At 29.6% G+C, this 57,671-nt stretch carries 54 protein-coding genes and 2 riboswitches; of the genes, 6 read left to right on the top strand and 48 right to left on the bottom strand.

Annotated features, from left to right (window positions below):
- Positions 1 to 102: 102 nt before the first annotated feature.
- From VN21_RS07005 to VN21_RS06900, 20 genes are all read right to left on the bottom strand, one after another.
- A complete protein-coding gene (locus VN21_RS07005; protein WP_046822625.1) occupies positions 103 to 408 on the bottom strand; it encodes a nucleotidyltransferase family protein in 306 nt (101 codons plus the stop codon).
- Between the two features lies 1 nt (position 409).
- The gene (locus tag VN21_RS07000) at positions 410 to 811 is read right to left on the bottom strand and encodes a nucleotidyltransferase substrate binding protein (RefSeq protein WP_046822624.1); all 402 of its coding nucleotides are present in this window, start codon (positions 809 to 811) and stop codon (positions 410 to 412) included.
- A gap of 291 nt (positions 812 to 1,102) precedes the next feature.
- Positions 1,103 to 3,499, bottom strand: coding sequence for a vWA domain-containing protein (locus VN21_RS06995; RefSeq protein ID WP_046822623.1), 2,397 nt, complete (start codon positions 3,497 to 3,499; stop codon positions 1,103 to 1,105).
- Positions 3,500 to 3,533: 34 nt separating this feature from the next.
- On the bottom strand, positions 3,534 to 4,265 hold the full coding sequence (locus tag VN21_RS06990) for an LPXTG cell wall anchor domain-containing protein (protein WP_046822622.1): 732 nt from the start codon (positions 4,263 to 4,265) through the stop codon (positions 3,534 to 3,536).
- A gap of 36 nt (positions 4,266 to 4,301) precedes the next feature.
- Positions 4,302 to 4,994: a BsaA family SipW-dependent biofilm matrix protein gene (locus VN21_RS06985; RefSeq protein ID WP_052951998.1), complete on the bottom strand. Its 693-nt coding sequence runs from the start codon at positions 4,992 to 4,994 to the stop codon at positions 4,302 to 4,304.
- A gap of 65 nt (positions 4,995 to 5,059) precedes the next feature.
- Positions 5,060 to 5,635 carry a signal peptidase I gene (locus VN21_RS06980; RefSeq protein WP_046822621.1) on the bottom strand — a complete coding sequence of 192 codons (576 nt, stop codon included), beginning with the start codon at positions 5,633 to 5,635 and terminating at the stop codon, positions 5,060 to 5,062.
- 23 nt (positions 5,636 to 5,658) lie between these two features.
- Positions 5,659 to 6,279: a BsaA family SipW-dependent biofilm matrix protein gene (locus VN21_RS06975; RefSeq protein ID WP_046822620.1), complete on the bottom strand. Its 621-nt coding sequence runs from the start codon at positions 6,277 to 6,279 to the stop codon at positions 5,659 to 5,661.
- A 253-nt stretch (positions 6,280 to 6,532) separates the two neighbouring features.
- Positions 6,533 to 6,616: riboswitch (cyclic di-GMP riboswitch) on the bottom strand.
- Between the two features lie 493 nt (positions 6,617 to 7,109).
- Positions 7,110 to 8,258 (bottom strand): glycine/sarcosine/betaine reductase complex component C subunit alpha, encoded by a 1,149-nt coding sequence (gene grdD, locus VN21_RS06970; protein ID WP_046822619.1) that lies wholly within the window; start codon positions 8,256 to 8,258, stop codon positions 7,110 to 7,112.
- 54 nt (positions 8,259 to 8,312) lie between these two features.
- The gene (grdC, locus tag VN21_RS06965) at positions 8,313 to 9,848 is read right to left on the bottom strand and encodes a glycine/sarcosine/betaine reductase complex component C subunit beta (RefSeq protein ID WP_046822618.1); all 1,536 of its coding nucleotides are present in this window, start codon (positions 9,846 to 9,848) and stop codon (positions 8,313 to 8,315) included.
- A 217-nt stretch (positions 9,849 to 10,065) separates the two neighbouring features.
- Positions 10,066 to 11,409, bottom strand: a complete 1,344-nt coding sequence (gene grdB / locus VN21_RS06955) for a glycine reductase complex selenoprotein B (protein ID WP_084821979.1) — start codon at positions 11,407 to 11,409, stop codon at positions 10,066 to 10,068.
- A 26-nt stretch (positions 11,410 to 11,435) separates the two neighbouring features.
- Positions 11,436 to 11,915: a glycine/sarcosine/betaine reductase complex selenoprotein A gene (gene grdA / locus VN21_RS06950; RefSeq protein ID WP_082367534.1), complete on the bottom strand. Its 480-nt coding sequence runs from the start codon at positions 11,913 to 11,915 to the stop codon at positions 11,436 to 11,438.
- 246 nt (positions 11,916 to 12,161) lie between these two features.
- The gene (locus VN21_RS06940) at positions 12,162 to 13,448 is read right to left on the bottom strand and encodes a glycine/sarcosine/betaine reductase component B subunit (RefSeq protein WP_046822615.1); all 1,287 of its coding nucleotides are present in this window, start codon (positions 13,446 to 13,448) and stop codon (positions 12,162 to 12,164) included.
- A gap of 65 nt (positions 13,449 to 13,513) precedes the next feature.
- A complete protein-coding gene (gene trxA, locus VN21_RS06935; protein WP_046822614.1) occupies positions 13,514 to 13,831 on the bottom strand; it encodes a thioredoxin TrxA in 318 nt (105 codons plus the stop codon).
- Positions 13,832 to 13,975: 144 nt separating this feature from the next.
- Positions 13,976 to 14,938, bottom strand: coding sequence for a thioredoxin-disulfide reductase (gene trxB, locus VN21_RS06930; protein WP_035115253.1), 963 nt, complete (start codon positions 14,936 to 14,938; stop codon positions 13,976 to 13,978).
- Positions 14,939 to 14,980: 42 nt separating this feature from the next.
- Positions 14,981 to 15,352: a GrdX family protein gene (locus tag VN21_RS06925; protein ID WP_046822613.1), complete on the bottom strand. Its 372-nt coding sequence runs from the start codon at positions 15,350 to 15,352 to the stop codon at positions 14,981 to 14,983.
- Between the two features lie 95 nt (positions 15,353 to 15,447).
- Positions 15,448 to 15,568, bottom strand: a riboswitch (glycine riboswitch).
- Between the two features lie 267 nt (positions 15,569 to 15,835).
- Positions 15,836 to 16,627, bottom strand: a complete 792-nt coding sequence (locus tag VN21_RS06920) for an ABC transporter ATP-binding protein (protein ID WP_046822612.1) — start codon at positions 16,625 to 16,627, stop codon at positions 15,836 to 15,838.
- Between the two features lie 15 nt (positions 16,628 to 16,642).
- Positions 16,643 to 17,659, bottom strand: coding sequence for a FecCD family ABC transporter permease (locus tag VN21_RS06915; RefSeq protein ID WP_046822611.1), 1,017 nt, complete (start codon positions 17,657 to 17,659; stop codon positions 16,643 to 16,645).
- A gap of 1 nt (position 17,660) precedes the next feature.
- Complete coding sequence (locus tag VN21_RS06910; RefSeq protein ID WP_046822610.1) at positions 17,661 to 18,671, bottom strand: FecCD family ABC transporter permease; 1,011 nt, start codon at positions 18,669 to 18,671, stop codon at positions 17,661 to 17,663.
- Positions 18,672 to 18,752: 81 nt separating this feature from the next.
- A complete protein-coding gene (locus VN21_RS06905) occupies positions 18,753 to 19,691 on the bottom strand; it encodes an iron-hydroxamate ABC transporter substrate-binding protein (RefSeq protein WP_046822609.1) in 939 nt (312 codons plus the stop codon).
- A gap of 401 nt (positions 19,692 to 20,092) precedes the next feature.
- Positions 20,093 to 21,787, bottom strand: a complete 1,695-nt coding sequence (locus VN21_RS06900) for a M3 family oligoendopeptidase (RefSeq protein WP_046822608.1) — start codon at positions 21,785 to 21,787, stop codon at positions 20,093 to 20,095.
- A gap of 235 nt (positions 21,788 to 22,022) precedes the next feature.
- Here VN21_RS06900 and yidA point away from each other — a divergent pair, with 235 nt between their 5' ends.
- The gene (gene yidA, locus VN21_RS06895) at positions 22,023 to 22,832 is read left to right on the top strand and encodes a sugar-phosphatase (protein WP_046822607.1); all 810 of its coding nucleotides are present in this window, start codon (positions 22,023 to 22,025) and stop codon (positions 22,830 to 22,832) included.
- A gap of 68 nt (positions 22,833 to 22,900) precedes the next feature.
- Here the strand turns inward: yidA and treC are convergent, their stop codons facing one another.
- Both treC and treP read right to left on the bottom strand, forming a co-directional pair.
- The gene (treC, locus tag VN21_RS06890; protein WP_046822606.1) at positions 22,901 to 24,571 is read right to left on the bottom strand and encodes an alpha,alpha-phosphotrehalase; all 1,671 of its coding nucleotides are present in this window, start codon (positions 24,569 to 24,571) and stop codon (positions 22,901 to 22,903) included.
- Between the two features lie 47 nt (positions 24,572 to 24,618).
- Complete coding sequence (treP, locus tag VN21_RS06885; RefSeq protein ID WP_046822605.1) at positions 24,619 to 26,052, bottom strand: PTS system trehalose-specific EIIBC component; 1,434 nt, start codon at positions 26,050 to 26,052, stop codon at positions 24,619 to 24,621.
- A gap of 165 nt (positions 26,053 to 26,217) precedes the next feature.
- Here treP and treR point away from each other — a divergent pair, with 165 nt between their 5' ends.
- Positions 26,218 to 26,934 carry a trehalose operon repressor gene (gene treR, locus VN21_RS06880; RefSeq protein ID WP_046822604.1) on the top strand — a complete coding sequence of 239 codons (717 nt, stop codon included), beginning with the start codon at positions 26,218 to 26,220 and terminating at the stop codon, positions 26,932 to 26,934.
- Between the two features lie 123 nt (positions 26,935 to 27,057).
- On the opposite strand, the gene VN21_RS06875 is transcribed toward treR, so the two are convergent.
- Complete coding sequence (locus VN21_RS06875; protein WP_046822603.1) at positions 27,058 to 27,591, bottom strand: CD3072 family TudS-related putative desulfidase; 534 nt, start codon at positions 27,589 to 27,591, stop codon at positions 27,058 to 27,060.
- Positions 27,592 to 27,767: 176 nt separating this feature from the next.
- Between VN21_RS06875 and VN21_RS06870 the strand changes: the two genes are divergently transcribed.
- Positions 27,768 to 28,334, top strand: coding sequence for a CD3073 family putative ECF transporter S component (locus tag VN21_RS06870; protein ID WP_021429691.1), 567 nt, complete (start codon positions 27,768 to 27,770; stop codon positions 28,332 to 28,334).
- 82 nt (positions 28,335 to 28,416) lie between these two features.
- Here the strand turns inward: VN21_RS06870 and VN21_RS06865 are convergent, their stop codons facing one another.
- From VN21_RS06865 to VN21_RS06805, 11 genes are all read right to left on the bottom strand, one after another.
- Entirely contained in the window at positions 28,417 to 29,226 is an 810-nt protein-coding gene (locus VN21_RS06865; protein ID WP_046822602.1) for a chemotaxis protein CheW, read from the bottom strand.
- A 250-nt stretch (positions 29,227 to 29,476) separates the two neighbouring features.
- Positions 29,477 to 30,004 (bottom strand): VanZ family protein, encoded by a 528-nt coding sequence (locus tag VN21_RS06860; protein ID WP_046822601.1) that lies wholly within the window; start codon positions 30,002 to 30,004, stop codon positions 29,477 to 29,479.
- A 172-nt stretch (positions 30,005 to 30,176) separates the two neighbouring features.
- Positions 30,177 to 30,803, bottom strand: coding sequence for a MerB-like organometallic lyase SaoL (gene saoL, locus VN21_RS06855; protein ID WP_264303193.1), 627 nt, complete (start codon positions 30,801 to 30,803; stop codon positions 30,177 to 30,179).
- A 7-nt stretch (positions 30,804 to 30,810) separates the two neighbouring features.
- On the bottom strand, positions 30,811 to 31,563 hold the full coding sequence (gene saoA, locus VN21_RS06850; RefSeq protein ID WP_046822599.1) for an ABC transporter ATP-binding protein SaoA: 753 nt from the start codon (positions 31,561 to 31,563) through the stop codon (positions 30,811 to 30,813).
- Complete coding sequence (saoP, locus tag VN21_RS06840) at positions 31,563 to 32,369, bottom strand: ABC transporter permease subunit SaoP (RefSeq protein ID WP_239591060.1); 807 nt, start codon at positions 32,367 to 32,369, stop codon at positions 31,563 to 31,565. The genes saoA and saoP overlap by 1 nt, the downstream gene beginning before the upstream one ends.
- Positions 32,336 to 33,130: an ABC transporter substrate-binding (seleno)protein SaoB gene (gene saoB, locus VN21_RS06835; protein WP_239591063.1), complete on the bottom strand. Its 795-nt coding sequence runs from the start codon at positions 33,128 to 33,130 to the stop codon at positions 32,336 to 32,338. The genes saoP and saoB overlap by 34 nt, the downstream gene beginning before the upstream one ends.
- Positions 33,117 to 34,229, bottom strand: a complete 1,113-nt coding sequence (gene saoX, locus VN21_RS06825; protein WP_046822597.1) for an ABC transporter substrate-binding subunit SaoX — start codon at positions 34,227 to 34,229, stop codon at positions 33,117 to 33,119. The genes saoB and saoX overlap by 14 nt, the downstream gene beginning before the upstream one ends.
- Positions 34,230 to 34,258: 29 nt before the next feature.
- Positions 34,259 to 34,723, bottom strand: coding sequence for a Cys-Cys-COOH (seleno)protein SaoC (saoC, locus tag VN21_RS06820; protein ID WP_046822596.1), 465 nt, complete (start codon positions 34,721 to 34,723; stop codon positions 34,259 to 34,261).
- Positions 34,713 to 35,792 carry an efflux transporter SaoE gene (gene saoE, locus VN21_RS06815; RefSeq protein WP_046822595.1) on the bottom strand — a complete coding sequence of 360 codons (1,080 nt, stop codon included), beginning with the start codon at positions 35,790 to 35,792 and terminating at the stop codon, positions 34,713 to 34,715. The genes saoC and saoE overlap by 11 nt, the downstream gene beginning before the upstream one ends.
- An 11-nt stretch (positions 35,793 to 35,803) precedes the next feature.
- Positions 35,804 to 36,058, bottom strand: a complete 255-nt coding sequence (gene saoT, locus VN21_RS06810; protein ID WP_240067708.1) for a thioredoxin-like (seleno)protein SaoT — start codon at positions 36,056 to 36,058, stop codon at positions 35,804 to 35,806.
- A gap of 149 nt (positions 36,059 to 36,207) precedes the next feature.
- Complete coding sequence (locus VN21_RS06805; RefSeq protein ID WP_046822593.1) at positions 36,208 to 37,206, bottom strand: ion channel; 999 nt, start codon at positions 37,204 to 37,206, stop codon at positions 36,208 to 36,210.
- Positions 37,207 to 37,361: 155 nt separating this feature from the next.
- On the opposite strand from VN21_RS06805, the gene VN21_RS06800 reads away from it, so the two are divergent.
- Together VN21_RS06800 and VN21_RS06795 are read left to right on the top strand one after the other, a co-directional pair.
- Positions 37,362 to 37,790, top strand: coding sequence for a hypothetical protein (locus VN21_RS06800; RefSeq protein ID WP_046822592.1), 429 nt, complete (start codon positions 37,362 to 37,364; stop codon positions 37,788 to 37,790).
- A 91-nt stretch (positions 37,791 to 37,881) separates the two neighbouring features.
- Positions 37,882 to 38,187, top strand: coding sequence for a DUF1540 domain-containing protein (locus tag VN21_RS06795; RefSeq protein WP_046822591.1), 306 nt, complete (start codon positions 37,882 to 37,884; stop codon positions 38,185 to 38,187).
- Positions 38,188 to 38,352: 165 nt separating this feature from the next.
- Here the strand turns inward: VN21_RS06795 and buk are convergent, their stop codons facing one another.
- The 9 genes from buk to VN21_RS06750 form a co-directional block, all read right to left on the bottom strand.
- The gene (buk, locus tag VN21_RS06790) at positions 38,353 to 39,444 is read right to left on the bottom strand and encodes a butyrate kinase (protein ID WP_046822590.1); all 1,092 of its coding nucleotides are present in this window, start codon (positions 39,442 to 39,444) and stop codon (positions 38,353 to 38,355) included.
- Positions 39,445 to 39,447: 3 nt separating this feature from the next.
- Positions 39,448 to 40,026: an indolepyruvate oxidoreductase subunit beta gene (locus VN21_RS06785; protein ID WP_046822589.1), complete on the bottom strand. Its 579-nt coding sequence runs from the start codon at positions 40,024 to 40,026 to the stop codon at positions 39,448 to 39,450.
- Positions 40,027 to 41,811 (bottom strand): indolepyruvate ferredoxin oxidoreductase subunit alpha, encoded by a 1,785-nt coding sequence (gene iorA / locus VN21_RS06780; protein WP_046822588.1) that lies wholly within the window; start codon positions 41,809 to 41,811, stop codon positions 40,027 to 40,029.
- A gap of 46 nt (positions 41,812 to 41,857) precedes the next feature.
- On the bottom strand, positions 41,858 to 43,105 hold the full coding sequence (locus VN21_RS06775) for an aminotransferase class I/II-fold pyridoxal phosphate-dependent enzyme (protein ID WP_046822587.1): 1,248 nt from the start codon (positions 43,103 to 43,105) through the stop codon (positions 41,858 to 41,860).
- 110 nt (positions 43,106 to 43,215) lie between these two features.
- Complete coding sequence (codY, locus tag VN21_RS06770; protein ID WP_021429555.1) at positions 43,216 to 43,998, bottom strand: GTP-sensing pleiotropic transcriptional regulator CodY; 783 nt, start codon at positions 43,996 to 43,998, stop codon at positions 43,216 to 43,218.
- A 148-nt stretch (positions 43,999 to 44,146) separates the two neighbouring features.
- The gene (gene topA / locus VN21_RS06765) at positions 44,147 to 46,240 is read right to left on the bottom strand and encodes a type I DNA topoisomerase (RefSeq protein WP_046822586.1); all 2,094 of its coding nucleotides are present in this window, start codon (positions 46,238 to 46,240) and stop codon (positions 44,147 to 44,149) included.
- A 21-nt stretch (positions 46,241 to 46,261) separates the two neighbouring features.
- Positions 46,262 to 47,350, bottom strand: a complete 1,089-nt coding sequence (gene dprA / locus VN21_RS06760) for a DNA-processing protein DprA (RefSeq protein ID WP_046822585.1) — start codon at positions 47,348 to 47,350, stop codon at positions 46,262 to 46,264.
- A 25-nt stretch (positions 47,351 to 47,375) separates the two neighbouring features.
- On the bottom strand, positions 47,376 to 48,902 hold the full coding sequence (locus tag VN21_RS06755; RefSeq protein ID WP_046822584.1) for a YifB family Mg chelatase-like AAA ATPase: 1,527 nt from the start codon (positions 48,900 to 48,902) through the stop codon (positions 47,376 to 47,378).
- A gap of 25 nt (positions 48,903 to 48,927) precedes the next feature.
- On the bottom strand, positions 48,928 to 49,272 hold the full coding sequence (locus VN21_RS06750) for a YraN family protein (protein WP_046822583.1): 345 nt from the start codon (positions 49,270 to 49,272) through the stop codon (positions 48,928 to 48,930).
- A 151-nt stretch (positions 49,273 to 49,423) separates the two neighbouring features.
- On the opposite strand from VN21_RS06750, the gene VN21_RS06745 reads away from it, so the two are divergent.
- Positions 49,424 to 50,689 (top strand): CapA family protein, encoded by a 1,266-nt coding sequence (locus VN21_RS06745; RefSeq protein ID WP_046822582.1) that lies wholly within the window; start codon positions 49,424 to 49,426, stop codon positions 50,687 to 50,689.
- 144 nt (positions 50,690 to 50,833) lie between these two features.
- Here the strand turns inward: VN21_RS06745 and VN21_RS06740 are convergent, their stop codons facing one another.
- The 5 genes from VN21_RS06740 to ylqF form a co-directional block, all read right to left on the bottom strand.
- A complete protein-coding gene (locus tag VN21_RS06740) occupies positions 50,834 to 51,856 on the bottom strand; it encodes an alpha-hydroxy-acid oxidizing protein (RefSeq protein ID WP_046822581.1) in 1,023 nt (340 codons plus the stop codon).
- Positions 51,857 to 51,898: 42 nt separating this feature from the next.
- Entirely contained in the window at positions 51,899 to 52,666 is a 768-nt protein-coding gene (locus tag VN21_RS06735; RefSeq protein WP_046822580.1) for a ribonuclease HII, read from the bottom strand.
- 92 nt (positions 52,667 to 52,758) lie between these two features.
- Complete coding sequence (locus VN21_RS06730; protein WP_046822579.1) at positions 52,759 to 54,885, bottom strand: adenosylcobalamin-dependent ribonucleoside-diphosphate reductase; 2,127 nt, start codon at positions 54,883 to 54,885, stop codon at positions 52,759 to 52,761.
- Between the two features lie 177 nt (positions 54,886 to 55,062).
- Positions 55,063 to 56,385: a branched-chain amino acid transport system II carrier protein gene (gene brnQ / locus VN21_RS06725; RefSeq protein WP_046822578.1), complete on the bottom strand. Its 1,323-nt coding sequence runs from the start codon at positions 56,383 to 56,385 to the stop codon at positions 55,063 to 55,065.
- Between the two features lie 323 nt (positions 56,386 to 56,708).
- Positions 56,709 to 57,614: a ribosome biogenesis GTPase YlqF gene (ylqF, locus tag VN21_RS06720; RefSeq protein ID WP_226896679.1), complete on the bottom strand. Its 906-nt coding sequence runs from the start codon at positions 57,612 to 57,614 to the stop codon at positions 56,709 to 56,711.
- Positions 57,615 to 57,671 lie beyond the last annotated feature (57 nt).

Here is a 57,671-nt window from a genome sequence, read left to right as displayed (position 1 = left end):
GCTGTATGTTGCCGCGACATTTACAAGCATCTTCACAGCTTTTATGGAGCAAAACATACACACAAATCCCGAGCCTACAAGTAACCCAGTCTTTGTATCACCCTATTTTATTGTATATATTAATTTTCCTTCATTATTTATATGTTCTATTAACTTTTCATTTTTTATTGAATTATATTGTATAATATCAAAAAAGTATGGTAATGGATAAACTTCATTTAAATAGTCATCTAATTTTAAAATGGTGTTACTACTTACATCCTCGCCTATTATAGCTATATCTACATCAGATCCCTTTTTATAATTACCCATAGCCCTGCTGCCGAATATTATTGCCTTTTCTATCTCTTCAAAATGCTCTAAAGCTTTATGTATATATATCATATCTCTATCTAATAAGCCAAACATACTAAATCTCCTTTGATAATTTTTTATACATACTGTCTAATTCTGGCAAATATGCCATTAATATTTCTTTAGTCATTTTCTCTGCTAACTCTTCATCATAAGTATGAGTAGTTAAATTTCTATTTGATAATGCATCTATCCATATATGTCCATTATCTATTAATCCTATCTGAAAAGCTTGTTTTACAGTTTCTCTTGGACTTTTTACCATATAACCTTCAGATTCTAGATAATCTTTTAGTACCTTCCATGCAAGTTCAAATGTCATTTCAAAAAATTGTATTATACCAGCCCTTTCAAGCTCTGTCCTTATCGGTTGATTAGAATATTTTTTTAATAATTTATATGACTTTTCAAAATTTTCAAATCTTTGCTTCCACCTAATCTCTTTTAAATTTTCCATAATTCACCTCTATATAATTATATTATTTTTATGTGTATCTAATATTTTAGCATATATCAAAACGCAATATTCCTATTCATATAATTTTTAACAAAAAATACTGAGCTATACTTGGGCGAGAGATTGAATTTTATGTTGCAGCGACATTCATTTTTTCATCCAACACAAAAAGACTGGCTTATATTTTGGCGAGGGATTGAATTTTATGTTGCTGCGACATTTACAAGCATCTCCCTAACTTGTATGGAGCAAAACATAAATTCAATCCCGAGCCCACCATTAACCCAGTCTCTAATCATACTTAAGTTTATTTTCTACATATGCTTTATCTTGCCAAAACATATAATTCACTAAAGTATTACTTACTTTTATATTAATATTATTGTTATCTTTACCTATAAATAACTTCCCATCTCTTGCTTTATTTTCATCAATATTTTTTTTATCATTTACGTACTCTTCAAATTTAACCCATTTAGTCCTATTATCTGCAGGATCTGCATCTATCCATACCTGAACTTTTTCATAATTCATAGGTACAATTTCTTCTACATCATATAAACCTTCTGTAAAATAGTTCTTTGAAAAATCCTTATTACTAGATATATCAGTTTTTTCACCTCTTAAATAAAAAGGCATAGAGGTTTTCATGTTTCCGTTTAAATCCACTGTATATTTATGATTTTGGCTACCTGAATTCCCAATTATTGATATAGAGAACCTATCATTACGATTTACATCACTATCTTTAACTACCGTCCAGTTTCCATTTTTATCTTTCTTTACGATTTCTTTTTTTATAGTTACCTTTCCCGTTTGATAAGGTATATCAACTATAGGCTTATTAAATACTTGTTCCTTATCACTTCCATTTATAGGATCTTTATATTTAATTTCTGCATTTGCATTTGTGGGAATTTTCTCACCCCCAAAGTATGGATCTTTAGTTGAAATATCAAAACTTACTTTAACTCCCCCTGTAAGTTTTCCATTTCCAGCTTTTTTATTTGCAATAATATTACCTATTTTAAACGTTATTTCATCTTCGCCTTTTGAGTTTTCAGATACAACAACATTTTCAGGCGGTATCTGTATTTCATTTCCATCTAAATCTGTTATCTTCCAGCTTTTGTCCACTATATTAAACTCTTTTGAAACTACATCATGTATAATAGATTCTTTAGCTACTGAAGCATTAATATTTTCTTTTATTTCATTACTTATATCATTAAATATTCCATTTATACTATTTAAATCTTGAGTATAATATTTACCTTCATATTCACTCGGATCAATTACATTTTGAATAGTTTTTAAAAAGTTTATAGCTTGACTTTTTTCCTCCTCAGGAGCATTAGTAAATAATCCTACACTATAAAATTTAGCATCTTTATATCTAGGTTTATTGTTTACATATATAGTTTCTGCTGTTGGCCTATATGCAATTCCTCCAATAGTAACTTGTGTAGGAGCTCCGTACCCTGTAAAGTATCTATAGTACTCTCTTTGTGCACTCTTAACGTGTATGTCCCATCCTGTATATCCCCAATAATCTCTAGAGTTCACTGGCAATCCATCTGAAAAAAACACTACATATTTATTAGCTTCATCTCTTGAACCTTCTAAAAGATTTTTTGCTCTCCATATACCATCTTGAGTATTTGTTCCTCCACCTGGGTTTATATTATAAATAGCCCTATTTATTTCGTTTAAATTTGTTGTAAAGTTTGTTTGAACTTCAGAACTTGCTCCCGGTTTATAATATTGAAAAAAGTCATAGTTGTATGAAAAATTAGCTACAGATATTCTAACTTGATCATTATTACTTGAGTTTAAAATATTTTTGCTTAAATTTTTAGCTGCAGTTTTTACTTTATTTATTTTATCATCCATACTTCCTGATGAATCTATTACAAGCACTATATCAGCTTTTTTAGAATTTTGAATTGATCCTTCCCCTTTTGCTTCTAAGGTTATATTATATGTTCCATTTTCATTTAATTTAGCGCTTTTATTTATTTCTAAATTTTTATTACCTTGGCATCTTTCAGTATTTTGTACTGTTTGTGGTTCTGATTTATATTCTGTTTGTATAGCTTCTGGATTTAATTTTTCTACTTCTTTGTCCAAAGTAACTTTAGCATTAGGGAATTTTTCTAATACTTCTTGTTCACTGTTTTCTAATTTATATCTAATCTCTGATTTTAAATTTAAAGATTCATTTTCACATTTTTGAGCATTATCTTTTAGTTTTGCTTCAAAAGATAAATCTACTTCTTTTGAAGATATATCTCCTAAATTAACGCTTATACTATCTTTAGAGTTTGTTACTTCACCTTTTATATTTTCCTTTTCTTTAATTCCGTTTACGGAAATATTCTCTGAACTTATTTCAAAGTTGTCAGATATTTTATTCTCAAAAGATGTATTTTTAATATTTACATCTTGTTCATTCCCTTTTATTTTTAAATTTACTTTCAACTGTGTATCTGATATTTTTTCAGTGCTTTGTTCTAACAAAAGTTTATTATCCAGTGTATGTATTGGATTTTCGCTTGCTACTTCCTTAATAGTTAAATTGTTTATTTCTTGAGCATATGAAGTAGATTTACCTTCAATATTCCCTAAGCTTGATATAATTAACATTGTTAGTACCATTACACAAGATACTAATCTATTTTTTTTCATTTAATGTTCCTCCACACTCCTTGCATAAACATATTTACTTTTTAGAGTTCTTGTTTTTTCTACTAATTAATAAAAGTAAAATACTAGTTATCCCTAATATTACATATATAAAAATCCCATCTTCTCCTGTTTTTGGCGATTCGCTCCACATATCATCCTCATCTGATTCTAAATCATTTGGATATTGATCTGTTTTATCTTTGTTATCAACTTTATCTGATTTATCTAAAGTTTCTTTATCATTATTTTTACTTTCATCTTCACTTCTAACTGCTGTAAATATCCAATCTATCTGAGCAGATTTATTTTTATATTCATTTCCAGTAGATGCTCCATCTAATTTGACTTCCGCAATAAGATTTTCTTCTTGCCCTGGATTAAATACTCCTAGACTTATACCTTTTGTTAATTTATCTTCTCCATTAACTGCTTCATCATATATGACTTCATCTTTATATGAAATTTTTAAATCTAGTTTATCTAAAAGATCATATTCTTCTTTTGGACTTACTCTCTCTGCTCTTAAGAAAAGTTCGTATGGGTATTTATGCTTATTTTTAATTTCTAAAGTTCTTCTTATATAATCTCCTGGAATCATGTTAGGGTGTTGTAGAAATAAATCATCATCAGGTATGTATACTAATTCATTCGCATTTCCCAATAATTCAACATTAGGTGGAGCCAATGTATCTGCATCCACCTTTATAGTTGTTATTATTGAAAGAAGTGAAGTGACTACTAAAATTTTTCTTAGACAGCTTTTCACATTCTCACTCCTTTATTAGATTTTTTAATTATAATCTTAGTTTTTTTGATTTGGTTCTTCAGAATCTGTTGGACTTACAGCACTTTGATTTTGTAAGTTACTAAAAGTATCTTTTAATCCATCTGCTGTAACCCAATCTCCATATGCATTATTTGATGCTTGAATAGAGTCAGCTTGAACATCTACGTCAAAACCTAATCCTCTATACTCATTTCCTGCATCACTAGCTAATGTTACAGAGTCAAGTAATGTATTAGTATAATCACCTTTAGCTACTTTTCCCATATAATAATAATATCCATCACTTCCAGCAAACCAAGTTCCACTATTTTTACTTTCATTCACATTTTTTTTAACGACATTTAATTCTATATTACCAGTGTCTAATTTTTGTCCATTTACTTCTGCTATTTCTTCTCTAACTTCATTTCCACTACCATCTTTTGTTACTTTTACAAATTTAGGTATGAATTTAACTCTTATAAATTGATCATATGTTGTAGTATTTTTTACTTGTACATCTTTATTTACATTATCACCCGGAAGCATGTTTTCAGGTTTTTCAAATTCCTCGATTATTTTTATTCCACTACCATTATTATCACTATTTGATGCTGTGTTAAAAGTATTTGTTGCTTTATCTTGAGATGTAAACCATGCAAGTGTTCCCCCTATTACACCTACTGTCAGTACTCCTGATACTGCTAACGCTTGAACTTTCTTATTCATTTTATTCCCTCCAAAATTAAATATTTACTCAATCTATGTAATCAGCACTTACTGTTACAGTTGTTTTATGCATCCGCTTTTTCTCTTTCTTTATTTTGTCTTTCTTCTTCATCTATAGATTTTAGTTTTTTTCTAAGGTTGCTACCTATAGCACTTAATGCTGTTATTGCAAATATTCCTACTATAATTAGTGATAGGTGTGACTTCATCCATGACATAGCCATTCCAACCCTCGGTATACATTTAACAACTTTACCTATAACTGCGTTTGATTCTACTGGATTTTGATCCTGCACATTATTTGCATCACCTTGTGTTATGTATTTTATTCCTGCTCCATCTTTTATGATTTCTTTTACTCTATGTGTTGTTATGTTTCCTGAATTTTGACTTTTAAATGTTATTACATCCCCTACATTTATTTGTTCAGGTTGTAATTCTTTAGCTATTACTAAATCTCCAACCATTATTGAAGGTTGCATACTTCCTGTCATGACTGTAAAAAATTTATGTCCCATTATAGTTGGCTGTTTTCCCTCTTTTACAGACTTTACCATAATAAATGATATGGATAATAAAGATATTAGAACTACATAAAAAAGTATATTTCCTAATTTTTTTAACATTGTTTTATTTTCCATAGTATATTCTCCCTGAAATTATTTTACCTAGTACATAAATTTTCTAGTATTTTATGTATTCCTTGATTTTCAATATTGTTCCAAGTTCTTTTATATGCATCTTTCGTAGCCTGTACAGCCTCTGCTTTTACATCTACTATCAAAGTCTTATTTTTATATCTTTCTTGTAATTCTTCCGGAATGTTTGCGCTTACTGATTTTAAAATTTGAGTTGTTTCTTCGTCATTTAAAACTATAGTGTTATAGTAATAATAATTGTCGTTGCCATAGATCCATTTATCATCTTCTGTTGTGTTTTGATTTGCTGTTATATTATTAGTTTCATAGTTTAATGTTACTAAGTTAGTATCTCCTGGCCATGCATTTCCTTTTTCATCCACCCACCTAGGAATTATACATACTCTTATAAGTGCTGGTGATGTACTATTATTTTTTATTTTTACTGCTTTGCTATATTCATCTCCATTCCAATTTTTAGGCGGTGTAAACGTTTCACTTACTTCTATATTTATATCCCCCAAATTTAATGTATTGGTTACTTTATCTTTGGATGTCAAACTTGCATATGATATCTTTTGAACGGTGACGATACATATTAATAAAAGTATAGATATTGCTCCAACTTTAATTCTTTTTCTACTCATTTAACTCTCCTTAATTTTTCATAATAAAAATTATCTTCGATTTATTTCATAGTTTATCTACATTTTTAGCATAAAAATTCGCTTCACTCATGTCGCCAACGACTTCGTCCGTTGCTCAAAAAGCTTTTTTATGCTCAAAACATATAATATTGATATAACTAAATTTTATAGATTTTCCACAAATTCTTAGTAAATACAACATTTTTAGCATAAAAAAGGCTATTTAAATGATAAAAGTAATTTTATACTTATATCTTTAAATAGCCGGTTGCACTATTAGCTCCATATGTTTCAAGTGCCCATATACAAAACATATTTCATAGCCTCTATATTTAAACCTATTATATCCCTTATTAATTTATTCTTCTTTTTTATTATACTGAAAAATATTCCCTAAAGCACCCTCAATCGTTTTCCATTTTTTTACATTTTATTTGTTTTATCTTATTTTTTAATTACTTTAATCAATATATTAAATATTATTTTTTTCAAAAATTAATTTACTCATTATTACGACATTTTCACTATTTATTTTACATAAATTGATAAGCTAATATTCATTTTAATTTATTATAATTTTGAAAAAATACAAAAAAAAAGACTAGGTTATCAGTTAGGCGAGAGATTTGTGTGTATGTTGCAGAGGCATTTAAATATCATTTTCTCAAAAAAAAGACTGAGTTGTCAGTTAAGTGTAGGATTTGTGTGTATGTTGCAGCGACATTTACAAGCATCTTCCCAGCTTGTATGGAGCAAAACATACCACAAATCCTACACCCACTAATAACTCAGTCTTCAAACTACTTCCATGGCAAGGATTCGTTTTTTAATTATTTAGCAGTATAACCTGCATCTAGAAGCATCTTAACACACGCTTCTCCTTTTCCATCAGCAACAAGAACTATAGGCCCCGTACATCCCATACCACTTTCTGCATAAATTCCATTTTTCCATAAAACTTTAACCGCATCTTCTAAATCCATTATATCTATACCAGATATTTGATGAGTAACAACTTCTTTTGCCGGCATAGCTACTTCCTCATCATTATCTTTCTTAACTTCTTTCTTAGTTAAAGCAGCTATAATATCGTCATATTTAGCATTTTTAACATTTTTAAATTCATCTTTTGATACCTTAGTAACATCACCTTTAACAACGTCATAAGCGTATCTTAATGCATTTGCAACAACTGGAGAACCAGATGCTCTAGATAATATTAATATCTTTCTATCATAGTCTTCACCTACACCAGGACCATATCCAAATCCTTGTGCTTCATAATCTCCACCAGTAGTAAACGAAGAGAATACTTTCATAAATATATTTCCACTTAAAGTATCAGTAACCATAACATCTGGAGCCCCACATAATAAGTCATTTCCTCTCATTACGCAACCACCATCTGCTCTAACTGATTCAGCAAAAGATATATCGTATCCATTTGCTTGTAAATCTTTTAAAGCTTTTTCTACTTGTCTAGCACCGTCGACATTTAATATACCAACAGTAGGTTTTTTGATTCCTATAGACTTAGCTGTAGATATACCATAAACAGCATTTCTAACCATAGCTTCTATTCTGTTTGTAGCACTTGTTCCTGTAGTAGTAGCAAGTATCATTTCTTTTCCTCTACCTGGAGTTATAACTCTACCAACTGTAGAAACTCCTATAGGGAAGTTGTAATGCATAGTTACACAAGCATCTATGTAACCTGAGTCTAATAATTCTTCCATTTTAGAATGCATTTCGCTTTCTTCATTAACTTCAACAACCTCAAGTTCAGTTTCAACTTTAGGCCCTATTAAAACTATATCAAATAAATTTGACTTAGCTAGGTGAGCACCTTTAACTAAATTTTCAGTTCCATGCTCACTACCTAATGTAGTCAAACCAATTCTAACTTTTTTACCAAATTCGCCGCTTTCAATAGCATTTGCTATATCTAAAAAAGTTTCGGCTATAATCTTTTTAGGCATAACCAGATCTCCCCTCAAAATGAATTTTTATAAAATTCTATACGTCTTCTATTCCTACTCTTCTATTAACATATCTTGAGCTAATTTTTTCATAGATTGTGCTATAATTTTCTTGATTTCTTCTTTAGAAACTGCAGCTGCTTCTTCCTCTACACCTTGATTTCTCTCAACTATGAAAGAAACTCCATCGAATAAGTTAGTCATTCTTCCTAAGAATAAACTTCCCTTACCAACTACCATAGCTCTGTTTTTATCTCCAGAAGTTAAATCATCTATACCAAATCCTATATATGGAACTCCTGAAGGTATATGTCCTTGAGTTGGAGCCCAACCTGGTATACCTTTTTCGCTTACAAAGTTCTTTAATTCTTTCTTTTCTAAGTCTCCACGCTTAACAGCAAGAGCACCTATCATTTTATAGTTAGCTTCTGGAACATCCCCAGCTCCAGCAGGCTTAGTTATATCTGGGTTTTGCATTTCAACTGAGTAAACATCAACATCAGTTATTTTTAAGTTAGCTCTATCAAGTCCACTAGTTATTAATGCAGTCATAACAGCTTGTGGAGAAGATCCAGTTCCAACACTGTGTTTTCCTGTTAAATCAGTTCTTATTATTGGGTTAACTCCATCGTTTTCAGAAACTAAAACAGCGAATCCTCCAACAACGTCTTCTAATACTGGAAGGCCTTTTTTAACATGGTCTTTAGCATTCATTCCAAGTTTAGCACTAGCTCCACCTGCAACTACCATAACATTTTTATATACTCCTGATTTAACAAGTGCAGCAGCATTTATTAAAGCATGAGTAGGCCCAGCACAGAAACCTCTTGTGTCTGATCCTGAAGCATTTTGAAGTCCAGCCATTTCAGCTATAGACTTAGCGAAGTTTCCTCCACCTCTTTGGTTCATATCTCCACAAGCTTCTTCTGAACATTCTATTACATAATCTATATCTAATGGATTAACATTTTCTTTTCTTATTAATTGTACTGCAGCAACAACTCCTGAAGCTTTTACAACTAAGTTTTCAAACATTGTATGTGCGTTTAAGTTAACGTCAACATCATGAGCTCTCTTAACATATCCAACTAATTGATCATTATGGTATAATCCTTCAGCATGGTGTGAATCTATTAATTCATTTGCATCATCTATATTATCACCTTTAAGCTTTCCAAAGAATGGAGCTAGCTCTGGGTAGTTCTTTTCAAAGTTAGGTCTTATATCATTAACAAAATCTTCTTTTAATTTAACTAAATCAAAAGCATCGCATATTTGCATCATTGCTAAAAATTCATCTTGTGGCATTATTTCTCCACGCTTACCATCTCTTTTTCCTTCCATTTTGTATTCGCACCATGGAAGAGCTATTTCTCTTAATTCTTCTGGTCTGTTGTTTCCTATGTAAACTTGGTTTGGTATATAATTTACTACTTCTTCATAACTTCTTATATGATTAGTAACTTCTTTTAAAAATTCTGATTCTGGATGTGTTTCTCTCTCAACAGCACAAGTAGTACCATTTTTAACTATCATATCTGGTGTGTGAACTAAAATATAACTAGCACCTTTTAAAACTGGAAATGTCATAATATTTACCCCCAATGTATATATGTTATTATTTTTACTTGAATTCTATTATGATAAAAGACTGGATGACTTTATAAAAAATAGGTGGGTAAAGTTAACCCACCTATTTAATTTTTATTTAAATGTTTTCTCAATATATATAGCAAGCCGCAGGATTCTAACGTGAAGTCTGTGACTTACTCGCTCCCAAGTCAATTATAAAACTCCTAAGCCATAATTAAGCGTTAGCCATTATATCCTTTAAAGTTATATCTTTTTCAAATACTGTTTGACCATCAACTTCAGTAGCTAATGCAACTAAGCATTTTTCAACTAATTTTCTTCTTAAAGCTTTTTCCTCAGCTGGATCTAACTTAGGATTTCCAAGAGGATGAGGTATAGCTATAGCTGGAACTATTCTATTAGCTCCAACAGTTAAAGATATAGGTACTACTGTACAGATATGAACAACTGGAAGACCAGCTCTTTCTATCTCTTTTACCATCGTTGCACCGCAACGAGTACAAGTACCTCAAGTAGATGTTAGTATTACAGCGTCAACGCCTGCAGCTATTAACTTTTGAGCGTATTCAGCAGCAAACTTCTTAGAACTTGCAACAGCAGTTCCGTTACCTGTAGTTGAGTAGAAGAACTCATGTAAAGAACCTATAGCTCCTTCTTTTTCTAAGTCTCTTAAAACATCTACTGGTAAAACTCTATCTGAGTCTAAGTTACAATAAACTGGGTCGAATCCACCATGAGCAGTTTCGTAAGTTTCTTCAGTTAAATCGTTAACTCCTGCTATAGAATATTCACCGTATTTAGATGCAGAAGAAGATTCGATTCTATCTGGGTTTCCTTTAGGAACTATACCCCCAGAAGTAACTAGAGCTATTTTAGCCTTAGATAAATCTTTTATAGCTGGTTGTGGATCAACTCTATCAAAGTTTGGCATTGGATATTCAGTTACGAAATCTTCACCTTTTATTTTCTTTAATAACATGTCTACAGCTCTCTTAGAACCTCTTTCTTTAGCGAAGTAGTTAACTCTTACTCCTCTTTCTATATAACCTTCTTCAGCTGGAGATCCTATTTCTTCTCCATTAGCTAACTTCTTAGCTAATGTAGCTATTTTTGGAAGAGCCTTTCTCATACCAGCAGCAGAGTCAGATGTTGATACTATATATAAATCTTTTTTGAACATATCTGCTCCTGGATTTTCAATGTACATTCCTGTTAAAGCTGGTATATTTAATTCATCTTTTACGAATTTAGTTATTGTTCCTGCAGCAACCCCGTATCTTCCTGCATTGAACGCTGGTCCAGCTATAAATAATTGTGGTTCGAAGCTTTTAACCATTCCTAATACTTCTTGGCTAGCAGCATCCATGTTTTCTCCGAAATAACTGTCTCCGCAAACTACAGTTCCAACTACTTCTATTTCATCCCCTAATAACTTGTTTAATTGTAAACTTATTGGAGGTAATTTTTCAGCTATATGTGGTTTCGTATCAGCTTTTTCTTCTCCTCCAATTCCTGCGAAGAATTGGTTTACATAATGAACTACTTTTATCTTTTCCATCTTTATCTCAACCCCTTTTGATTTAATTAGGCATTATATTTGCAGAATTGACCCCTTATATCGTTCATCTCTTCAACGATTTCATCAACTTCAAGAACCATTTCCATCATACTTATTTGATCTTCGTAAACTGATTCGTCAAATAACTCTTTCATTTCTGGTTCAACAACATGATAAACAGCCAATCCTAACTCAACACCAGCAAGTGGTCCAGCGAAAGTTGGATCTCCAGCAGTTACTGTTTCAGCTGCAAGACCTGCAGCTTCGGCTTCAGCAGCACCTAGTAAAACCACAACATTTTCAGCACCGAATTTTTCAGTAGCATCTTTAACTCTGTTTTGGTTTTCTAAGTCCATAGCCCCAGCAGCAGTTCAGACAAAACATTCTGTTGAAGCAAAAACTATTTCAGTATTTTCTACAGTGTTTACACACTCTTCTATCGCAGGTCCCGGAATTCCGTCACGGTCACCTATGATTATGATCTTTTTATTACTTAATAAGCTCATAATATATCTCCTTTTCCCATTTATTTTAATATTGTCATTTTAACACCTTTTTAAATTCACACTCTTTAAAAATCTATTTTTATTTAAATATATTCTTCTCAGCTATATTATGAAACACTTGTATTTACGATATATTATAGCGAAGTGATATTTATATATTGTTGACGAAACACTTAAAGTCCGCAGGACTTTGTGTAAAGGAAACAATATTAAATGTCACGAAGCAACCTAATCGTATTACAGTTTCTAATACCCCTTAGCTGTTAAGAATCCGAATCCTGTTTCATTAGTAGCTCCAGTTATTACTTGTATCTCAGCTTCTATTGATCCATCTTCTCTTAAAGATCCAGCAGCTCCACCAGCTATAACATCAGCAACTTCAACGTGTCCTATAACTCTATCCATCTTAGGTAATACAACAACTTGGTTAGCATTTCCACCAGTTACAACAGCGTTAGCTTTAGCATCAGCATCAGCTAATGATTGAGATGCTCCATCTCTACCAGCATACTCATCTGTAACTATAACAGTTTTAACACCTTGACCTTCTATTTTCTTGCAGTTCATTATAAGGTCTGTATCTGGGTTACCAAATCCTTCTTGAGATACTATTACAGCATCTAAACCTAATTGTTTACATAATTTAGCAGTCCAGTTAGAAGATCTTTCTTTATCTGCTAGGTATACGTTTTCATTAGTTATGATAACTCCTACAAAGTTTATTTCTTTTCCATGTTGTAGGTATAAATCTTCAACTACTGAGTTATTCATGTGTACATAACTTGGGTTTTTATCACAAGCTGAAACACAGTTACCACTTACTATAGCTCCGTCCATTAATTCAGTTGGGTATAATAATGTTGGTACTATTTGCTTAGCGTCAACTCCGTAAACATATGTGTCATGTAATAATCCTTGAGTTTGAAGCATGTATACATATCCTACTTTTGGAAGTTCTGGATACTCTGCTACTGACTCTAATAATGGCTTAGTTTCGTACTCTACAACTTCATCTGGAGTTAAGTTTCTAGCAACTTCTCCTAAGTATATAGCAGCTTTGAATCCTATCATTCTAACAGCTCTTTCGTGATCGTATTGCTTTAAACCATCTATTGGTTCAGCTATAACAACAACGTTGTTTAACTTAGAGAATGGTGTATATTCAGCTCCAGGACCAGTCATATCTATTATACCTTCTTGGAAACCAACTATTTTACCAGTTGTTACAACTCCAACATTTTTAAGTGCATGAGTTCTACCTTCTCCAACAGTGTCAACTTTTGATATAACTCCTGGGAATATTCCTCCATTACCATCAACTTTTACTCTCGGTTCTATAACGTCTTTAACTGGTATTATTCTAACGCTTTCCCCTGGACGAACTATATCTAAATCTATTGATTTTATATGTTCATCTCCACCAATTTCTTTTAACATCTCTTCTTTGTTGATGTATAATACTGAATCTTTAACTTCTGTTACTGCTCCAAATTGTACATCTTTTATAAAGATTTTCCCTAACTCAAGACGCATATTGGCACCCCCTAATTTTTTGAACTTAATTTATTTTAACGGGGAATTGAATCCCCATTAATTACTTATAAGTGCTTCTTTATCATAGCTTCTATATTAGAAACTGTAGCATCATCTTTTGTTACTTCATCTATTTTAGCTCCATCTTTGTATATAGCTATAGTTGGAAGACCTAAAACCTTCTCTTTTATAGCAACTCTTCTAGCTTTAGTTATATCGAATTTACAGAACTTTATTTTTTCCCCATATGCTTCTGCAAATTTTTCTATATCTGGAAGTAATGCTTTACAAGGTTCACAACCTTGGCTCCAGAAATCAACTAATACTAGCCCTTCTGCTTCTAATACTTCTGGATTGAATGTATTTTTTTCTAATGCTATCATTTCAGTATCCCCCTTATTGGATTTTATATATTTTAATATATTTTTAATATATTAATAGCTATTTTAATTTAAGTACCGTTCATTAAGTAATGTTTAATTTAATAAACATCATCCCCCGATAACCTTGTTAAACGTACTTTTTTATTAGCAATTAGTAACTTCTTCTTCGAAGTTTGCTTCTACATATTTTTCAGCTGTTACTGCAGCTATAGCTCCATCAGCTGTTGCTGTAACGACTTGTCTTAATGATTTAACTCTACAATCTCCTGCAGCAAATACACCAGGTATATTTGTTAACATATTATCATCTGTTTTGATGTATCCATAGTCATCCATATCCACTTTACCTTTGAATAACTCAGTTTGAGAATCAAATCCTACGAATATGAATATTCCCATAGTTCCATCTTCTTCATCAGCGAAGTATTCATTAGTTTCACCTGTTTGAGTATTTCTAAATACTACTGATTCAACTAATCCATCACCTTTTATTTCATCTATAACTGTATCTAATAAGAATTCTATTCTTTCATTAGCTCTTGCTTTATCTTCTATAGATCTAGCACATCTTAAACCTTGTCTTCTATGAACTATAGTAACTTTTCTAGCAAACTTAGTTAAGTATAATGCTTCTTCTATAGCACTATCTCCTCCTCCAACTACGAATACTTCGAAATCTTCGAAGAAGTCAGCGTCACATGTAGCACAGTAAGAAACTCCTTTACCTGTTAATTCTTTTTCTCCTGGGCATCCTAATTTTTTAGGAGTAGCTCCAGTAGCTATTATAACAGTTTTAGCTCTGTACTCACCTTTTTCACCTTTTAATACTTTTATATTTCCTTCTAATTCAGTGTCTACTATAGAGTCTCTAACTATTTCAGCACCAAATTCTTTACATTGCTCTACCATTCTAGCTATTAAGCTTGGTCCAGTAGCATTTTCAACTGATCCTGGATAGTTAGCAACTTCATGAGTTATAACTATTTGTCCACCAGTTTTTCCTTTTTCAAGTATTAAAGTCTTCATTTTAGCTCTTGCGCCGTAAAGACCAGCTGCAAGACCTGCAGGTCCACAACCTATTATGACTATATCATATAAATTTTCCATTATCTCGACCCCCTATTTTTATTAATATATATACACCAAAGTTTATACATATTGTATTCTTTGAATTGTATTTCTCATTATATCAAAATCAATTACTCTGAAATCGTCTAAAACTTTTTCAGTCCACATAGGAGTTAACTTGTTGTTTTTAAATTTTTCTGCTGTTTCTATGGCTTCTTCTATTAAGTTTAATGAATTTGTGTCTAGAGATTTCCCCTTTTTAATTATGACTGTACGATATGGCGTCTCATTGGGTTTTACGCTCCCATATAGCGGATGTGATAATAATTCATACCCCTTATGAACTAAATCTCTGCATTCCTTTAATGTTCCTATATAGTCAGTATCTAACGTTATAACTTCTTTATCAGTAACGTTTTCCTGAATCATAGGATTGTTAGTGATTATTAACATTTGTCTACACTCACTTTCAAAATTTCTTTTGTTAAACTAAAAAACAGGAAACTAAGTCCCCACTTAGTTCCCTGTCAAAATATCTTTCAGAGATCCGTCCAGTTAAAGTCCTTTTACCTGAGAATTTCATTTAAATTCTTTTGGGATGAATTTAAATTTGTCCCTTCGGTCATCTCTAATTTCCCCAAATTAGAGACTGTCTCCCTTAACCTTCAAACGGTTTAATTTTTAATTTTGTCTTTGCCCCTTAGGTGCTTTTCTTACTTACATTATATCTAGCTTGGTAAATATATACAATACTTTTTCAAATATTTTTTTATGTTTTTTTGTTGATATTGTCCAGTTTTTGTCAAACCGTTGATATAGCTATAATCTTTTTATTAACTTCTTTTCATAGATTTTATCTATTAAGTTAATTTTCTAACTTTCAATTTATATTTATTCTAATTTCTTTTAAGTATTCCTTTTTTATATCTTTATTTTTTAATTTTTTTTAACCATGTCATATGTCAAACAAACAGGTTTTTTTGTTCGCGGATCTTCAACAATTTCTGCATCAATATTAAAAATTTCTTTTAGATTTTCTTTTGTCATAACATCATGAGCTTCACCTTCACATACAATTTTCCCTTTTTTGATTCCTATCATATGATCTGCAAATCTAGATGCATTGTTTAACTCATGAATAACCATTACAATTGTTCGTTTTTCATTTTTATTTAATTCATCTAATAACTGTAAAATTTCTAATTGATGAGCTAAATCTAAATATGTTGTAGGTTCATCTAATAATAATATGTCTGTTTCTTGTGCAAGAGCCATTGCTATCCAGGCCCTTTGTCTTTGTCCTCCAGATAAATCATCAATATTTCTATCTCTAAATTCAGATATTTTTGTAACTTCCATAGCCCAACTTACAATATCCTTATCTTCTTTATTCATCTTTCCAAATCCCTTTTGATGAGGAAATCTACCATAAGATATTAATTCCTCTACAGTAAGTCCGCTTGGAGCTTGTGGATTTTGTGGAAGTACTGCCATTTCTTTTGCGATATCTGTTGGATTTTCCTCATGAAGATTTTTGCCATTTATATAAATACTTCCGCTCTTTGGATTTATTATTCTTCCTATAGTTTTTAAAATAGTAGATTTACCACATCCGTTAGCTCCTATTATTGTAGTTATTTTTCCTTTTGGTATATTTAAATTTAAGTTTTTTACAATATCTATATTTCCATAAGATATGTTTAAGTTCTTAGTTATTATTGAATTCATAATTTTTACCTCTTTCTAATCTGCTAACATTAAATATATAAAGTAAGGTACACCTATTATAGATATAACTATTCCTACTGGTATTTCTATTGGTGCTAGTAAATTTCTTGATACAGTATCAGCTGCTAATATAAGTAATATTCCTATTAATGCTGATATAGGTACTAATCTTTTATGTTTAGGCCCAACAAGCTTTCTAGCAATGTGAGGTGAAACTAATCCTAAAAATGAAATGCTACCTGCTACTGATGTTGCAACTCCGGCTAATATAACTGCATAAGTTATTAGCTTTTTTCTTTCCTTTTCTACATTAACACCAAGCCCTGTAGATATTTCATCTCCTAAATTTAATGCATCTAGGTATCTTGATTTATATATTGCAAGAAACATAAATACTATTATAAAAGGTAGTATTGCTAGTACATACTTCCAGTTACTACCCCATATACTTCCTGATGTCCATGCCATTACTCTATTAAATTCTTGAGTAGTAAATTTCAATTGGAATATAGTCATTATTGATGTAAATGCTATATTTATACCTATTCCTATTAAAAGTAATCTTTGAGAGCTAATTCCATTTTTAAATGCTAATACATATATTAAAAAAGCTCCAAATAATGCCCCCAGTAACGCAACTATAGGCATTGTAAATATGGTTAAGTTACTTACTCCATCATATACATTTCCATTCATTAAATATATATATACTACAACAAATAATGCAGCTCCCGAGTTTATACCTAATATTCCTGAATCTGCTAAATCATTTTTAGTAACTCCCTGAAGTATAGATCCTGCTGTTGCTAATGCACTTCCTACTAATATTGCAATAACTATTCTAGGTAGTCTTAATTTAAAAATTGCTATTTCATAATTTTTCTGTCCTTGTCCTATAAATGTTTTTAATACATCTATAGGTGGAATTTTAAACGATCCCATATTTAAACTTATCAACACAGTAATAAATATAAGCGCTAATAAAATCGATGCTATTAATATAATTTTAGACTTTTTATTATTAGTTTTCATTTTATCTAGTTTCCTTTCTTACAAGATATATAAAGACCGGTACTCCAACAAGCGCAGTTATTGAACCTACTGGTGTTTCATACGGTGGATTTATCATTCTTGATAAGATATCGCTGTAAACTAATAACAAAGACCCTAAAACTAGAGAACTAGGTATTATATATTTATAATCTGCTCCAACTATTCCTTTTGCAATTTGAGGTACTACCAGACCTACAAATACAATATTTCCAGCAACAGACACACTTGCTCCTGTCATTAAAACTACTACTACTAACGATATAAATCTTACTAAGTTAGTTTTTTGTCCAAGTCCTATAGCAACTTCTTCACCTAAACTTAATATTGTAATTCTCGGAGCCATTATCATAGCTACTATAAAACCTATCCCTCCGATAATTAATAAAAGCTTTACGCCTTCCCATTTAGCACTTACTAGTCCTCCAGAAATCCAAAAGCTTAATTGCTGAGATAAGTTAAAGTACATAGCAAACGCCATAGCTAGTGACACTAATAATGTACCTAATGCCGTTCCTGCTAATGCTAATTTCACTGGATCAACTTTTTTTCTAGTTCTAGAACTTATAAAGTAAACTAGCAATCCACTTATACTCGCTCCTAAAAAAGAAAATATCATAAGCCCAAAACTTCCTGGTGCAAACCCTGGTACTACCTTTTGTAAAACTAAAGCTATAGCTATAGTAAATGTAGCTCCTTGTGTTATACCCATTACAGATGGATCTGCTATAGGGTTTCTTGTAATACCTTGCATTATAGCACCCGATACAGCTAAAAATCCTCCAACTAATGCTGCAGCTATAGCCCTTGGCATTCTAACATCTCTAATTATTTTTGTATCTACATCACTTGAATTGGATATAAAACTATTTATCATGGTATTTAAGCTTATATCCTTAGGTCCCATTGATACCGATATAAAAATACCAATAAAAAGAATTGCTATTCCAATTGTAATTAATAAATAAGCCGAACTCTTTTTACTTAATTTCATGTCTAAACATCCCTTTCTATATTTCTATTATTAAAAACAGGTGTGAAAATGAAATCCATTATACACACCTGCTATACTAAATTACTTTATTAATTCATTTTTAACTGATTCTAATAATAACTCTCTACCTATCGGGTTATATGATTGAGTAAAATATGGTGAAGCATCTAAGATTGTTACATTTCCATCTTTTACAGCTCTAATTTGTGACCATACTGAACTATTTTCTAAATCTTTTTTATCAGAATCCGTAGCTATAACAATAATGTGATCTGCATCTATTTCAGTTAAACCTTCCATACTAACCGTTGGTAATGTTATCCCATCTTGCTTTGGCATATTTTCAGGTCTAGATAGTTTCATGTCATCATTTACAATAGTTCCTATACCCGCATCACTGAATACCATAAATTGACCTTGAGTTGCTAAAACTGTTAAGTACGTTTGATCTCCATTTTTAGCTATAACTTCTTTTCCAAGTTCTTCAGCTTTTTTGTCATAATTATTTAACCACTCTTTAGCTTTATCTTCTTGGTTAAATAACTTTGAAACATCTATTAATTTACTTCTCCAATCATTTGCGTAGTCTTTTATCATAACTACTGGAGCAATCTCTTTTAATTGATCATATATTTTTTCTTGTCTTTGACTCATTATTATTAAGTCTGGATTTGTTCCTAAAATTGCTTCAACATCCATAGTATCCATCATTGAATGACCTACAACTTTAGTATCTTTTAATTTATCTTCTATGTATGAAGGTACTTTAGTAGTTTCATAAGAGTCTACATTGGCTGTAGCAACTGGTGTGTGACCTAAAATTAAAAGTTCTTCACTGCTTCCTGAAATATCTACTATTCGTTTGGGATCTGCTGGTATTTCAACATCTCCTTTTACTGATTGAACCGTTCTTTTCTCATTACTTTCTTTATTTGATGAATTACCGCCTGCACACCCAGTAACTAACCCTAACGTGGCTACTACTGCTGCAAGCAATACTAATGACTTTCGTTTTTTCATGAATAAACCTCCCAATTATTTTTAATTACTATTTGAAATTAATTATCACTTTTATTTGTTCATATTATAGCAGTATTGATAATAATAGTCAATTACTTTTATAATTTCACATTATTTTCTTGAAACATTTTTTCTTAACCACAAAAAAAGATGTGAATTTTATTTCACATCTTCTCCATACACTATTAAGCTACAATAGCAAAGGGGTCAACTCAACTCCCCACCATAAGTTTACAATAGCAAAGGGTGTTTATTTAGTATTGACGTAACACTTCAAGTCCTCTCAACTCCACCACCATAAGTTTACAATAGCAAAGGGTGGTAGTTGTTATTTTCGTAATACTTCAAGTCTGAAAGACTTGGTATGGAGAAAATAATAACTACCACCCTAGCTACATAACCTACATATTCTTATCATTTATAGATTGTAAATACTCATCAATACTTTCAATAACACTACTTACACAACCTTCTTCAAAAGGAGATATTAAATTAGCATATTTAACAATATCTAAGAAAGACTTAGTTCCACCTATTCTACAAATATTTAGATAATCTTGCCATCCTTTAACTCTATCAACTTGCATCTTCTTCCAGAATTGAAGTGCACAAATTTGAGCTAATGTATAATCTATATAATAGAATGGATTTTTAAATATGTGGCCTTGCTTAAACCACCATCCACCTCTTTCTAAGAAGTCATTGCCTTCATAATCCTTATGCGGTTGATATTTCTTTTCTAGATCTCTCCAAACCAATTTTCTTTCATCTTTTGTCATGTTTGGATTTTCATATACTATGTGCTGGAACTCATCTACTAACACTCCATAAGGTATAAACTTAATAGCACTACCTAAGTGAACAAATTTATATTTATCAGTATCTTCTTTAAAGAAAAGCTCCATCCAAGGCCAAGTTATAAATTCCATACTCATAGAATGTATTTCACAACTTTCGTATGTTGGGAAGTTTATATCTGGAATTTCAATCCATCTTGACATATAAACTTGGAATGCATGTCCAGCTTCATGAGTTAAAACATCTATATCATCTGCTGTTGAATTAAAGTTTGAGAATATAAAAGGAGCCTTGTATTCTGGTATATATGTACAATATCCTCCAGCACCTTTTCCTTTTTTAGTTTCTAAGTCCATTAATTCATGATCCATCATATATTTAAAGAACTCATCAGTTTCCTTAGAAAGCTCTGAATACATTAAAATACCATTTTTCATTATAAAATCAGAGTCTCCTTTAGGTTTTGCATTTCCACTATTAAACTCAAAATTTTCATCAAAGTATCTACATTGTTGAAGTCCTAATCTTTCCTTTTGTCTTTTATATAATTTATTTGCAACAGGTACTATATACTCACTTACTTGTTTTCTAAAGTTTTCAACCATTTCTGCATTATAATCAGTTCTTAACATTCTTATGTAGCCAAGTTCTACGAAATTTTCAAAACCTAATTTTTTAGCCATTTTGTCTCTTACTTTTACTAGTTTATCGAATAAATCATCAAATTTGTTCTCATTTGCTTCAAAGAATCCATAATATGCTTGTGATGATTTTTCTCTTTCATCTCTAAATGGAGATGTCATATAAGGCCCTAGTCCTGAAAGATTTCTTTCTTCTCCATCAAAAGGAATTTTTGCAGATGCTAAAAGTTTAGTATATTCTGATGCTAATTTATTTTCTTCTTGCAACTCAGCTATTATTTCTTTAGAAAATGCTTGTAGCGAATAGTCCGCTATAGACATAAATTGCTTTCCTAACTCTTGTGTAAGTTTATCTTTAAATTTTGAATTCACTAGAGCTTTATAAAATAATGAATTTAACTCTTCATAATGAGGACCATTTTCATCCCAATACTCTTTTTCTTTTGCATAAAATTCATCTTCAGTATTTATACTGTATCTTATAGAAACTAGCGTTGCCATACTATCTATATGATTTCTTAGTTTATTAATCTCATCTATATTTTTTCTAAGTTCATCATAATTTGCACTAGTTTCCATGTTTTTTACTAGACTTTTAAATTTCTCTTTTATTTTTTCATAATTAGGTCTTTTGTATTTAAAATCCTTAAATTTCATTTTATCACCTCGTTATATATTATTTGTAGTTTTAGCTTATGTTAAAAGCTATAATTTATGTAAATTTTTACTAATTTATATCTTTAAACTTACTTTACTATACGTATAATTTAAAGTCAATTAACCCAATATTCATTTAATTTTTGTATTTTACTAACCCCTAATCTATTGATAAAATTTTGACTATGCTATAAACTGTACTTAGCAAATTAAATTGATTTATTGGGAGGAAATTATGTATAAACTAATCGCATTAGACATAGACGGTACATTACTAAATAGTGAAAAAAAAGTTACACAAGAGGTTTTTGATGCAATACAAAATGCAAAAGAAAAAGGTGTTAAAGTTGTATTATCAACTGGCAGACCACTTCCAGGGGTTCAAACTTTATTAAAAGAATTAAAGCTTAATGACGAAGAAAATTACGTTGTTACATTTAATGGTGGACTTGTTCAAGAAATTACTTCTCAAGATGTTATTTCTAATATAGAAATGAGTCATGAAGATTTCGATTATATATATAATGAATTAGCTAAAAAACATGATATAAAAATTCATATAAACACTCCAGATTCTTTAGTTGTTCCTTATACAGAAGTTCCTAAATACAGTGTTCATGAATCTACACTTAATAACATTCCTGTTATTTGTATGGATGAAAATGAAATTAATTCAGATTTAACATTCTGTAAAGTTATGCTAGTTGATGAACCTGAAGTTATAGAAGATATCATAACTAAAATTCCACAAGAGTTCCATGATAAATACACTATAGTTCGTTCAGCTCCATTTTTCTTAGAATTTTTAAATAAGAAAGTTAACAAAGGTTCAGGATTACAAGCTCTATGTGATAAGTTAGGCATAGATCCAGCTGAAGTTATAGCTGTTGGAGATGAAGAAAATGACAGACATATGATTGAGTTTGCAGGACTTGGAGTTGCTATGGGCAATGCTAGAGATAGTATAAAAGAGATCGCTAATCATGTTACTGAAACTAATAATAATCACGGTGTTGCTAAGGTTATATCTGACTTTATATTATAATTAATAATGGGAATAGTATTGAATTATCAATGCCATTCCCATTTTGCTTATCACATTCAATTTTACTGTTAATTAATAAGTATTGCAAAACACTCATATGGTTTTAAAATCATAGATTTGCTTAAATCTCTTTCACAATAATTTTTGATTAATATCTTACATTTGAAATTTTTAATATATTGATTTATATCAATTTCAGTATTTTGTGCAAAAAAGTTACATACAACTAGTAGTTTTTGATTTTTATACTCCCTAATATAAGCTAATATACTTTCATGATCTTTTAGTATAGGGGTTATATCTCCATGAGATATTATGTCGTATTCTTTTCTTAAGTTTATCAATTTTTTATAATAATTATATATGGATTCTTCATCTTCAATCTCATATTTTGCATTTATAATTTTATAATTATTAGCCATTTTTATCCATGAAGATCCTTTTGTAAATCCACCATTTTCATTCCATTGCATAGGTGTACGAGAGTTATCTCTTGACTTAGATCTTAATATTTGTAAAACGTCATCTTCACTATATCCTTTTTTAATTAAGTTTTTATATGCATTTATACTTTCAATGTCTTTATATTCATTTATACTTTCAAAATTAGGATTTGTCATTCCTATTTCTTCACCTTGATATATATACGGAGTTCCTCTCATTAAATGTATAGATGTTGCTAGCATCTTTGCAGATTCTATACGATAACTTTTATCATCCCCAAACCTAGATAATGCACGAGGTTGGTCGTGATTTGACCAAAATGTAGCGTTCCATCCGTTTCCAACTTGCATTTGAACTTGCCAATCAAAAAGTATTTCTTTTAACTTGTCAAATTCAAATTGAGCTAATATCCATTTTTCACCATTTAAATAATCTACTTTTAAGTGATGAAAATTAAATGTCATATCTAATTCCATGTTGTTAGGGTTAGTATAATTTATACAATTTGGTATAGTAGTTGATGACATTTCTCCAACTGTCATAGAATTTTCATAAAGTGAAAATACATTTTTATTTATATCTTTTAAATATTCATGTATTCTCGGTCCATCTGTATAAAATCTTCGTCCATCATGATTAGGACTTTCTAAAGTATCATTTGGAAAATCTTGATTTTTAGATAATAAATTTATAACATCTAGTCTAAACCCATCTACTCCTTTTTTCATCCAGAAATTCATCATTTTATATATTTCTAACCTTAATTTTGGATTTTCCCAATTTAAATCAGCTTGACTTACGTCAAATAGGTGTAAATAATATTTATCTATATCCTCTACATATTCCCATGCACTTCCTCCAAATTTAGATTCCCAATTGTTTGGTAATTTTCTATCTTTAGTTTTTTTCCATATGTAAAAATCATGATATGGGTTGTCTTCTCCTTTTTTTGCCTCCTTAAACCATCTATGTTGTGTTGATGTATGATTTATAACCATATCCATTATAAGTTTCATACCTCTATTATGAACTTCTGTTAATAATTCTTCGAAATCATCCATAGTTCCAAATATAGGGTCTATATTATAATAATCTTCTATATCGTATCCATTATCTTTTTGTGGAGATACATATATAGGCGTTAACCATATTACCTCTATACCTAAATTTTCAATGTGATCTAGTTTTTGTATTATACCCTTTATGTCACCTATTCCATCATCGTTGCTGTCTTTAAAACTTTTGGGGTATATTTGATATACACTAGCTTTTTTAAACCAGTCCTTATATCCCATAAATACTCACCTCTCTGTAACTTAAATCATTAAATTAAAACTTGTTTTTATTTTTTATTAAATTTTAGCTTTTTATTTCTATATTTATGAAACGCTATAGTTAAAATAAATGGAATTACTAATGCAACTACCATTGCTAATATATAATTAATCCAATACTGAGGTTGAATCGCTAAAAATGCTGGAAGTCCACCTATTCCTATTGAATTTGCCAAAACTCCTGTAGATATAGATAAAGTTGCTGCAGTTGCTGAACCTATTAATGCTGCATAAAAAGCATATTTATATTTTAGGTTTACACCAAACATTGCAGGCTCTGTTACTCCTAAATATGCTGATATTGCCGAAGATAATGACATCGATTTCATTTTTGCATCGTTTTTGTAAAGTATAAACATTGCTATAGCTGCTGATCCTTGAGCTATATTACTTAGTGCAATCAAAGGCCATATCATAGTTCCTCCTGTTGAAATTAATTGTAAATCTACAGCTAAGAATGTATGATGTAAACCAGTTACAACTAATGGTGCATATAAAGCTCCAAATATAATAGCTCCAATTAGTTTAAACGGTCCAGTTAGTAATTGATTGAAAAACATTGCAATTCCATCTCCTAATGTACGAGATATTGGACCAATTATTGTATATGAAAGTAATACAGTGATTATTAATACTATAAATGGAATTATTATCATCTTTAAAGTATCTGGTATATATTTACGAAGGTTCGTTTCTAATTTAGCTAAAAATATACCTGATAGCATTGCTGGTATTACTTGTGCTTGGTAACCAACTTTTTGTATTGTAAATATTCCAAAATCCCAAAACGGAACAGTACCTTTTGTTGCTGCTTCCGCATATCCATAAGCATTTAATAGTTGTGGAGATACTAATGCTATTCCTAGAACAATACCCAAAACCTCTGATCCTCCAAACTTTTTGACAGTTGACCAGGTAATAGCAACTGGTAAAAAATGAAATATAGCTTCACATATTACCCATAAAAAGCTATTTACTTCATCTAATACTGGGTATAGCTGTGTTAAAGTTTCAGCCCCATTTCCAAATATAGGTAAATCACCTATTATATTTCTAAACCCTAACATTAATCCACCAGTTATTATAGCAGGTAGTATAGGTATAAATATTTCTGCAAATCCAGATATTAGTCTTTCCATAAAGCTCATATTTTGTTTTGCTACGTTTTTAACTTCTTCTTTGGTAGCACCCTTTACATTACTTAACTGAATTATTTCATTATATACATCTTTTACCCCTGAACCAATTACAACTTGAAATTGACCAGCATTTGTAAATACGCCTTTAACTATAGGTAACTTTTCAAGACTTTCTTTATCAGCCTTCGATTCATCTTTTAAGACAAATCTTAACCTAGTTACGCAATGAGATAAACTTGCAATGTTTTCTTCACTACCAACTAGATTTATAATATCCGAAACTTCTTTTTCATATTTTACCATGTCATTACCCTCCATCAGTATTTTTAAAAACGTTTTCTTGAAATCATTTTAACTTGTTTAAACAACATTGTCAATAACTTGTTTAAACAAATTTCCAACTGACTATATACTCTTTATTTGATATAATAAAAGCGTTGATTAATTTTAAAGAAAGGACTTATACACATGGCTGTAAATAAATATTTAAATATACATAATTATTTAAACGATAAAATACAATCTAATGAATTTAAAGATGGAAAATTACCTTCTGAACATGAATTAACTGCTTTGTTTAATGTAAGTAGAAACACCGTTAGAAGAGCGTTAGATTTATTAGCTTCAGATGGGTTGGTGACAAGCGTCCACGGAAAAGGAGTATTTGTTTTAGAAAAGCAACCTCTTAATTTTTTAGTAGGAGGATTACAAAGCTTTAAAGAAGCATCAGAGTATAATAATTTAAATTATCACACTTGTATACCGTTATTTGAAAATATTATAGTTGATGAAGAATTATCTAAAGAAACTAATTTTTTAATTAATTCAAAAGCAATAAAAATGTTTCGTGTTAGAAATATAGATAATGAAAATGTTATATTAGATATTAACTACTTTAACTCAAACATTATAAAAGGCCTTACTAAAGATATAGCTTATGAATCTATTTATGATTTTATTGAAAATAATCTTAATCTTAAAATAAGCGGTGCTCAAAAAATAATTTCCATTGAACCCGCTTGTCCTATTGATAAAAAATATCTTGATTTAAATGACTTCAACTTAGTTGCTGTCATAAGTAATTATGTTTATTTAGATGATGGTTCATTATTTGAATACACTCAATCTAGACATCGCCCTGATAGATTTAAATTTAGTACTTTTGCTCGCCGTTCTTACAAGTAATTATTTATATAAATTGTTTGTGGTAGGAATCCAATATAAAGTCATATTTTATTTTCTGTAGAGTAAAATGATTGATATTAAACCTTTTACGTTTAATATCAATCATTTTATCAAATATTTAATTTAAATTATAGTTATATCTAGTCCTATACTTTCATCTAGTCCTACAATTGGTATTTCTAAATTATTTTCCTTTAATAATTTTTCTAGTTCTTCAATAAATATTCCTTTTCCATCTATCATTTTTATATCACTTAATTTTTCGGATAAATTATTACATCCACTTAACTCTCCAAACCAATTATCAGAACTACAAGTTTTATTATACCCACAACTAGGACTTCCATCTATAGCTATTATAGCTTTAATTTTATAATTATTTTTAATATAGTTTTCAAATTGTTTTATGTATGGATCTAGCATAATCTTACATTGATTTCTATAAAATAAATTATCAAATTGTTCTTTTACATGTCCCCACCTTTTAATTCCATACATAACCATCTCAGGACAAGGTAATTGAATTATTCCATACCCACTACTTAAAATTTGTAAAGAAACATTATGTGACCCTTTATCATTAGATAGCCCTTCCACTTTAGAGTTACAATTTAATATACAATGGCAAACAGCTACTATTTCCCTTTTTCTTTCCATATATATCTCCTTAATTTTATTAATATTTTCATAGTATCACAGTAAATAATTGGTGTGTTATAGATTTTTACTATTTTAGACAATTTACTTATAAATATTTCCGATTTCAAAAATTGATAGTTTTGTATTATTATTAATTATGTACTAATAATTTAATTGCGGAGGAAATCGTAATCATGAATACAAAGAAAATAACATTTAGCGCAATGTGTATATTAGTAAATATAGTTTTCGGTATGTTTGTCGGTATGTTAAACATTCCATTACTATTTTTAGATACCGTTGGAACAGTACTTGGGGCTGTTGTCCTTGGACCTTTATGGGGAGCACTTATAGGGGGAGGAACAAATTTAGTCCTTGGTGTAATATCAGATCCTACAAATATACCATTTGCTTTAGTTAATATAGCACTAGGTGTTATAGTTGGATTTATAGCTAGAAAAAAATCATTTGGTTACAAAGAGGCTATACTTACAGGATTATTATTAGCTGTAGTTTGTCCTTTAATAGGAACACCTATTTCAATACTATTATTTGGAGGTTTAAGTGGAAGTGGAGCAGACTTATTGGTTGGATTTTTAGTTCAATCTGGACAAGAAATTTTTACAGCTGCTTTTATACCAAGAATTATTAGTAATATAGTAGATAAACCTTTATCTTGTATTTTAGTGGTTTATTTCTTAAGTAAAATGCCAAAAAACTTTATATCTCAGTTTTCTAAACAGACTTATAAAGTTTCATAATATAATAACCTTTTTAAAGCACTCTGTAAAAAAGGGTGTCGCATTAATATTTGCGACACCCTTTTTTCATGTAATCTTATATCTATTTATATAACTCAAATAATTTATCTTCTTTAATTAAAAATATATGTTCATCGATATCTTTAGTTGCTCCAATTGCAGAAATATATTTAGGCTGATCAATTATAAAATTACTTTCTGAAGTTTCATTTTTTATAAAATTATCTACAGTTAAAATTTCATCTACCGCAAGACCTATAAATCTACTATTTTGCATAATTACAATTACCATATCATGATAATGATCTTTAAAAATGTATTTTGTTTTATTTAATAATTCAAGTACTTTTTCCATATATTGTTTTTCTGCTTTATTAAGCAAATCTAGCAATTTTTTTTCCCTAATCTCTTCATTTTTTTCTTTTTTACATTTTTCAACTTCTATAGCTATTTCATGTAGTAAAGTGTGTGGTGAATCTATCTTTTTCATATGAAAATTTATACTTTGTATATCAGTTGAAAAATTATCATACCATTTACCAAATGCACATTGATGTGGATCTGTAGTTAAAGTAAATTCTCTATTTTCATACACTGAATTTTTCAATTCATTTACCCACTTAATATGATCATTTTTTCTAATATCTATCATAGCTTTAAAATCTTCATATTCTTCTTCAGATGACTTACATCCAAATAAACTTCTCAGACTTAAAACTGGTACTATTTGGTTTCTTAGTTGCATAACCCCTAATTCACTCTTTTCACTTTTTTGTATCGAAGTTATATTGTCAGGAAGCTCAGTTAATGCAATTGTCACACTACTGTCAATTGCATATAAATTATCAGCTACCCTAAATATAACATGAGGTAATCTTTCTTCATTTATCATAGTTAAATTCCCTTCCTTAAAAATGATATAAACTCTATAAATTATAATAATTTATTATTATAATTGTAATTACAAATTATTAGCTTTCTAATTATACCAAATATTACCAATAACATTCCAGTCTTTTTGAGAATCTTTCTCACTTTTTATATCCATAAAAAACGAAGTGGGATTATGTGTAAGTTTCGAAACATTCCAGGCTTTTTTCCAGCCTGTTGTAAGAAACTTATACATAATCCCACGAAGTAACCTATACAGCTTTACTATGTCTTTTAAATATAAAATTAAAAAAAACTCTAATACCTTTAAACACTATCACTATTACAAATAGTATTAATATGCCCGTAAGAGCCCCTGACGAGTCTATAAGAACATCTTTCATGCTACCTACTCTTCCAGCTACCGCTAACTGTCTCATCTCATCATAATAAGCATATGATATACTTGCTATCAGGGCTACAATACTAGCTATGTATATTCTTCTACTAAGAGCATATATAAGTAGACTTATAGAAAATCCTATACCTGCATATATACTAAAATGAGCCATTTTTCTAACTATATACCCCTTATCTCCATACTGCTTAAGTTTGTCAAAAACTTTTTCTTTTACGCTTATTATATTATGATCTTTTAAATTTACTTCTGATCTAATTTTATCAATTACATTAACAGCTGTATCAGATTGTTGTTTTGATACATCTCCTTCTTGACTAGAAAAATAATACATACCTCCCATAGTCATTACTACTAGTAGTAAGCATACTATTTTTTTCATACCGCCATCACCTGTCTTTCACAATATAGGCACAAGTTTAATATATACCTAAAAGTTTAATTTCGTGATAAATCACTTTTATATAAGTAATTATTATACTACAAATCTAAAAATAGTAAATGAATTTTATTTGAAAAATCAAAGAAGCTACCTGTTTAAGGTAGCTTCTTTTTTAGCCTACATAAAATATGTCATATGAAGCATCCATAGCTTCATTTATATCTAAGCAGTATATATCTTCATCATTTTCAAATCCATTTTCTTTTACCCATTCATCAAATTCATTCTTCGTCCAGAAGAAATTCATAATGTTTCAACAACTAGATGCCCAATTTTCATGCTTATCCAAATTTAAATGAAGCACTCTTAAATCAGGATTGTTTGAACTTGTTACTTTTCCATCTCTTATAGATATATTTATTTCATTTCCAGTTACATAACATTTAGAATTTATATCTATATCTTGATTAAAAGTACACCTCCATCCCATTGCATCAATTGCACACATTGCATTAAACTCTCTATTATCTGCAAGTTTAACTCTATGCATAGTTGGATGAGCTGATACTGGATATATAAAATTTATGTATCCATCATCATCTACAACCATTATGTTTTTATCTATAAACAATTCTAGAGTTTCTTTTATATATTCTTTTTTTAAGTTTAGTTTATCTTCTAAAAAAACTACACTTTCCTCTAAGCTTACAGGTCTTTCTTTTTCTATTATCATATCCATAATCGATACTCTAATATTTTTTTGTATTTGGTTTAAATCCCTATATTTATTGTTTTCCATTTTAATTTTATACTCCATAACATGCTGATAATTTTTTTGTTAATCTATTTTTATATTCTAGATATTCTTCACTCTCTCGCTCTCTTGGTCTATCTAGATCTATTTTTAAATCTTCTAATATACACCCTTTATCTCTAGACATAACTACAACTCTGTCACTCATATATACCGCCTCATCTACATCATGAGTAACCATTATTGCAGTTATCTTTTTTTTCATCCAAATATTTTCTAGTTCTTCTTGAAGATTTTGTCTCATTTGAAAATCAACCGCTCCTAAAGGCTCATCCATTAAAAGAACTTCTGGGTTACATGCCAGTGCTCTTATAACAGCGACCCTTTGCTTCATTCCCCCTGATAGCTGATGTGGATACATCTTTTCTTTTCCCTTTAAATCTGATATTGATAATAGTTCTTCTAATCTCTGTTCTCTTTCTTTTTTAGACATTTTTTGTTGCTTCATTGGAAATTCAACATTTCCTTTTACTGTTTTCCACGGAAATAATGCATAATTTTGAAATACAAATGCTCTATCTATACCTGGTTTATCTACTACTCTATTATCTAGTAAAACTTGACCGTTTTCACACGTTTGAAAACCTCCTATTATAGTTAATAATGTAGTTTTACCACAACCAGATGGACCTAGTAATGATACAAATTCCCCTTCTTTTATGTCTAGGTTTATATCCTCTAATACTTTATGTTCTACTTTATTATTTATAAAGGTTTTACTTATATTGTCTATTTTTAGTTTCATTAATTATCAAACCTCCATTTGCAAAGGCTCTTGTTTATAAATTTTAATATTCTATCTATTATAAATCCTATTAATGCTGCAAATATCATAAGTCCAATTAAAAGCTCAGTATTCATCATTGTTTGAGCTTGTACCATAGAGTAACCGAGACCGGCACTCGTTGCTATAAACTCGGCTCAGATTACAGACATCCAACCAGTACTTATTGCAAGTCTTGCTCCAGTTAAAATATCCGGAAGAGCTGCTGGTAGCATTACATTAGTAAATATTACAAATGGAGATGCCCCCATGCTTTTTGCTGCATTGTAATAATCTTTTGATATAGATCTAACTCCTTGAATTGTATTAAGGATTATAGGGAATACTCCTGCAAAAGCTATTAAGAATATCGTTGGCCCATCTCCTATACCAAACCATACTATAGTTAATGGAACCCAAGCCATTATAGGTACTTGTCTTGCTGAATCTACGACTGGAGAAAATACCTTCTCAAATGTTGATGAGAACCCCATAATAAGTCCTAGAGGAAGTCCAAATCCCATAGCATACATAAATCCCTTTAATACTCTTTGCATAGTAATTAATACGTTTTTTACAATTTCAGGGTCTGTTATACATGTTATAAATCCATGAAACACATCCATTGGCATAGGAAGTAAAAGTGAGCTCCCTATCCTTTGCGCACTTATTTGCCATATTCCTATTATCACTATAAATAATAATATTTTATAAAATGCATCTAAAAACTTTTTATTTAATCCTCTTTTTTTATTTATTTCTGTATTTGCAGAAACTTTAACTTCCACTTTTTAAACTCACCCCAAACTTCTTTTGATATCTCTGTATCTGTATATTTTTCTAGTTCTTTTTTAAACAAGTTTTCATCATTTAATTCTTTTACACTTTGATTGTATAGTTTTATAAATTGATCATATAATTTATTTTGTTTAAATGATTTATTTACAACCATTACATATGTATCATAATCCTTATTTATTGCTGTAGAAAATTTTTTCCCGTTTAAACTAAGTGCTTTTATACTATCAATTACTATAGCATCTACTTTGTCGCTTTCTAATGCATAAGCTAGCCCCCCACTTATAAAAGGTACTTCCTTTGCACTTTCATAATACTCTTTTACTAAATCAATTTGATAATTCCTATTTTGTGTGACTCCTACTTTTTTTATATTTTCATTTTTAACTAAAAATATATCAGAGTTTTGAACTACAGTATCTACAATTTCAAAATTTTCATCATACTCTACAAATTTTTTCGCTGCTTCTTTGCAAATTATAGCCATATCTATTTGCTCTGAACTCAGAGCCCACTGCATGGTACTTGCTCAACAATCATTTATAGAATATGTCTCTATTAAATTTTCAATTTCAATATCTGTAAAATAATCTTTGTTTATCATATAATCAATGATAAAACCAGAGGTATCATCTGATACCCCTATTCTTATATTTCCATCTATTTTTTCAGTCTTAGGATTAAAAAATAATATTCCTAAGCTTCCTATTATAATAATTAAACCTAAAATTATATTTTTAGTTTTGTCCATCTATCTCCATTGCCTTTGCTTTCCAATCTTCATAGCTCATACCTTTAGGGAATACTGGATCTACTTTTTCTTTTATAAATTTATCAAAATCATCTGCTCCACAAGATTTTAAAAGCTTATCATTTACAACTTTATCATAATCAGGTATTTCATCTAATGCCTTATTATCTTTATACATATCTAAATTATTTTTATATTCATCTCCAGTTATTTTCCATGTAAGAGTTCTTCCTTCTCCTACAGTCTTTTTATATATAGTCATTAATGCTACTTCTTCATCTACACTATAGTTTTTAGCAAATATTTTTGCTGCTTTAACTGGGTTTGTATATATATACTCTATAGCTTTTGTATGTGCTAAAACCATTTTTTCAGCTAAGTCTGGATGTTCTTTTATAAAGTTTGTATTTAATGAGAATGAACAACAGTTATATTCTTTTCCTGTATTTTTCTCCTTATATTGAGTTGATGAAATTATCTTTCCAACACCTTCTTTTTCCGCTACAGATCCCCATGGATCACATGTACTGAATGCTTTTATTTGACCTGTTTTTAATGCTAAGTATGCATCTTTACTAGAGTCTATATTTACAACTTGATATTTAGATGAGTCTACTGGAAGACCTGTTTCTGGCCCATAATCTGTAGTCCATAGTAAATCACCATCTGGATCTGACGCTATTTTTTGTCCTATTAGTTCTTTAGGGTCCTTTATATCATTTGCAACTACTAAGTATTCAGATCCACCTCTATGGTTATTTGCAGCTACAACTATTGGTGATCCTTTTGGTATAGCTCCAACTAATCCTTTAGTACCAATATACCCTGCATCCATTTGTCCAGCTGCCATAGCTTCTGGTACTTTTCCGTTACCTACAGCTTGAACGTTAAGACCTAAATCCTTATAAATCCCAGCATCCACAGCAACTGGAGCAGCCGTCATGTGGTCACAATTATAATAACCTAATTTAATTGCATAATCTGAACTACCTTTTGTTGAAGTTTCTTGTTTACTTTCCTTACTACTACATCCTGTTAAAACAGTAGTACTTATTGCACCTATTAGTACTAATGACTTTACCTTGTTTGAAATTTTCATTTTTAATTCTCCCCTTTGTTGAATTTATATTAGCAACATGCATTCATGCCTTCACCGAATAAATCTATTAATTTTTTATTTTCTAACCTATATATTGCATATCCTACATTCCCATTTTTAGATCCAGATAATATAAGTTCCATTTCATCTTTATCATCTATATTTTTAAATTCTATTAAAATATCATCTATAGGTGCTCTTATAGGTTCTGTTATATAAACGTTTTCATCGCCACTTATAATTCCAACCATTTCATTGTGATTATTGCCTTTTTTGTAAACCACTAATAAATCATCTACTTTATCGTTATTTATATCGTGTTGTGCGTACGTAAGTATTTTTTCATATTTTACATTTTCTTTAAAATAACTTAAATACTCTTCATTTACATCTGGTAGGTTACTTTCTTGCTTATTTTTTTCTTTGCTGTATACTGAAATTCCAATTAAAACTACTATTATAGAAAGTATTATTAAAAGTTTTTTACGCTTCATTTTTTGCAACCTTTCTTAAGCTAGGCATTATAGCTTTTATGAAAAATATAAATATTATAAATGAGCATATATATTTTGCCGAATCAGGTATATTTAACATTATAGTATTAGCTATACTTATAGATTCCTTAGTGTAACTCATATTTATATTTGTAGCCTTTCCAATTAAAAGCAAGTTTGTTATATACCCAATAACTAATGAGCACGTTGTGAGTGTTATAGAATATATAGCTACAGTTCTCTTTCCTATTACTTTATACATACTTATAAGTTCTGGTAAATTAGTAGCAGCTCCAGCTATTAAAAATGTTATAGCGATTCCTGGTGATGCACCACTTGCTACTAGTGCCGCAATAAATGGTATATGTCCAACTGCACAAACATACATAATACATGCAAGTACTGCTATACTACCCAAAGACAGTACACCTGGATTTCCTAAGTATTTTTGAATTATGCTACTTGGAAACACCGTTGTTATAAAACCTGCAACAAACATACCTATTACAACATATTTGCTAATTGTAAGTGCTAATTCAGAAAATGACCATTTTAATCCTTCTATCACTTTTTCTTTAAAGCTTAACTCTTCTTCTTCTAGCTCAATAGCTATTTCTTCATCCTCTTGTTGGTTTATACATAGTTCATTTTTACCTAAGTAGTTTCCTAAAAGTCCTACTATTATTGGCACGACAAATCCCGATATAACATAAATAATAGTTATATCTGGCCCTAATAATCCTAAACTTAATACTACTGCTATTGGATTGATAATTGGAGTTGATGTCATAAAAGCTAAAACTGGACCTAGGTAAGCGCCAGAGTAATACATGCTTATACCTATAGGTATAACCCCACAACTACATATAGGAAGTAACATTCCTGAAACTGTACTTTTGAATAGTGATGATATTTTTTTATTTCCAAGAGATTTTTGAAATTTTTCTGGACTTATTAGATTGTGTAGTAGACCTGCTATTATAAAGCTTATTATTAGCCATCCTGAGGCTCCATTTAATATACTTATAGACGCTAGTACTACATCTTTAAAAAAATCTAAAATATACATTTAATTCTCCTCTAATTGTTTATGGCTTCTATTATTGCTTTTTCTATTACATCCTTTGAAAGTCTATCATATTTTTTTCTTTGATTTATAATCATAGTTCCTTTTGTTATAATTCCGTATTTTTTTAAATAAGTAAAATCTTTTCCTGCTTGATATAATTTTATATCTAGCTTTTCTTTGTAAACTTCTCCTAACCTTTTTATTAGCATTCCATGCTCATCGCATGTAGGTCATGTATTTATAAACTCTACTAAAACTTTTGCCATTTCTCCTCCTTTATTTTTTCCTTTTTCCCCTTTAATTTACATTTTTTTACACTCAAGCTCTTTTTATTATACATAGAATTTTCAGACATTGTAAAATAGAATATATCTATATAACAACGTTATAGTATAGATATATCCTATTTGAATTTTTATCTATTTATTTTTCTTGCAAGCGTTGCTGTCCAAATACCAACCATTGTTACCCCTAAAAACATTTCTATTCCTGATAAAAATATGCTATATCCAAATGGAGTTATATCTCCATAACCAACCGTTGTAAATGTAACTATGCTAAAATGAAATGCTCTCACAAAATCATCTACCATAACATTTGCTGATTTCTCTGTAAAAAAAAGTTCTTTATAAGATATAATTTCACTTCCTATTTTAAGCCCAAAGATTAGATATAGTATAGTAAATAAAAATATAAGTTCTAAAGACGTTATAAGTGCATAAGTTGGCCTTTCTCCATATCCACAAATTAACCAAAGTGCATCTGATTTAAACCTTTTTATTCCCTTTAAAGTTTTTCGTTCTGTAGTTTTATAAATATATAAGTATTCACCATATTTAGCTAACAAATTATTTTCTTGAAATTTATAAGCTATAGTTCTATAAAATTTATAGCAACTTTCATAACTTTCATTATTTAATTCGTCAAAGAATGTATCTTCATTAAACTTAGTCACTAAACTATCATCAAATTCTAAGTTATATATATAAGACTCAGTTAATTTAAATGATTTTAAATCACAATCCTTGATTGTCATAAAATCCATATGACAGTTAATAAAAATACTTTTTTTAAAGTTACTATGTTCAGCTATAAGATTATTTAATTGATTATATCTTAATATTGAATTTTTAAAGCTACAATTTATAAACTTAACTTTATTAAATTTGCAATTTATGAATATACTATTTTCAAAGCTACAATCTATAAATTCTATATTTTCAAATTGAATATCCTTTATCTTTCTACTTTCAAATTGTGTTTTTTTAACAATTTTCAAATCTAAAATCTCATCTATTTTTATATATTTATTGAATTCATAAGAGCTTATATCTTTTATATTTTTGTCATTAAGCCTATTATTAACTTCGTTGTTAGTAATTTTTCTTAATTTATTAAACTCAATAGTTTTCATATTTATTCTCCAAAAAATAATTTTTTAATATTAACTATTTCGGTTTAATATTTAAGAATCCTTTGAAATAAAGTTTTTGTCATATTATTTTTATCATAATGGCTTACTTTTTTTAATATACTTGTACAAATAACCATTTGGGGGAGGATTAATTTATGAATACAAAGATAAAAGTTTTAGAGGAAAAACTACCGAAAAAATGTTGTTCCTATTGTAATCATCTTTCTTTAGAGGGTCCTAATGATGATTTTACTTATGATATAAAATGTGTGCTTTCAAATAGTACTCCTTTAAATGGAGATTCATGCAATGATTTTAGCCCAGAATATACTAATTTAAATCATGTTGATTTAGATACTTTATATTTAAAATTTTTAGAGTCAGCTATCCAAGTTGATTATGCATCTTACTTAAACTCGCTACATTGGAAGTTATTTAAAGAAAAAGCTTTAGATTATTATGACTATGAATGTTCTAAGTGTGGATGTAGCGACAATTTAAATGTTTACCATATAAATGACAACTTCGGGCGTGAAACTTTTGATGATGTAAATGTACTTTGTGAAAACTGTTTAAGAAATTAAATTTATATACTACTAATATTTTTTTAAAATAAACAAATAATAAATTCATAGTCAAATGACTATGAATTTATTTTATTTTGGAGGTATTTATATGTCAAATCCTATAAACTGTTCAGCTACAAGTTGTGCATATAACAACAGTGGAGGCTGTTATGCATCTGGAATTCAAGTAAAAGGTTCGAGAGCAAAAACAACATCTCAAACAAACTGTGCAACTTACCAAGATAAAGCATCAAGCTCATTTACCAACTGTTCTGGAGAATGTACTTGTGCTAAAACTCATTCTATCTCTTGTGCTGCAGATCACTGTAAGCACAATGATAGCGGATGCTGTAAGGCCGAGTCTGTTCAAATAAACATGCAAGATGCATCTTGCGAAACTTTTGTAACTAAATAGTCCCCCCACTATATTATTTACAAAATAAAAAAGAGCTAACTATAATATATAGCTGATGATAACTTTGTATGATTTAGCGACATTTTGAAAGCGAATTTTGCTTTCATGGAGCAAATCATACAAAGTTATCTTAAGCGTTCTATATATTAGTCAGCTCTTTTTATTTTAATTGAAACTTAAATCTTCGATTAGTTCTTCATATTCTCTATAATTCTCTTCGCCTTTTAAAATTCTTAACGCTCCATAAGAAAGAGCTTCTAACTCATTTTCTCCTGCTAGTACAGTTACTGGTGCAATAAATCTTACTTTATCACTTAGTTTTTTAGTTAAATTTTTAGAGTATGCAATTCCTCCAGTTAAAATAATTGCATCCACATCTCCATCTAAAACTGTAGATAACTCCCCAATTCCCTTTGCAACTTGGTAAATTAAAGCTTCATATATTAATTTAGCTTTTTCATCACCGTTTTCAATCATTTGTTCAACTTCTCTAATGTCTACAGTATTTAAATGCCCTACTATTCCACCTTTTCCTCTAATTTTTTTCATCATTTCTTTTTGAGTATATTTACCACTAAAGCACATATCTACAACCTTTTTAACAGGTATTCTTCCACTTCTTTCTGGAGAAAATGGACCCTCGTCATCAGAAACTACATCTACCATGTGCCCATTTTTATGTGCAGCTATAGTTATTCCTCCTCCAAGATGTGCTACTATTAAATTCATATCTTTATAATCTCTATTTTTTTCCTTTGAAAATTTAATAGCCATAGCTCTTGAATTTAATGCATGACTCAAACAATTTCTCTTTATTTCTGGAAACCCTAATACTCTAGCTACATCATCTAATTCATCAACTGCTACACTATCGTATATATATGCATTTACTCCTATTTCTTTAGCTATTTCATAAGAAATAAGCGCTCCTAAGTTTGATGCATGTTCTATTATAGGTTTATTCTTCAACCTATCTACCATAGCATCATTTACTAAATAAGCTCCTGATTTTACAGGCGGAAGTATCCCACCTCTTCCAACTATAGAATCTAATCCTTCTTTTTTAAAATCGTTTTCCTCGAGGATATTTAAAATTTTTTCTTTTCTCATTTCAAACTGATCAGTTATACTATTATACTTTTCTAATTCACTTGCACTATGATTTATACTTTTTGAAAAAAGCATATTTTCATCTTCATATACTGCAATTTTAGTAGATGTTGAACCTGGATTAATCGCTAATATTTTGTATCCCATAAACTACTCCCCTTTGACTAAATTCATTCCTACTTTAAATGCTTCTATATTTATGTCAACAAACTCCTTTTTTACATTATCACTTATAATTTGATTCCAGTCAATATGTTCAAGGTTCATAGATTTCACTAAGCTTCCAAGTAAAATTATATTCATCGTTTTTGGATTTCCAAGTTCAATAGCACTCTTTGATGCATTTATTAATTTGGCTCCAACTCTTAATAATTCTTCACTTATTTCATTTCCTTTGTATTCAGCTTTTCCATTTAATATTGGCATTGAATTTATTTGATAGTCATTGACTATTATTTTCCCATTATCTTTTAAGTACTCTAACCATCTTAATGCTTCCATTTTTTCAAATGATACTAAAATATCAGCTCCGCCTTTTTCTATAACTGGAGAATAAACTTTATCACCATATCTAACTTGAGAAGATACAGATCCACCACGCTGACTCATCCCATGTATTTCACTCATCCTTACATCATATCCTGATTCCATAAGACCAATTGTTAGAAGCTTGCTCGCAAGTATAGTACCTTGACCCCCAACTCCAACTAAAAGTACGCTCTTTGTCATTTATTTATCCCCCTTATATATAGCTTGTTTTGGACATATTTGTGAACATACTTCACATCCTACACAGCTAGTTTTTTCAATACATGCTTTTTTAGTTTCTTTATCAAATGATATAGATGGACAGCCAGATTTTATACATAGCTTACAGCCTATACATAAATCTTTATCTACATTACATTTTTGCTTGAATGCGCCTTTAAACTCTTCTTTATCTTCTTTAGAAAACTTTTTAAGTACACATGGCCATCTTGTTATTATAACGCTAGGCTCATCTAGTTTAAGTGCCCAATCTAGTGCATCATTTACTTCTTTTAAGTTATTTGGATCTATTGTTCTTATATGATTTATACCGCAAGCTAAAACTAATTTTTCAATATCTAATTCTTTTACTTCTTTTCCTTGTAATGTATATCCTGTTCCAGGATTTTGTTGATGACCTGTCATACCTGTTATTCTGTTATCTAAAATTACAGATATTGCATTACTTTGGTTGTATGCTATATCTATAAGTGAGTTTATTCCAGTATGGAAGAATGTAGAGTCTCCTAAAACTCCAACTACTCTCATGTTATTATTTTCTTTCATATTAAACACTTGTTGTGCTCCATGGCCTACACTTAAACTTGCTCCCATACATACTATTGAATCTAATGCATTGTATGGACTTGCAAAACCTAGTGAATAACAGCCTATATCTCCTGAAACCATAACATTTTTTCTCTTTCCTATTTCATAGAAAAATCCTCTATGTGGACATCCTGAACATAATGTTGGAGGTCTTCCAACTACTAAATCTTCATTATATTCTATAGTTTTTTTCTCTTCACCTAACATAACCTTTCTTATTACATCTGGAGTCATTTCTCCTGTGTATGGGAATATATCTTTTCCTATTACATCGATTCCCATAGCTTTTACTTGATCTTCTATAAATCTATCATTTTCTTCTATTACATATATCTTCTTAACTTTGCTAGCAAATTTTTTTATTTTTACATCTGGCAATGGATTTGTAAACCCTAATTTTAAATATGATACATTATCTTTAAATACTTCTTTTGCATAGTTATAGCAAACACCACTAGCTATTATTCCTATATCTTCGCTATTTAGTTCTATGTAGTTTAAATCAGTTTTATTTGAGTATATTTTTAACTTATTTAATCTCTCTTCAACTTTAATTCTAAGACCTTTAGAGTACGCTGGAACAGTAACTCGTTTTTGTACATCTTTTACATAATTTTTTACTTCTACTTCTTCTCTTTCTGAACAATTTACTATACCTTTTGAGTGACATAATCTAGTTGTCACTCTATATAAAACCGGAGTATCAAATTCTTCACTTACACTATAAGCTTCTTTTAACATATCTTTAGCTTCTTGACTAGTTGATGGTTCAAACAAAGCTATTTTTGCAAACTTAGCATAATTTCTATTATCTTGTTCATTTTGAGACGAATGCATTCCTGGCTCGTCAGCTGAAACTAATACTAATCCTCCATTTACGCCGGTATATGCAAAAGTAAATAGTGGGTCTGCTGCTACATTAACCCCTACATGTTTCATACACGCTAGAGTCCTAGCTCCAGCTATAGAACCTCCTATACTTGCTTCAAGTGCTACTTTTTCATTTGGTGCCCATTCTGCTAATATGCTATCTTTGTATGTAGCTACATTTTCTAAAATCTCAGTACTTGGAGTTCCTGGGTACGCAGATGCATACTTAACTCCTGCTTCATAAACTCCACGAGCTATTGCTTCATTTCCAGTCATTAATAGTTTCATTTTTATCCCCCTATTTTTATAATCCTTAAGTTTTTCTACTTTAAATTTAATCAACTAGGTCAATTGCTTCTTTTAAGATTCTAGGTGCAATCTTACACTTTTCTTTATTTACAGCACATACAGCAAATCTTACTCCCATTTTTAATGGTATAGTATATAAATTACTTTCTATGGCTTTTTCACATACTTTTATAGGATTTTTACAAGGTATACTTACAAAGAATCCATCTCTATATGGAAGTATATCTAACCCTATATCTCTAGCTTCATCTACAAATGCTTTAGCTCTTTCTTTTAAAACTGATTTATATGAATTTTTTTCATCTTCATATCTTTTTAGCTTTTCTTCATCATTTATAATTCTTGTTAATAACTCCATAGCTCCTCTATTGCAATTTGACCAATTTGCTCTTGCAGAATGTGAACATGAGTAATAAAACTCATCAGCTATGTCTTTATTACTAGATACACATAAGCAAGCCCCACTTCTCATTCCATATGCCGTATATCCTTTCGACATACTAAATCCTATAATTATCAATATATTTTCAGGTAGGTTTTCAAACTTTTTGAAAAATCTTCTAGTGTCATTAGCTCCTTTACCTGAAAAATCTATGTATGCTACATCTACAAATAAAGTTATTTTTTTATTTGTGTCTTTTACAGTTTGCTTACATAAATTCAGTATTTTGTCCCATTCTTCATCAGAAACTGTATATCCAGTTGGATTATGAGCGGGTGTATTAAATATAGAAAAAATTCTATCTTGTTTTTTTGATAAATCCATAAATTGCTTTTTAAATGATTCAAAATTAAAATTTCCTTCTTTATTAAATAACTCATAGTTTGTAATATTTCTATTTATCTCTTCGCAAATAATTTTATATGGTCCCCAATACCAATCTGGTACAAGTATAGTTTCTTGATTTTCTGTATAATTAAAAACTGCTAACTTTATAGATCCAGACCCTCCTGGAGATGCAACTACTCTTATACTGCTGTTTGGCATAAATTCTTTAAAACAAGCTTTTTTTACTGCTTCTATATAGTCGCTTTGCCCTGCAATTTGAGCGTATGCCGCTATTTGTTTGTTATCTAAGTTTTTATATTCATCATAAACTGATTTTAAAGTTATAAGGTTTCCCTCATCATCCATAAGTGCTCCTATAGTAGCATTTATAACATTTTCTTTTCCCTTTTCTTTTTCACATATTTGTGCCCTTTTAGACAAGTTAAATATCATATCTTCTTCTTGTGGCCAAATAGCATGTTTAGCCGCCATTGACGTAATCATTAAATCCCTCCTAAATACTTGTATATTAATACATATTACAATTAGTTAGATTTAATGATTATTTATGAAAAAAAAATAAGACATCCTTCTGGATGTCTTATTTTTTATGATTAATTAGACTTTAACTTTTCTAATTCTTCTATTAATTTGTCGTTAAGAACTTTTATATGAGTTCCTTTCATTCCTAGCGATCTAGATTCTATAACCCCTGCACTTTCAAACTTTCTTAGTGCATTTACTATTACAGATCTTGTTATTCCGACTCTATCTGCAATTTTACTTGCAACAAGTAGTCCTTCTCTTCCGCTTAATTCTTCGAATATATGCTCTACAGCTTCTAATTCAGAATATGATAATGTTCCTATAGCCATTTGAACTACAGCTTTCTTTCTCATTTCTTCTTCTAGCTCTTCACCTATAGATCTTAATATTTCAAGCCCTATAACCGTTGCACTATATTCTGCTATTACTAAGTCGTCATCTGTAAACATTTGATCGTATCTCGCAAGTATTAATGTACCTAATCTTTGTCCACTACATAATATTGGAACTATTGTTAAATATTTTTCTTTTCTATCTTCTTCGTATGGAAGAAGTTCTATCATTTCTGTCCCAGTTAAGTTTTCTTTTGTTTCGTTTATTTTTAATATATTTTTTGAATATGCTTCTGGGAACATCTTTTTATGTGTTTTTTCATCTTCTATAACTGAGCTGTCTTTTTCAACGTTAAGGTAAACACCTAATATTTTACCTTTAGTACTTACAACATAAGCATTCGAACTTAAAACTTCACCTAATGCTTCAGCTAATAAATTAAATGACACATTACTTCCACCACTAGTTTGTAATGTTTTGTTAATTTTTCGTGTTTTTTCTAGCATTTCGCTTGCCATCTATTATCATCTCCTCATGAAGTTTGGCCACTTTTATACCCTTAATACATTTATATTATTTTAACGTTCTTACTTTAGCACTGTCATATTATCATAATTTCAAATCTTTTTCAATACTATAAATTGGTTTTAGACACATTATTTTACATTATTCATTGCTTTTATCATTATTTTCTAAATTTTTCTCTTTTTTACACTCTTTATTAGAGCAAATTACCTTAGTTTCTGATTTTGTTACCTTCTCAATTAAATATGAATTACATTCACTACATAATTCTCCAGTAGGTTTATTCCATGATATAAAATCACATTCTGGATAATTCGAACATCCATAAAAGGCCTTACCTTTTTTTGATTTTCTAAGAATTATATCACCTTTTCCACATTTAGGACATTTTACGCCTACTTTATTTACTAGTGGCTTAGTTGTCTTACATTCTGGATAGTTTTTACAAGCTATAAACTTACCAAATCTTCCATATTTTATAACCATGTTAGATCCACAGTTTTCACAAATTTCATCAGTTTCTTCATCCATGTTTACTTTTTCAATATTTTCAATTGCTACTTCTATAGCCTCTTTTAATGGTGCATACACATCTGCTACAACTTCTTTCCAATATGTGTCTCCCTCTGCAACATCATCTAACATATTTTCCATCTGTGCTGTAAAATCTACATCAACAAATTTTTGGAAGTTTTCTTCTAGTATATTAGTAACTATTTTTCCTAGCTCAGTTGGACATAAGCTAGATGCATTTTTTTCAACATATTCTCTATTTAATATAGTAGCTATTGTTGGTGCATAAGTAGATGGTCTTCCTATACCTAATTCTTCTAAAGTTTTTACTAAGCTAGCTTCTGTGTATCTAGCTGGCGGTTGAGTAAAATGTTGAGAGTGTCTAACTTCTTGTGATGATAATAAGTCTTTTTCGTGAACAGTTGGAATAATCTTATCTTCTCTATCTGTAAAGTTATATACTTTAGTATATCCATCAAATTTTAATTTTGATCCTGTAGCCTTAAATACTAAATTATCTACTTTGCAAGTTAAGTTTAAAGTATCAAACACAGAGTCTTCCATTTGACTTGCAACAAATCTTCTCCATATTAAATCGTATAACTTATATTGATCTCTACTTAGAGAGGCTTTTATACTAATCGGTGTTCTATCTACAGATGTAGGTCTTATTGCCTCATGAGCATCTTGAACTTTTTTAGACTCAGCTTTAGCTTTTTTATTTTCTTCAAATTTATAGTATTTATCACTATATTCTTCTAATATAAATTCTTTAGCTTTTTCTTTAGCTTCTTCTGATATTCTCTTTGAATCAGTTCTTATATATGAAATTAAACCTAGAGTTCCTTCTCCTTCTATGTCTACACCTTCATATAATTCTTGTGCTACCATCATAGTTTTCTTAGTTGTAAAACCAAGCTTATTTGCAGCTTCTTGTTGTAACATACTTGTTGTAAATGGCTTAGGAGCTGATTTCCTTCTTGATTTTGACTCTATTTTATCTACTGTTAAATCTTTACCTTTTATTCTGTCTAGTATTTCATTTACTTGACCTTCGTTTTCAAGTTCTACCTTCTTATCGTTTTCTCCATAGAATTTTAAGGTAACATCCTTACCTTCTTTTGTTTTAGCATCTAATTCTATAGTCCAGTATTCTTTTGGATCAAAAGCTTCTATTTCTTTCTCTCTATCACATATCAATTTTGTCGTAACAGATTGAACTCTACCTGCACTAAGCCCTTTTCTAACTTTTTGCCAAAGTATAGGACTTATTTGGTATCCTAATAATCTATCTAGAACACGTCTTGCCTGCTGCGCATCTACTAAATCTAGTTTAATATTTCTAGGACTTTTTATAGCTTTTTTTATAGCATCTTTAGTTATTTCATTGAATTCAATTCTACAATTTTCAGTTTCATCCAATGATAATATATGTGATAGATGCCAAGATATAGCTTCTCCTTCTCTATCGGGGTCGGTTGCTAGAAAAACTTGTTTCGCTTTTTTAGCTTCTTTTTTTAATTCCTTTATTACATCCCCTTTACCTCTTATATTTATATACTGAGGTTCGAAATTATTCTCTATATCTACTCCTAATTTACTCTTAGGTAAATCTCTTATATGCCCTACAGATGCCTTTACTGTATAATGACTTTTTCCTAAAAATTTTTCTATGGTTTTAGCTTTTGCAGGCGACTCAACGATGACTAAGCTTTTTGCCATATATCCACACCCCCACAATTTTTATTTTACACTATATATCTTGTTTCGCATTTCTATTATCTTACCTTCTATTTCAAGCATATTTAAAATGCAATTTATATCTTGTATATTCATATTAGTATAATCACAAATTCTATCTATATGCAAGCTTCCTTTTGTTTCAATAATATCAAAAATGCTTTGCTGTACATATGTTAATCCATTGCTATTGCTATCATTAGCTATTTTATTAAATTTTTTTAAATTATATTCATTTATTATATCTTCTATATCATCAACAAGCTTTGCACCATCTTTTATTATCATATGACAACCTTTACTCATATCAGAGTTAATATTACCCGGAATTGCAAAAACGTTTTTACCTTGTTCAAGTGCAAAGTCAACGGTTATCAAAGCTCCACTTTTCTTTGTTGCCTCTACTACTATAACTCCATCACTTAGTCCACTTATTATTCTGTTTCTAGCTGGATAATTTGATGGAGCAACAGGATGTCCTACATTATATTCTGATACTAAAAGGCCTCCCTCTTCTAATATTTTATTAGATAGATTAAGATTTTTCTTAGGAAGTGGATTCTCTACGCTTGATCCTAACACAGCTATAGTCTTTGATGATCCTTTAATGCAACCTTTATGTGAGTGCTCATCTATTCCCATAGCCATACCGCTTACTATGTTTATATTATAGTTAGATAATTTTTCACTTAAACTTTGAGCGCACCAAATCCCATAAGATGTAGGTTTTCTAGATCCTACCATAGCTAAAGATAACTTGTCTAATTGATTTATATCTCCTTTGTAAAAAAGTACACTAGGAGCATTGTAAATATGTCTTAATTTAGAGGGGTATGTACTCTCATTCTTTCCTATATAGCTTACCCCATGTTTATATAAATCCTCTTTTAGCGAATCTATATAAGCACGACTTTTATATTTTACTATATTCTGTTTAATATTTAAATTTAAATTTTCAATTTTTAGTATATCTTTATCTGGTAGGTCCATAAGTTGCTCAATATTATCTACACTGTCTTCAATTTTTTCTATAGTTTTATTACCTATACCTCCTATAGATAATAACCATAAGTATATATCTTTTTTGTTCATAACTCACCTCTAAATTAAAACTTATTTATTCATCCATAAAATAATTGTAGTAAGCTTTTCTAAATGAAAATGCCTCTAGTACATGATTTTGTTCAATTAATTTTTTATTATCTAAATCAGCTATAGTCCTAGCAGTTTTTATTAACTTTGTATAACTCCTGTTTCCTAGCCTATACTTATTAAAAATTAACTTCAATACTTCATCAGCTTCATCACTTAACCTACAATATAAATTTAATTTAGAAGATTTAATTTCATTATTGAAATCTATAACATCATTTTTAAATCTATCTTTTTGAATTTTTCTTGCATTTTCTACTCTTAGTTTTATGTCTATTGAACTCTCTTCTTTTTTATTACTATTGAATTCTTCATAAGGTATAGAGTTTACTTCTATAAACATATCAAATCTATCTAATAGCGGCCCTGAAATTTTACCTAAATACCTATTTATATCACTTGTACTACATTTACATTCTGTATTTGACATATAGTATCCGCATGGGCATGGATTCATAGCTCCTATAAACATGCTATTACATGGATATTTTAAATTCATCTTTACTCTTGATATATTTATATACTTATCTTCTATAGGCTGCCTTAGTGTTTCTAATATTTTCCTATCAAATTCAGCTATCTCATCTAAGAAAAGTATACCTCTATGCGCTAGTACAACCTCTCCAGGTTTTGCATCAACACCACCTCCTATCAATGCCTGTTTAGTTGCAGTGTGATGCGGGGATCTAAATGGTCTATTTAAAAAAATTCCTTCATTTGCTTTTAAAAGCCCTGCTGCACTATATATCTTACTTACTTCCAATGTTTCTTCTTCATTAATACTTGGAAGTATTGTTATCATTCTTTTTGCAATCATAGTCTTTCCTGATCCAGGGGGGCCTATCATTAAAAAATTATGATTACCTGCTGCTGCTATTTCTGCTCCTCTTTTTACAAAATAGTTTCCTTTTATATCTGAAAAATCTTCATCATAATTTTCTTTAGTTTGAATAAATTTTAATTTTTCTTTCTTTATATCTATTTCTTTATTTATAAATCCTATGCACTCTTTCAATGTTTTAACAGGTATTATTTCTATTTCTTTTACAAATAAAGCTTCTCTTTCGTTTTCTTTGGGTAAAAATACTCTTTTTATACCCTTATTCTTAGCATTTATAACTATAGATAAAATACCTTTTACTTTTCTTAGTTTTCCATCTAATGATAGTTCTCCTATAAATAAACTTTCATTTAAGTATTCATCACTTTCATTTATAAAGTTTCTTAATATTCCTATAGATATAGGTAAATCAAAGTAAGCGCCTTCTTTTTTCATATCTGCTGGAGATAAGTTTACCACTAGTCTTGAGTTTGGAAATTTATATCCACTATTTAAGATCGCAGACTTTACCCGCTCTCTAGATTCTTTTATAGATGCTCCTGCTAGCCCAACAATATTGAAGCTTGGTATTCCATTAGTTATATCAACCTCTACATCTACTATTATTCCTTCAATGCCTACCAAGGTGCTTGAGTTTATAATACTTAACATTTTACTACCTCTTTTTTATTACTATTTAAAAAGCATTTTCAATATGGTTTATTTCATTATTTTTCAAATAAACTTCTATAACATCAAACCTTATTGGAACTTTTTCTAATTTATTTTTAACTATATAATATTTAGCAACACTTTTTATTTTCATTTGCTTTTTGTAATTTACAGCTTCTGACGGATATCCAAAGTTTATATTACTTCTTGCTTTAACTTCTACAAATACTAATTCTTCATTTAACTTTACTATTATATCAATTTCTCCAAATTTTAATTTGTAGTTGTTTTCTAATATGTAAGCTCCTTTAGATCTTAAATAATTTGTTGCTATTTTTTCGCCTAAATTACCTTTTTGTATATTATTCATAAAAATTACCTTTTATTTTGATTTTTTTTAAAGTATAGTCAATACTTTTATTTAGTATACAATTTTTTAAATGTAACCTTTTAAGCCTTGATAATTATTTTTCATAAGATTATGATTTAATATATATTAATTTGGGGAATTTGGAGGATTTATGAAGCGAACATCAAAAAAAAGAAAACTAAAAAATAAGAAAAGTGAAATTATTATAATTTCTGCAATTTCATTATGCCTATTTTTTATAATGTCATCTTTAGCATTAAATATATTTAAAGGTAAGGTTTTTGAAATTAACTTAACAAAAACAGCAAATGATAATGATAGTGTAAAAAATGTAACTATAAGCGCAATAGGGGATATAATGGCTCATGATGATCAATTAAAAGCTCAGTTTGATAAAGATACTAATACATATTCATTCGATAATAACTTTAAATATGTAAAACCATATATATCTAAATCCGATTTAGCTATAGGAAATTTAGAGACAACTTTAGCTGGCCCTAAAGCAAAGTATAGTTCATTTCCAAAATTCAATTCACCTGATGAATTGGCTGATGCAATAAAAAATAGTGGAATCGATGTAGTATCTACAATAAATAATCATACATATGATAGGGGTTCTGATGGAGTATACAGAACATTAGATGTTTTAAATTCTAAAAATATAGAACATGTCGGTACTAAAAAAAATGACACAAATGAAAACTTCTTAATAAAAGATATTGACGGAGTAAAGCTAGGTGTAACTGCTTTTTCCTATGGACAAGTATACGGAAGTACTACAGCATTAAATGGATTGCCAGTAAATTATAATGACCTTAACAATTTAAATATTTTTAACTCAAGCTATGTAGATATAGCATTTAATGAGATTAAAGATACTTTAGACGTTATGAACAATAAAGAAACTGATCTTCAAGCTGTTATACTACACTGGGGGGATGAATACACAAGACAACCTAATAAATTTCAAAAAGAGTTAGCTAAAAAACTATGTGATTATGGAGTTGATATAATAATAGGCTCTCACCCTCATATGGTTCAGCCTATTGAAATGATAAATTCTGATGAAAATGATAATGAAACTTTGGTTATATATTCATTAGGAAATTTCTTAAGCAATCAAAGAAATGAGATTTTAAATAAAAAATATACCGAGGATGGTGTTATTGTTAACATTGATATAGACAAAAACTTAAATACTGGAGAAACTACAATTTCAAATGTTGAATACATACCTACATGGGTTAATAAATATAACAATAAAAAAGGTAAACTTACATATGAAATAATACCTTTAATAAACGAAAAACAATTTTCTAAAATAGATAATTTACCACTTGATAAGGCAAAAAAATCATACAATAACACTACATCTATAATAGGTTCTTCCGACATTATAAATGTAGCAAAATAAAAAAAGCTATTTCAAAATAAAACAATGTAGTAAAAGGTTAAAATGTAAGGTTTAGCGACTTTTAAAGCGTCTTTCCAGCTTTAGAAGCAAACCTTATATTTTAACCTTTTTACTAATACGCTATTTTGAGATAGCTTTTTTTATTTATGCTTTTTTAAATATTACTTTCTCATCTATATCTTTTATAGTTTGACACCCCGTTAAAATCATAGTGGATTCAATTTCATTTATAACCTTCTTAACATACGTATCTACACCTTCACTAAGTCCTCCAAATGAAGCTGTTACGAATGGTCTTCCTATTAAAACTCCATCTGCTCCAAGTCCTAGCATTTTAACCACATCAACACCAGTTCTAACTCCTCCATCTGCAAGTATAGTAACCTGCCCTTTAACGACTGAAGCTATATCTTCTAATACATCACATACTCCTGGAGTATGATCTAATACTCTACCTCCATGATTAGATACAACTATAGCATCTACTCCAGCTTCTACGGCCATTAAGGCATCTTCCTTAGTCATTATACCTTTTAATATAAATGGTAGGTTTGTAGATGCTTTTAAATCCTTTATAGCATCAATTGACTTTGGCTCTACAGTTTTCCCATGCATCGATAACGTAACTAATCCACATGCATCTATATCTACACCTACTGCAAATGCACCTGCCTCTTCAGCTAATTTAATCTTTCTTTTTATATCCGAATTCTCCCAAGGCTTTATAAATACTATTCCATTTCCATCAAATTCTTTTATTACTCTTAAATTTTCTATTAAAAATTCATCTACTGCAGTATCTCCTACCATAGGATAAATTTCATTTTTTAAACATCCATCTACAACACTAGTTATATATTCTCCTTCACTTAACTTACCACCCATATTAAGTGTTGTGCCTGTTATAGGCGCAGCAAATATAGGAGCTTTCATTTTCTTTCCAAACATCTCTATATTTGTGTCCGGATTTTTCACATTATGAATAACCCTCATATTTAATTTTACTTTATCTAAGCTTTCATAGTTTTCTATAAATGCACTTCCAGTCCCTTTTCCTCCCATTCCAGGAACTTCACTTGCACAAACTACTCCATTACAAACTTTGCAAACTCTACAACTTCCATTTAGATTTTCTCTTGCTTGTTTTAACATTTCTTTATAGTCCATAAAAATCTCTCCCTTAGCATAGTTTATAATTAAATTATATCACTATAATATATTTTTTAAAAAACTTCTTCTATGTATAGTTGTTATTCCATGCTCTCTAATAGCTTTGTAATGTTGGTCCGTTCCATATCCTTTATGAGAAGCAAACCCGTATTCAGGATACATTTTATCATATTCATACATTATGCTATCCCTTGTAACCTTTGCTAATATACTAGCTGCGGCTATAGATATAGATTTAGAATCTCCCTTAATAATTGATTTTTGATCTATACTCACATCTGGCACATGTGCCGCATCAACTAGTAAATAATCTGGAGTTTTCTTTAAGCAGTTTATAGCTTTTTTCATAGCCATATATGTTGCATTCAATATATTATATTTGTCTATTTCTTCTCTTTGAACTATACCTATTCCATAATCAAGAGCTTGATCTCTTATTATATCAAACAACTCATCTCTTTTAGCTTCGCTCAGTTTCTTAGAATCATTTATCCCTTCTATCTTAGTTCCTGGCTTAAAAACTACAACAGCTGCAACAACAGGGCCTGCTAATGGACCTCTACCTGCTTCGTCTATTCCTCCAATATATGTATATCCTTTTTCATATCCTTCATTTTCAAATGTGTTTATAAGTTCTAATCTTTCATTTTCCGCTCTTATTTTATCTAGTTTTTTAGCTAATTTTATAGCTATATTTTTAACTGATTTTCTCTCATCATCCTTTAAGATGTCTATATACTTTAAATACTCATCTGTACTTATCGAGTCAATAATTGCATTTATTTCCTTAACACTTTTATCTTTCATCTTTTATCTCCTTATTTTTTATCTTTACTTTATATTTTATCAAAAAATTAAAGTGCTTAATATAAATTTAAGCACTTTAATTTTAAATTTTATTAATTACACCCGCTGTATCCACACTTTAAGCAAATACTACATCCTCCTGTATTTGCTATTTGTTCATTTCCACACTCTGGGCATATGAATTTTTCATTTTTATCATCTTCAGTTACACATATTTCTTCTTTTAAATTATTTTCTTCTTTTTCATTTTTAGGTTTTTCATTTATAAGTACTCCACTTCGTTTACATCCATCTCTAAATATAGTTACTCCTTTTAAGTTGTGTTTCCAAGCCTTAATATAAATCTCATACACATCTTCAACTGTCGTTTCGTAAGGAAGATTTATAGTGGATGAAATTGATGCATCAATATATTGCTGCCATGCTTGTTGCATTTTTATTCTATCTTCATAATCTAAATTCATAGCCGTTACAAATATATCAGGTAAATCTTTTTCATCAGTTATATTTTTTAAATCCATATACTCTTTTACTATAGGAGTATATACTTTGTAATATACATCTTCATCATGTAAACTTTCAGTTTTTCTTATATACGAAACATTAAATATAGGTTCAATTCCACCACTTATTCCCAACATAGTAGATATAGATCCAGTAGGTGGTATAGTTAGAAGTTGAGAGTTTCTAAGTCCATATAATTTAACTAATTCTTTTATCTCATCATCTATATTATCATTGAAAAATTTAGATTTTAAAATAGCTTCTTTTTTATATTCTTTAAACGGACCATATTCTTTTGCTAGTAATGACGACTGCTTAACTGCTTCATTTAGCATGGTTCTAGCTATGAATTTACATAGCTCTATTGATTTATCAGACCCATATCTCATATTCATTTTTATAAGCATATCTCCTATACCCATAACACCTAATCCTATTTGTCTATATTTATCAACACTTATCTTTTGTTCTTGTAATGGATGTAAGTCTAGTCCTTCATCTAAAACTTGATTTAGAGCTATTACAGATTCTCTAACGCAAGCTTTAAATTTATTAGTATCAAAAGTAGCACTTGTGCCAAATGGTTGTATCACAAACTCAGCTAAGTTTATTGACCCTAGCAAACAACTTCCTCCACTTGGTAACGGCTCTTCTGCACAAGGGTTTACTCCTGCATAATCAAATTCTTTATCCTCACTCATAAGGTGATGTTTCTTTATATTATCCCAAAATAATATTCCTGGCTCTGCATAGTCCCAATTATTTTTACATAATTTCATAAATAACTTTTTAGCGTCTATTTCCTTTATAACATGTTCATTATTTCCATCTACCATAAATTCACATCTGTAAGTTTCATTATTTTCAACAGCTTTCATAAACTCATCATTTATTCTAACTGATATATTAGCTTTTGTTACTTTAGTTAAATCTGTTTTTATATCTATAAAATCCTCTATATCTGGATGACTTACTTCAATAGAAATCATAAGAGCCCCACGTCTACCTCTTTGCCCTATTAATCCTGTAGTCATACTATATAACTCCATAAATGAAACTGCCCCAGTTGTATTTTTAGCAGAGTTATTAACCTTAGCGCCTCTAGGTCTTAATTTAGAGATATCGATTCCAACTCCACCTCCATAACTAAATGTTCTTGCAAGTTTTTTCGCTGTATCAAATATATCTTCTAAATTATCCTTTGGTGGTTCTAAAACGTAGCAATTTGAGTATGTAACTTTTAACCCATCTTTATATAATCCTCTATTAGCTAAAATTCTACCTGCAAATAGAAATTTTTTCTGTCTTATTAACTTACCGATTCTAGTATTTTTTGCAGATATTCTGTTTATCCATTCATCGAAGTTTTCTTTATTATATCTATACTTATTTTTCCATATAGATTTTTGTAATTCATCCATATCCCAAGGTTTTTTTCTTATATTAGCTCTTTTTTCTCTATATAAAATATAGTGTTTTGCCACATCTTTTCTATTAGACTCCATAAGCAATACTTCTACTAAATCTTGAATTTCTTCAACATTTAAACATTTATCACTGTTTTTAAAAATTTCCTCAACTTTATTTGCTATTTCATTTCCTAGGTTTTTATCTATTCCTTTTTCACTATTTATTGTAGATTTATAAACTGCATCTTCAATTTTTACTTTACTAAATTTTTCTATACTTCTATCCCTTTTTATGATTTTTTTCATACTATACCTCCAACGTATACATAAAAGTTTCCTTATATAAATACACTTTTTGTCTACTGTATTAAACATTATTTATATATTTTTAATTTTAAATTAATATCTTATACTTAATTTTTAGTATAAAAAAGTCGTTGATAATTTTATCAACGACTTTATGTTTTCTTATATTAAACTCTATTATTCATATTCTACACTCATGCAGTTATTTGTCTTAACAAAATTTCCTACTATTCCACCTACTATTGCAGGTACTATCCAGTTAAATCCTAATTTAGCAAATGGTAATAATTCTAAGAACGGTATGTGTACTGGCAATCCATAAGTACTAGATAATGAGTTAACTACACCTAATACACTTATTATTAAAGTTACATACGCTGCCCCTTTTATAGCATTATCATTTTTAATTTGATCTTTAAATAATGTTGTTATTACTAGTAGTATAGTTACTGGGTAAACCATATCAAGTATTGGTGCTGAGAATTTAATTATAGTATCAACTCCAAAGTTAGATACTATAGCACTGAATACACATACAACTATTACTACTACTTCATATTTTAATTTATTATTAGTAATTTTAGTAAAGTATTGTCCTGTAGCTGATGTTAATCCTATAGCTGTTGTTAAACAAGCTAGAGATACTATTATTCCTAGTATAGCTTTACCTGGATATCCAAGTAATTGTTCTGTTATTCCAACTATTAATGAAGCTTGAGATATTGAACTTATATCTTGTCCTGCAAAGTTTTGAGATATAGTTGCTCCTAAGAATGTAAGTCCTCCATAAACAAAACATAAAGCTATACCTGCTACTATACCTGCTTTTATTGTTAAACTCACTTTTTCTGAGTTACTTTCATAGCCTTTATTGTGTAAAGATGCAATTATTATAGTTGAAAGTGCAACTGCTCCTAACGCATCCATTGTTTGATATCCTTGTGATACTCCATTTGAAAATACGTTGTCTACTAAAGTGTCCGGGCTTATTTGTCCAAGTGGTGTTATTATACCTTTTATTATTAAAAGAGCTAACGCAACAAGTAATGCTGGTGTTAACACTTTTCCTATTATATCCACAACCTTAGATGGTCTTATTGTAAGTAATAACACTATTGCAAAGAATATTATAGAGAATATTACTGGAGATACAGAATTTCCTATTATAGGTTGAACACCCATTTCAAATGTTGTAGCTGCTGTTCTAGGTATTGCTAATAACGGTCCTAGACAAATCATTATAGCTATTCCTACAACTTTTGATAACGATTTTCCTGCTCTTCCTAAAATCTTATTAACATCTCCACCACATTTTGCTGCTGCTGCTATAGCTAGTAATGCAAGTCCTACGTCAGCTAATATAAATCCTGAGAATCCTGTCATCCAACTTTCACCAGATATAAGTCCTAAGAATGGTGGGAAAATAAGATTTCCTGCTCCAAAGAACATAGCAAAAAGTGCAAACCCCACTATAATTATATCTTTGTTCGTATTTTTCATATTAAAGCCCCCTAAAAATTTCTTTTTATTTAGATTAAATATTCTGAAAATATTATATAATACTTTTTTCTAACTGTCAATAATATTGTCAATATACACAATATTATGAATATTAAATCTAACTTTATATATTTTATGAAATTAGGTTGTTGCAAACATTCCAACTATTAAGTTAAATTTTTATCATAAAAAAATTTTTTTATAGCTTACCTATAAATGAAAAAAAATAGAGCTTAGACTTTATAAAAATAGGCCCTCTACAGTGAAATACTAGTTTTGAAGGATTCTATTTTTTTATCTACTCTCTATTTATCAGCATAGACTTAGCAATCAATAATATCTTTAGGTACTTCTAAGGTTATTCTTCCAATTTTACCATCTCTAAATTCATTCAGAACTGTTGTTGCAATTCTTGTATAATCTAATTCATTTTTTCTCAAAATCAGACCTCTTTTAATTCCTATTTTATCCATAGTTTCTAAAGGAGTTTCTCCAAGCTCATCTAATTTATATCTTTCTTTTAATTTTTCTGGTTCTATTTCCATTAATTTATCTATTAATTTAAGACCTAAAGTATCTACGTCTAAAACTTCATCTTTTATCGCTCTACAAAATGCTAATTTTAAAGCTACTTCTTCATCTTCAAATTTAGGCCATAATATACCTGGAGTGTCTAATAGCTCTAAGTTACCTTTTAACTTAACCCATTGCTTACCTTTAGTTACTCCTGGCTTATCTCCTGTTTGAGTACTTTTTCTTCCTGTAAGTTTGTTTATAAGAGAAGATTTACCTACGTTTGGAATTCCAACTATCATTATTCTTATAGGTCTTTCTATTCTCCCCTTTTTAACTAAAGCTTCCATCTTTTCTCTAGTTTCATTTTTGCATTCTTCTATTATTTTATTTACGCCTTTTCCCTTTAAAGTATCTACAGGTATAGCTTTTATTCCTCTTTTTTTGTAATAATCAACCCATTGATTTAATTTATTTTGATCTGATATATCACTTTTGTTTAAAACTACAACTCTTGGTTTATCTCCAACAAATCTATCTATATCAGGGTTTCTACTACTAAGTGGTATTCTTGCATCTAAAAGTTCTACAACAACATCGACTAATTTTAAGTTGTTTCTTACTAAGTCTTTAGTTTTTTTCATATGCCCTGGATACCAGTTTATATGCAAACTATCATCTCTTAAATATTCATCTGTCATTCTTTGTATTTTCATATATTTTCTCCTTTTTCTAATATTAAAAACACAAATTATTTTATCTAAACTTATAAT

This window comes from Paraclostridium benzoelyticum, from assembly GCF_001006285.1.
In the GTDB taxonomy this organism is placed as follows: Bacteria; Bacillota; Clostridia; order Peptostreptococcales; family Peptostreptococcaceae; genus Paraclostridium; species Paraclostridium benzoelyticum.
This window is presented reverse-complemented; position numbering and strand designations above follow the sequence as displayed.

What these genes read in the sequence shown, in the direction of transcription:
- VN21_RS06730 (WP_046822579.1), bottom strand. Translation starts at nt 54,885, where the DNA reads ATGAAAAAAATCATAAAAAGGGATAGAAGTATAGAAAAATTTAGTAAA.
- VN21_RS07005 (WP_046822625.1), bottom strand. Translation starts at nt 408, where the DNA reads ATGTTTGGCTTATTAGATAGAGATATGATATATATACATAAAGCTTTA.
- VN21_RS06915 (WP_046822611.1), bottom strand. Translation starts at nt 17,659, where the DNA reads ATGAAAACTAATAATAAAAAGTCTAAAATTATATTAATAGCATCGATT.
- VN21_RS06865 (WP_046822602.1), bottom strand. Translation starts at nt 29,226, where the DNA reads ATGATAAATGAAGAAAGATTACCTCATGTTATATTTAGGGTAGCTGAT.
- grdD (WP_046822619.1), bottom strand. Translation starts at nt 8,258, where the DNA reads ATGCCTAAAAAGATTATAGCCGAAACTTTTTTAGATATAGCAAATGCT.
- VN21_RS06975 (WP_046822620.1), bottom strand. Translation starts at nt 6,279, where the DNA reads ATGAGTAGAAAAAGAATTAAAGTTGGAGCAATATCTATACTTTTATTA.
- saoX (WP_046822597.1), bottom strand. Translation starts at nt 34,229, where the DNA reads ATGAAAATTTCAAACAAGGTAAAGTCATTAGTACTAATAGGTGCAATA.
- VN21_RS07000 (WP_046822624.1), bottom strand. Translation starts at nt 811, where the DNA reads ATGGAAAATTTAAAAGAGATTAGGTGGAAGCAAAGATTTGAAAATTTT.
- VN21_RS06925 (WP_046822613.1), bottom strand. Translation starts at nt 15,352, where the DNA reads ATGTTAATAATCACTAACAATCCTATGATTCAGGAAAACGTTACTGAT.
- VN21_RS06745 (WP_046822582.1), top strand. Translation starts at nt 49,424, where the DNA reads ATGAAGCGAACATCAAAAAAAAGAAAACTAAAAAATAAGAAAAGTGAA.
- VN21_RS06870 (WP_021429691.1), top strand. Translation starts at nt 27,768, where the DNA reads ATGAATACAAAGAAAATAACATTTAGCGCAATGTGTATATTAGTAAAT.
- VN21_RS06785 (WP_046822589.1), bottom strand. Translation starts at nt 40,026, where the DNA reads ATGACAAAGAGCGTACTTTTAGTTGGAGTTGGGGGTCAAGGTACTATA.
- saoE (WP_046822595.1), bottom strand. Translation starts at nt 35,792, where the DNA reads ATGTATATTTTAGATTTTTTTAAAGATGTAGTACTAGCGTCTATAAGT.
- saoC (WP_046822596.1), bottom strand. Translation starts at nt 34,723, where the DNA reads ATGAAGCGTAAAAAACTTTTAATAATACTTTCTATAATAGTAGTTTTA.
- saoA (WP_046822599.1), bottom strand. Translation starts at nt 31,563, where the DNA reads ATGAAACTAAAAATAGACAATATAAGTAAAACCTTTATAAATAATAAA.
- VN21_RS06985 (WP_052951998.1), bottom strand. Translation starts at nt 4,994, where the DNA reads ATGAATAAGAAAGTTCAAGCGTTAGCAGTATCAGGAGTACTGACAGTA.
- treP (WP_046822605.1), bottom strand. Translation starts at nt 26,052, where the DNA reads ATGGTAAAATATGAAAAAGAAGTTTCGGATATTATAAATCTAGTTGGT.
- VN21_RS06900 (WP_046822608.1), bottom strand. Translation starts at nt 21,787, where the DNA reads ATGAAATTTAAGGATTTTAAATACAAAAGACCTAATTATGAAAAAATA.
- topA (WP_046822586.1), bottom strand. Translation starts at nt 46,240, where the DNA reads ATGGCAAAAAGCTTAGTCATCGTTGAGTCGCCTGCAAAAGCTAAAACC.
- VN21_RS06740 (WP_046822581.1), bottom strand. Translation starts at nt 51,856, where the DNA reads ATGGACTATAAAGAAATGTTAAAACAAGCAAGAGAAAATCTAAATGGA.
- trxB (WP_035115253.1), bottom strand. Translation starts at nt 14,938, where the DNA reads ATGGAAAATTTATATGATATAGTCATAATAGGTTGTGGACCTGCAGGT.
- VN21_RS06905 (WP_046822609.1), bottom strand. Translation starts at nt 19,691, where the DNA reads ATGAAAAAACGAAAGTCATTAGTATTGCTTGCAGCAGTAGTAGCCACG.
- iorA (WP_046822588.1), bottom strand. Translation starts at nt 41,811, where the DNA reads ATGAAACTATTAATGACTGGAAATGAAGCAATAGCTCGTGGAGTTTAT.
- VN21_RS06805 (WP_046822593.1), bottom strand. Translation starts at nt 37,206, where the DNA reads ATGAAAACTATTGAGTTTAATAAATTAAGAAAAATTACTAACAACGAA.
- VN21_RS06860 (WP_046822601.1), bottom strand. Translation starts at nt 30,004, where the DNA reads ATGAAAAAAATAGTATGCTTACTACTAGTAGTAATGACTATGGGAGGT.
- grdC (WP_046822618.1), bottom strand. Translation starts at nt 9,848, where the DNA reads ATGACATTTCCAGTTTTAAAAGGTGCTAGTTATATTTTAGTTCACACA.
- buk (WP_046822590.1), bottom strand. Translation starts at nt 39,444, where the DNA reads ATGGGATACAAAATATTAGCGATTAATCCAGGTTCAACATCTACTAAA.
- brnQ (WP_046822578.1), bottom strand. Translation starts at nt 56,385, where the DNA reads ATGAAAAATACGAACAAAGATATAATTATAGTGGGGTTTGCACTTTTT.
- VN21_RS06910 (WP_046822610.1), bottom strand. Translation starts at nt 18,671, where the DNA reads ATGAAATTAAGTAAAAAGAGTTCGGCTTATTTATTAATTACAATTGGA.
- VN21_RS06775 (WP_046822587.1), bottom strand. Translation starts at nt 43,105, where the DNA reads ATGATTACGTCAATGGCGGCTAAACATGCTATTTGGCCACAAGAAGAA.
- VN21_RS06980 (WP_046822621.1), bottom strand. Translation starts at nt 5,635, where the DNA reads ATGGAAAATAAAACAATGTTAAAAAAATTAGGAAATATACTTTTTTAT.
- treR (WP_046822604.1), top strand. Translation starts at nt 26,218, where the DNA reads ATGGCTGTAAATAAATATTTAAATATACATAATTATTTAAACGATAAA.
- treC (WP_046822606.1), bottom strand. Translation starts at nt 24,571, where the DNA reads ATGGGATATAAGGACTGGTTTAAAAAAGCTAGTGTATATCAAATATAC.
- ylqF (WP_226896679.1), bottom strand. Translation starts at nt 57,614, where the DNA reads ATGAAAATACAAAGAATGACAGATGAATATTTAAGAGATGATAGTTTG.
- trxA (WP_046822614.1), bottom strand. Translation starts at nt 13,831, where the DNA reads ATGATAGCATTAGAAAAAAATACATTCAATCCAGAAGTATTAGAAGCA.
- dprA (WP_046822585.1), bottom strand. Translation starts at nt 47,350, where the DNA reads ATGAACAAAAAAGATATATACTTATGGTTATTATCTATAGGAGGTATA.
- VN21_RS06755 (WP_046822584.1), bottom strand. Translation starts at nt 48,902, where the DNA reads ATGTTAAGTATTATAAACTCAAGCACCTTGGTAGGCATTGAAGGAATA.
- codY (WP_021429555.1), bottom strand. Translation starts at nt 43,998, where the DNA reads ATGGCAAGCGAAATGCTAGAAAAAACACGAAAAATTAACAAAACATTA.
- VN21_RS06995 (WP_046822623.1), bottom strand. Translation starts at nt 3,499, where the DNA reads ATGAAAAAAAATAGATTAGTATCTTGTGTAATGGTACTAACAATGTTA.
- yidA (WP_046822607.1), top strand. Translation starts at nt 22,023, where the DNA reads ATGTATAAACTAATCGCATTAGACATAGACGGTACATTACTAAATAGT.
- VN21_RS06940 (WP_046822615.1), bottom strand. Translation starts at nt 13,448, where the DNA reads ATGCGTCTTGAGTTAGGGAAAATCTTTATAAAAGATGTACAATTTGGA.
- VN21_RS06800 (WP_046822592.1), top strand. Translation starts at nt 37,362, where the DNA reads ATGAATACAAAGATAAAAGTTTTAGAGGAAAAACTACCGAAAAAATGT.
- VN21_RS06875 (WP_046822603.1), bottom strand. Translation starts at nt 27,591, where the DNA reads ATGGAAAGAAAAAGGGAAATAGTAGCTGTTTGCCATTGTATATTAAAT.
- VN21_RS06920 (WP_046822612.1), bottom strand. Translation starts at nt 16,627, where the DNA reads ATGAATTCAATAATAACTAAGAACTTAAACATATCTTATGGAAATATA.
- VN21_RS06750 (WP_046822583.1), bottom strand. Translation starts at nt 49,272, where the DNA reads ATGAATAATATACAAAAAGGTAATTTAGGCGAAAAAATAGCAACAAAT.
- VN21_RS06795 (WP_046822591.1), top strand. Translation starts at nt 37,882, where the DNA reads ATGTCAAATCCTATAAACTGTTCAGCTACAAGTTGTGCATATAACAAC.
- VN21_RS06735 (WP_046822580.1), bottom strand. Translation starts at nt 52,666, where the DNA reads ATGAAAGATAAAAGTGTTAAGGAAATAAATGCAATTATTGACTCGATA.